Below are 57671 nucleotides of genomic sequence, written 5' to 3'. Positions count from 1 at the left end.
ACGGCCAGCGCGCTCGGCTCGTCTCCGGCTGTCCAGACCGTGTAGTCGTCTTCCAGCGCAAACGACAGCGAGGCGCAGATGGCCGGTTCATCATCCACGATGAGCAAGTTGGGCATGGCTCTCCTCCTTTTCCTGTCGTTCAAACCACAGCGTAAACGTGGTTCCCTTTCCCTTCGCACTGCTTGCCTCGATCCGGCCGCCGTGCTCCTGCATAAGCCTGTCGCTCAGGTAGAGCCCCAGGCCGATTCCCTGGGCTTTGGTCGTATAAAACGGCTGGAACAGGCGGGACAGCTCCTCCGTGTCCATTCCTTCCCCGGTGTCGCCCACTGCCAGTTCCACGCCGCCCGCCCTGCTGTCAGCGCGGATGGTCAAGTGCTTGCGGGGACTGGATGCCATCGCTTCCAGCGCATTCATCACCAGGTTGATCAGCACCTGCTTCACGCGAGCCCGGTCGGCCCGGATCACCAGTTCGCCAGGCACGTCCACGACCACCTCCACCTGCTCGCGCTCCAACCGTCTGGCAAACAGGCCCAGTACGGAGCCGACCAACTCCCGCAGATCGACGTTTTGCATTTGCAGCGGTTTGGCACGGGAGTAGTCCAGCAGGTCCTCCAAAATGCGGTTCATCCGCTCCATTTCTTCCGGCACGTACCGCAGCAGTTCCGCCCGGAAGCGCTCGTCGTCCAGCTTTTTGGGAAGCAGCTCGACAAATGTCTTGATCGCGGTCAGCGGATTGCGCAGTTCGTGGGCGATGCCTGCCACCAACTGGCCGAGCGCCCGCATCTTTTCCTGCGCGACCAGTTGGGCCTGCAGCCGCTTCTGCTCCGTTCGGTCCTGCAAGCTGACGATCCAGCCCACGTGCTCATGGGAGGCGTTGACAAACGGCGCCATGTAGTAGTGAAAGACGCGGATGGAGCCGGGCTCCCACTGAAACTCCCCTTCGTACTGACGAGGGGATAACTGCTCCAGCGGCGCCTCCAACGGCAATTGCGGTAAGAGGGAGGAGATGTGGCGGCCCAACACGCTGTCGGACAGGGACAGCATCCCGCGGGCCACCTGATTGACCAGCGTCACGTGGCCGCTCACGTCCAGCGAGAGGATGGCGCTCTCCGTGTTGTCCAGCACCTTGCGTTGAAACGCCAGCAAGTCGGCCAGTGCAGCCGTCTGCCGCCGCACTTCCTGCTGCAGCCGTTTGTTCCAGGTAAAAATGGTCACCAGCGTCACAACCACGATCGCCATCGCGATCACCAGGGCGATGACCAGTTTTCGCCACCAGTCGGTGACATGCAACGAATACGGTTCGAAGTACTGGCTGTACAACCGCGTATAGGTGCCGTCCCGATACAGCTGGTTCAGTCCTTTGTTCAGCTTGTCCAGCAGCGCGTAGTTGCCCTCCCGCACGGCGAAGGCGTAGTCGGTCGGGTTGATCAGACCGGAACGCATCTCAAAGTCGTCGCTTCTGCCCGCCTTGTCGAGAAAGTAGGCGGCGGTCCAGCGGTTTCCGATAAACGCGTCGGCTCTCCCCCGCATCAGATTGTCCAGGGCGTCCCGCTGGTTGAAGGAGACGAGCAGCTTCACTCTGCGGATGTCCTGCACCAGATCCATGCCGGTATTCCCCCGCTGCACCGCCACCACCTTGTCCTTCAAGTGGTTCAGGGTGTAGATCTCGTTGTCGTCCTTTGGAACCAGCAGCACCTCCGACATGGTGAAAAACGATTCGCTGAAGTCGACGACCTGATCGTACCGGCTGGTGTATTTCATCCCCAGCAGGACATCCGCTTTGCCGTGCAGCAGGTAGGAGACAGCATCCTCCCACTCCAGCGGCACGAACTCCAGCTCAAAGCCGTTTTGCTCGGCGATGGCCTGGATCAACTCGATGTTAAATCCGGAGACGTCGCCGTGTTCGTCCGTGTAGGAAAACGGAGGCAGCTCCTTGTCAAAGACGACCCTCAGCACGTCTCCGGCTGACGCATTCGCGGGGTACAGCCAGAGCACAGCCAGCAGGGCGATGGCCCACCATCGTCGGTTCACAGTGCTGTCCTCCTTCCGTCGCGTCGTCGTTTCCACGGCCGCCAATCGAAAAAGGCCCCTGCCTGGCAGAAGCCCCCATCGCAGCGGCGTGTTCTCCTGTAGGTGTCCTTCGTGCTGGTGCTTGATCGGTCCGTTGTTTGTCATCTCATCCGCCAAGTCCGACGCCTGTCCGATCTATCGATCCTGTCGTTCGTTTCCGTGGATCTGTCCGGCCGTTTGCGTTTGCCGAAAAAAATGCCGATATGCACGCCGTCCAGGGTGTAGACAGAAAATACGCACCCGCGCAAATTATCAGACGGAAGTGTGCTGCGCACGGCCTCTGCGTACATCGCCCGCAGCGATTCCAGCAGCAGGTTGCTGTACTCGACCGCCTCCGATCCGACCGCCCACTTGGCCACTTCCTCGTCGTATCGCCATTCAAACTGCCGCACCAGGTCCGCTTCCGTGACCGGCCGCAGTTCCACTCGCTCTCCTTTGATCAATTGGCCCCCCGCCTTTTGAAAAGATGTTTTGCGAAAGCGTTTGCAAATCCATTTGCGATATTTCTGATATGCTGCATGATCACCACACCTTTCCATTCGGAGGATGTTTTCATTCTAGCAAAAAACCACTCCCCGGCAAAGGGAGTGGTGATGTGGCGTCAACGTCTTCTTCGCAGTTCGGCCAGCACGTCGTCCAGCGGCAGCTTTTGCTCCCGCAAGAGAACCAGCAGATGGTAGATCAGGTCGGCCGCCTCGTAGCGCAGTTCGTCGTGGCTGTGGTTCTTGGCGGCGATGATCACTTCCGCCGCTTCCTCGCCCACTTTTTTCAAAATCTTGTCGACGCCCTTTTCAAACAGATAGGTGGTGTACGCCCCTTCCGGCCGTTCCGCCTCGCGGGAGGCAATCAGCTGCTCCAGTTCGTTCAGGATGGCAAACCGGTCAGGGACAGTCGTCTGATCTGCCCCCTCCGCCGCTTCCCCTCCGGACGCAATCGTTTGGCCAAAGCAGGTGTACGAACCGGTGTGGCAGGCGGGGCCGTTGGGTATGACCTGCACGACCAGGGCGTCTCCGTCACAGTCGTACCGCATGGACATAATCCGCTGGGTGTGGCCGGACGTAGCTCCTTTGTGCCACAGCTCTTGCCGCGAACGGCTCCAGAACCACGTCTCTCCTGTCTGAAGCGACTTTGCCAGCGACTCTTTGTTCATGTAGGCGAGCGTCAGCACCTCTTTGCTCACGGCGTCCTGCACGATGGCGGGAATCAGCCCGTTTTCATCAAAGCGCAGCTGCCCAAGCAGTTGCTCAAAGGAAACGGTTGGGGTCATGGCCGCACGACAACTCCTTTCGCAAGCAGGTACTCTTTGACCGCCTGAATCGATGTCTCTTCGTAGTGGAAGATGGACGCGGCCAGGGCGGCGTCTGCCTTGCCCTCCGTCAGCACGTCGTAGAAATGCTCCCGCGCGCCCGCGCCGCCGGACGCGATCACCGGAATGCCGACCGCCTCCGAGACCAGCCGTGTCAGCTGCACGCCAAAGCCTTTCTTTTCACCGTCGTCGTCCATGCTGGTGAGCAGGATCTCGCCGGCACCGAGCGCTTCCGCCTCCCGCGCCCATTCGATCACGTCCCGGCCCGCAGCGTTGCGTCCGCCGTGGGTGTACACTTCCCAGCGATCAGGGCCGACACGCCGGGCGTCGATGGCGACCACGATGCACTGCGAGCCGAACACGGTCGCCCCTTCGCGGATCAGCTCCGGCCGCAGCACGGCTGCTGTGTTGAGCGAGATTTTGTCGGCTCCGGCGCGCAGGATGCGCTTCATGTCCTCCACGCTGTTGATCCCGCCGCCGACGGTAAAGGGAATCGTGATGTTGGCAGCCGTCCGTTCGATCACGTCCACCATCGTCTTGCGCCCTTCATGAGAAGCGGAGATGTCGAGAAAAACCAGCTCGTCCGCCCCTTCTTCGCTGTACTTTTTCGCCAGCTCCACCGGGTCCCCGGCGTCCCGCAGACCGACGAACTGCACGCCTTTGACGACGCGGCCGTCTTTTACGTCCAGGCAGGGAATGATGCGTTTGGCCAGCATGCTACTCACGCTCCTCCATCCGGGATACCGCTTCCGCCAAGGTGAACGCGCCCGTGTAGAGGGCTTTGCCGACGATCGCCCCAGAGACGCCGTCCGCCGCGCAGGCTGCGAGCGTCAGCAGATCGTCGAGCGCGCTTACGCCGCCCGAAGCGATGACCGATTTGCCGGTGGCTTTCGCCAGCCCGGCGATCTCCTCCACGTTGGGTCCAGTCAGCGTGCCGTCCCGGGCGATGTCCGTGTAGATGAACGTCTCCGCTCCGTACGAGACGAGCCGCTTTGCCAGTTCCACCGCAGACACGTCCGTCGTGGTCAGCCAGCCGCGGGTGGCTACCATGCCGTTGCGGCAGTCCAGTCCGATCGCCACGCTGTTTTGGTACCGACTCAAAATCCGCTGTGTAAACGGCTCGTCCTCAATGGCCGCCGTGCCGAGAATCACGCGTGCGACCCCCGCCTCAAGATAGTCGGCAATCTGCTCTTCCGTGCGGATGCCGCCGCCCACCTGCACCGGTACCGGCACGGCGCGTGCGATCTCCTTGATCAGTTCGCCGTTGACCGGCTGCCCCGCCTTGGCCCCGTCCAGGTCGACCAGGTGCAGCCAGGACGCTCCCTGAGACACCCACTGGCGGGCCATCTCCAGCGGCGAATCAGCGTACACCGTCTCCTGAGCGTAATCGCCCTGGAACAGCCGTACGCATTTGCCGCCGCGAATATCAATCGCCGGGTAGATTGTAAATGTCATGCTTTTCCCCCCTCGCACTGTCCGGCAAAGTTGCGCAGCAACCGCATGCCGGTGTCGCCGCTCTTTTCCGGATGAAACTGCATGCCGAACACGTTGTCCCGCCCGACAATGGCGGTGACGTCCTGATGGTAGTCGCTGGTCGCCAACAGCACAGCCGGATCGCTCACCCGCACGTGGTAGGAGTGCACGAAGTAGACGTAATCCCCGCTGTTCACGCCTTCCAGGAGGGGATGCTCCTGCTTTACCTGCAGCTGGTTCCAGCCCATGTGCGGCACCTTGTAGTCGCCGCGAAAACGGACGGCCTCCCCGCCCAACAGAGAGAGACCGGCGTGCGTGCCGTGCTCTTCGCTTTTTTCAAACAACAGCTGCATGCCAAGGCAGATGCCGAGAACCGGCCGACCGGACGCCGCGTACGTGCGAATGCCCTCCTCCAGTCCAAGCCGGCGGATGTTGGTCATCGCGTCGCCAAACGCTCCCACCCCCGGCAGGATTACGCCGGCAAAGTCGTTCAGCCGCTCCGGGCGGGAGACAAACTCATAGGCGTACCCAAGCCGTTCCAGCGCTTTGCTCAAGCTGTACAAATTGCCCATGCCGTAGTCGATAATGCCGATCATCGTCACAAAACCCCTTTGGTGGACGGTACGCCTTTGACGCGCGGATCGATCGTCGTCGCTTCGTCCAGGGCGCGGCCGAGCGCTTTGAAAATGGCTTCAATCATGTGGTGCGTATTGTGGCCGTAGTGCAAAATGACGTGCAGGTTGATGCGCGCCTCCAGGGCGAACTTCCAGAGAAACTCGTGCACCAGCTCGGTGGGAAACTGCCCGACCACAGGCGACGGGTACGCCGCCCGGTACTCCAGGTGCGGCCGGTTGCTGATGTCGATGACCACCTGCGCCAGCGCGTCATCCATCGGCACGAAGGCGTTGCCGTAGCGCTTGATGCCCTTTTTGTCGCCCAACGCTTCGCGCAGCGCCTGGCCGAGGCAGATGCCGATGTCTTCGACGGTGTGGTGGTAGTCGATCTCGATGTCACCTTTTGCCTTCACGGTCAGATCAAAGTGACCGTGGCGGGTAAACAGGTCCAGCATGTGGTCGAGAAACGGCACGCCGGAATCCTGTCTGCTTTCTCCCGTGCCGTCAACGGCAAAGGAAAGGGCGATGTCCGTTTCGTTGGTCGTGCGCGCGATCTGCGCCGCCCGTCTGTTTTCACTCATGATTGGTCACGCTCCTGCTTTTCTTTGGTAAAGTCGTTGAGCCGCTCCAGAATGGCCCGTGCGTGAGCGGCCAGCCCTTCCTGTTCCGCGAGGGTGACGATTTTATGGCCGTGCTCGCGCAGGTCCCGTTTGCTGTAGGACACCACGCTCGATTTTTTCACAAAGTCGTCCACCGACAGCGGTGAAGAGAAACGGGCCGTGCCGTTGGTGGGGATGACGTGGTTGGTGCCGGCAAAATAGTCCCCGACCGGCTCCGAGCTGTACGGTCCGAGGAAAATAGCCCCGGCGTTTTCCACCTTGCCCAACTGGTCAAACGGGTTGTCGATCAACATCTCCAGGTGCTCGGGGGCGAGCCGGTTCACCACCGCAAAGCCCTCGTCCAGATCGTTCACCAGCAAAATGGCGCCATAATCGCGCAGCGCCGCTTCGGCGATGTGACGGCGGGGCAGCTCGGCCAGCTGCCGCTCCACTTCCTGCGCCACTGCTTCTGCCAGCGTGCGGGACGGCGTCACCAGCACGGCGGCCGCCATTGGATCGTGCTCTGCCTGGGACAGCAGGTCAGCAGCCACGTAACGCGGGTTGGCCGTCTCGTCAGCCAATACGACGATCTCGCTCGGGCCGGCCACCATGTCGATGCTGACCAGGCCAAACACCTCCCGTTTCGCCAGCGCCACAAAAATGTTTCCCGGCCCGACGATTTTGTCCACCGGCTTGATTTGCGCGGTGCCGTAGGTAAGCGCAGCGATCGCCTGCGCGCCGCCCACCTTGTAGATTTCGTGTACGCCGGCGATACTGGCAGCGACCAGAATCGCCGGATTGATCCGGCCATCCGCTCCCGGCGGAGTGACGATGACCACTTCCGGGACGCCGGCGATCTTGGCGGGAATGGCGTTCATCAGCACGCTGGACGGATAGGCGGCTGTTCCGCCGGGTACGTACAGACCGACGCGCTTCAGCGGCCGGACAATCTGCCCCAGCACGGTGCCGCTTTCCTTGGCGGTAAACCACGACTGGCGCACCTGCCGCTGGTGAAAATCGCGGATGTTGGCCGCCGCTTCCGTCAGCGCAGCTTTCACCGCAGGGGCCACCAACGCCTCCGCCTCGGCGAATTCCGCCTCGCTTACCCGAAAGTTCTCCAGCCGGACCTTATCAAACTGCTCCGTATACGCCCGGACAGCCTCGTCTCCCCGCTCCCGTACATCGGCCAAAATGGTCCGCACCGCTTCCTGCTGTTCGCGTGTTCCCGCTTCCACCGATCGTTTCGCGTCGAACTGATTGGCTTGCACAATTCGCATCATTGCCGGTTACCTCTCCTTTCCTGTCGTTGGGGGGCTTTAGCGGGGGATCGCCTCCCAGAATTTTTGCGCGATGTCGTCCACGGCCTCGCTCTTCATCCGGTAGCTGGCCCGGTTGGCGATCAGACGAGTGGTGATGTCGCAGATGTGTTCCAGTTCCACCAGCCCGTTTTCTTTTAGCGTCCGGCCGGTGGAGACGATGTCCACGATCCTGTCCGCCAACCCGATCAGCGGGGCCAGTTCGACGGAACCGTTCAGCTTGATCACCTCGACCTGCTGCCCCTGCTCGCGAAAATAGCGGGAGGCGATACGCGGGTACTTGGTGGCAACGCGGGGCGCCTCCGTCTGTCTCCAGCCGGGCAGGCCGGCCACCACCATGCGGCAGCGGCCAATGCGCAAATTAAGAAGTTCGTACACGTCCCGCTCCTCTTCCAGCAGCACGTCTTTGCCCACCACCCCGACATCGGCCACGCCGTATTCCACGTAGGTGGGCACATCTGTCGGCTTGGCCAGGATAAACTCCAGACTGGTGTTTTCGACCGGGATGATCAGTTTGCGGGAATCCTGCAGTTCCCCCGTCACCTGCAAGCCGGCCTGCTGCAAAAAGTGAACCGCTTCCTCAAAGATCCGCCCTTTCGGCATGGCAATCGTCAATTTTTGCGCATTGTCGGAAAAACTCATCTCCTACTCCCCCTGTTCCGTAAGGCAGATAAACTCGCCGTCGGCCTGCTCCCGGCACAACGCCGCCTCCGCCTGGTCGCGCACCAACCGCGTCACGACGACCCGCCCCTCCTGACGCAGCCGCTGCGCCTCGGCAAGCCCGTCCTTGCGCCGTCCTTCCGTGTAGCAGAGCAGCACAGGCGGCTGTTCCGGCGACGGGGCCAGCGACGTCACCTGCATCAGCCGGTCCATTTTAATGGCAAACCCGGTCGCCGGCGCAGGTCGTCCAAACTGGGCCAGCAGATGGTCGTAGCGGCCGCCTCCCACCAGCGGCGAGCCCAGATCGGCAGCATATCCCTCAAACACGACACCCGTGTAGTAGTCCAGATTGCTGATCAGGTTGAAATCAAGCAGCAGCGCATCGGTCACGCCGTACGCCTCCAACGCCTCCCACAGTGCCGAGATATTCTCGACCGCCCGGCGCGCTTTGCCGTTTGTCGTCAGCTCGCGGGCTTCGTCAATCTTGCCTTTGCCCCCGCGCAGCCGCAGCAGCGCATGCAGGCGGCGACGGTCTTCCGCCGCGATGTCCAATTCGTCGGCCAACTGCCGGAATCCGACAAAATCCCGTTCGTACAGGAACCGGCGGAACTGGTCGCGCACCGTCTCGTCCGGCACCGTCTCCTCCAGCAGTCCCTCGACAAAATCAACATGGCCGATTGCGATCCGGAACGTCTCCACCCCGGCCGCACGCATACAGAACACGGCGAGGGCAATCGCCTCCGCGTCAGCGTCCACGCTCCCGTCTCCGACCAGTTCGATGCCCGTCTGGAAAAACTCCGCGTTGCGGCCCGCTTCCTTTTCCTGGGCGCGAAATACGTTCGTCTGGTAGTACAGGCGAATCGGCAGCGGCACGTCCTTGTACAAGGAAGACACGACGCGGGCAATCGGCGTCGTCATGTCCGGCCGCAGCACGACCGTGTGGCCCTGTTTGTCCAGCAGCCGAAACATCCGATCGGTCAGCGTCGCGCTCGCCATCCCCACTGTGTCGAAATATTCCAGCGACGGGGTGACGATCTCCCGGTATCCCCACCGTTCAATGCACTGCCGCAGCGCCCGCTCCAAATGCCGTTGTCTCGCCAGTGATTCCGGCAGTATGTCCCGCATCCCCAGCGGTTTTTCAAATCCCAACGGCTTTGTCATCGCTCTTCCCTCCACACCGATTTTGCTTTACTCTGCTAATATGGTAGCAAACTAAAGTGTTATGTAGAAGATTATCACGGAACCCCCTGACCGTCAACCGCAACAGGAATTATCAAGCAATTCAGTCATCTTACCCCGCAACGTGCGCATCTTCCGAAAAAAACAGCACAAAAAGCCCCGGACGCTCTGTTCACGACACAGCGTTCGGGGCTTCAGACGAAACAATTATTCCGCGACTACTCCGGCCGATCGGTACTTGCTTCCCGAATGATCTGCATCGGATTGCCGCCGACAAACGCACCGGGGGGAACGTCCTTGTGCACGACGGTACCTGCGGCGACAATTGCTCCATCGCCGATCGTCACGCCCGGCAGAATGGTGGAGTTGGCTCCCACCAGCACGCGGTCACCGATGCGCACTTCGCCCAGCCGGTATTCATCCACCAGGTATTCGTGGGCAAGGATCGTGGTGTTGTAGCCGATGACACAGTTGCGGCCGATTTTGATCAGCTCAGGAAACATGATGTCCATCATCACCATCAGGGCCACAGCTGTTTGCTCCCCCACCTCCATGCGCAAAAAGGTCCGATAGAGCCAGTTTTTCCAGGAGAGAAACGGCGTATAGCGGGCAATCTGAATCACGAGAAAGTTTTTGACCACTTTCCAAAAACTCACAGTCCGATACAACTGCCACAACGAGTTGGCCCCGTGGACGGGAAAACGCCTGGTCTGTCTCATCTGCTTGTCCTTTTGCCTCGCCTTCTACAAGTCGGAATCGCTGTCTTCCAGGATCATGTCAGACTGCTTCTTGGAAAAGTGGACGGCAGCATTGTAGCCCATCCGCTTCAAACGGAAATTCATCGCCGCCACCTCGATGATGACGGCCAGATTGCGTCCAGGGCGGACAGGCACGGTGATGATCGGGATTTCCGTGTCCATGATCTTGATCTTTTCCTCATCCAGTCCCAACCGCTCGTACTGCTTGTGCGGTTCCCACAGTTCCAGCTGGACCACCATGGCAATGTTCTTGACATTGCGCACAGCCCCGGCACCAAACATCGTCATCACGTTGATGATCCCGACCCCGCGGATCTCCAGCAGATGCTGAATCAGCTCGGGGGCACTGCCGACCAGTTGGCCGCCCTGGGTCTGGCGAATCTCCACGGCGTCATCCGCCACCAAGCGGTGCCCCCGCTTCACCAGCTCCAGCGCCGCCTCGCTTTTGCCAATCCCGCTGGAACCGATAATCAGCACGCCCACCCCGTAAATATCGGTGAGCACGCCATGGATTGTCGTCGTCGGCGCCAGCCGGTTTTCCAGGTAATTGGTCACTTTTCCGACCAGAGTGGTCGTAGCCAGCGGGGATTGCAGCACGGGAACGCCGCGTTCGTTGGAGACCATCAGCACTTCTTCCGGGACCGGCTGGTTGCGCGTCACACAAAAACAGGGTGTCCGCTCCTGCATCAAAAAGCGCATCCGTTCCAGCCGTTCTTCCCGGCTCAACGTCTGAAAAAAATTGATTTCCGTCAAGCCGAGGAGTTGGATCCGCTCGTCCGCGTAATAGGAATAGTAGCCGGCGAGTTGCAGTCCCGGCCGGCTTAAATCCGTCACGGTAATCTCCCGGCCCAGCCCCTCCTCACCGCTTAATACTTTCATTTGGAAATGCTCTGCGAGATGACTCACTTTAGTCTTGCGCACGTTTGATCCCCCTTGGGCAAATCCTCGTCCTGTTCTTGTAAGTTCATTGTAGCGAAACCGCCGCCGACACGACAACTCTTGACCGAAGACGGAATTGTCCGATCATTTACATTTTTCGACTTATTTCATAAGATAGAAATGATGCCGCTCTGGCGTGTTATATATATTATTATAGAAGCAATACATTCAGTTACATACCCTGGTCAAGATTGAAAGGAGGCAAGACCTTGGAGTTCCTCTTGCGATTCGTACTTATTGACGTACCCGAAGCCTTCCTATTGCTGGCCATAGGTTTTGCCATCTTCAATCGCTCTGTCTTCGAAGATTGGAAAAAAGCCTTGTTATTCAGCATGCCGTTTTCCGCTCTCGGCGAAATGCTGGGCTTGTTGCAGGTCGCGTATCAACCGAAAATCTTGTTGATGTTTCTTTTTTTCATTCTCTTGCTGCGTGTTGTTTACCACACGAAGCTGCTGCCGTCCGTAGCGATGGCGACGATCGCCTTGGGCAGCACGATCGTGGCGGAATTTGTTCTCATCTTGATCTTTAACAGTCAACAAATCTACTGGATCGACATCCTGGAAGGAAAGTGGTTGCAGTACGTCGGCAGTTTACTCTATTTGCTCGTCCTGTTCCTGTTTTGCAGTATCATGCGCGTGCTAAAAGTAGACCTGGGACGGCTCATCCCCCGACATCGGCACAACCGCTACCTGTTCATGCTGATTCTGATGGGCAGCGTCGAGTTTTTGCTGATCCTGTTTATGAATACGTCCTTTTTCATCCGGGACAACAACTCGCCGCTCTTCCAATTTTACACGCCCCAATTTCAATTGGTCTTTCAGCTTTTTATTTTGGCCTTTTTTATCGTCATCGTGATTTTGTTCCGAATTTATATCAATTTGACGATCAACCGTGTGGAAGAAGAGACGGAAACGCCCTATTTGCAAAACATAAACGACCTGCTGACGGCCATCCGTTCGCTCAAACACGATTCACTCAACCATTACACGGCGATCAACGGTTTTATCAAAGAAGGATTGTTCGATCACGCTCGCGAATATGTACAGCACATCCTGAAGGAGACCGTCTCCATCGAACAGGCGGCGGAGGCGAGCGTTCAGGTGCTGAAAGGCATCAAAAATCCCGCAGTCTGTTCCCTGCTTCAGTCCAAAATGGCAGTCTGTCTGGCCGAACGGATCTCGTGTACCATTACCATCTCCGGCTCCGGTCAGTTTTCGTTTATCAAGACCTACGACTTGATCAAGATCCTGGGCAATCTGTTTGACAATGCCATTCGGGCCACCTCCCACGAGTTGGAGGAGGATCGTTACATACATTTCGAGTGGGGGCAGACCAAACGGGAACAATACCTGTACATCGAAAACAGCGGTCCGACAATCCCAAAAGAAAAACTGCAGGAAATCTTTCAACTGGGCTATACCACGAAAAAGGACGGTGAGGGCGGAGTCGGTCTGGCGGTGGTCAAATCAGTGACCGAACGCTACGGCGGCAAGATTGCAGTAAAGTCTGAGAATGGCGTGACCAGTTTCCGCATTTCCTTTCTCTCCAGATAAATCAAGGAGGGGTGCTGATGGGTTGGACCCGAAACGTATCCAATCGCATCGCCAAACGCCTGACCATGGAAGGTTCGCCTTATACGGCGGGCCAAATTTCCCACGGCATCGAGATTTTTCTGCTCAATCTGATCAATGCCGCCGTGCTGTTGCTCGCAGCCTGGCTGTTGGGAATCTTCCTGGAAACCCTGTGTTTTTCCCTGGTTCTTTTCCTGCATCGCGTGATTACCGGGGGCGTCCACTTGAAAAATCCGTGGACATGCCTGATCGTCGGCCTGCTGATAATGCTGGGGGGCGGCTATCTGGTCAAACACTTCCCGCTGCTCCCCCTACCAGCGGCCTATGCGCTGATCCTGCTCGGGTTTGGCACGGCGTTTGTCATCTACTATCGACACGCACCCGCTGCGCACAGCTACGTCAACTATCAGCCAAGCGTTAAGCAAACAAGCAGAAAAGTTGCATTCAGTCTGCTGGGATGCGCTTGCATTATATCGTTCGTACTGGTAGAATTATCCTATAGACTAGCAATGACCTACACACTGGCTGTATTTCTTCAGTCCTTGTTGCTCCATCCGGTAGCATTCCGGTTGGTAGCCCGCCTGGAAACAACCATTTTGAAAGGGTGGTAGTGATGAAGAAACTCGTAAAGCTGACGTGTGGTTTTTTTGCTTCCCTGTCAGCACTGAATCTTGCTGGCATTCTGAAAGTTGGCGTCTTTTATGAACCGCTTCCCCCGGAACAACGAGAAAAACTGGTATAGTTCATATACAGAAGCAGGTCCACTCGCTGCACGAGTGGACCTGTTTTTTCATTCGCGTTATCTTGTTCGCAGGTTGAGAAAGCATCTACGGACCGGCTGTCCGTTGTTCACCGCTTCCCGCGCAATTCCTGCTCCCATCGCTCAAAAAATTGCACCATGAAGCGGTGCCGCTCTTCGGCAATCCGCCGGGCAGCCGGTGTCATCAGCTTGTCCTTCAAGCGGCTCAACTTCCACTCGAATTCCTTTGCCGGTGTGTGCTGGTCAGGGTCGTCGGAATGGATCGGCTGACCGATTACCCCGGAATAAGCAAATGCTCGAGCCACGCCGATCGCACCGATGGAATCCAGTTTGTCGGCATCAAACAAAATCTGCTCTTCCCTCGTCACTGGCAGTCTGTCCTTGCGATAGCGGTGAGCGAGAATCGCGCTCTGGATGCGGGCAATCACACCCTCGTCCATCCCTTCGTCGCGCAACAGCACAGCTGCTTCACGCGCGCTGATTTCCGCGTGGCACTCTCCGGTCCGCTTCTCCTCGGCACGGCCAATGTCGTGCAGGAGCGCGGAGAGACGAAGGACGGTCATGTCCGCTCCTTCCTCCCGTCCGATTCGCTCGCACAGGGCGATCACCCGCAGATTGTGCTGCCAGTCGTGGGCCGGGTCCTGTCCGTCAAAATAGCGCCGCGCCGTTTCCACCAGCCGCGGCGGCAGCGAAGCCAACGCCTCTGCCGCGTACCCCATGCTCTCCTCGCCCCTTTGGTTCATGCGATCCGGTTCCGCCCGGACTGCACCGCTCTTATTTGGTAACCAACTGCTCCAGCTTGGCCAGCGTCCGGGCGCGGTCCCGCTCCAGGATCGGCTTGAGGAACTGACCCGTGTACGATTCCGGCACTTCCGCCACTTCCTCCGGCGTCCCCGTGGCGACGATCTGACCGCCGCGCGTGCCGCCCTCCGGCCCCAGGTCGATAATGTAATCCACCGTCTTGATCACGTCCAGGTTGTGTTCGATCACAAGCACGGTATCGCCATTCTCCACCAGCCGCTGCAGCACTTTCAGCAGCCGGTCGATGTCGTCCGTATGCAGCCCGGTCGTCGGTTCGTCGAGAATGTACAGCGTCCGTCCGGAACTGCGGCGATAGAGTTCCGACGCCAGTTTGACGCGCTGCGCTTCCCCGCCGGAGAGGGTCGTGGCCGGCTGTCCCAGCTTCATGTAGCCAAGCCCCACGTCCACCAGCGTTTGCAGCTTGCGCTCAATCCGCGGCTGGTTGCGGAAAAACTCCAACGCGTCCTCGATCGTCATCTCCAACACGTCAGCGATGCTCTTGCCCTTGTACTTCACTTCCAGCGTCTCGCGGTTGTACCGCTTGCCGTGGCACACCTCGCACGGCACGTACACATCAGGCAGAAAGTGCATCTCAATCTTGATGATCCCGTCGCCGCTGCACGCTTCACAGCGGCCGCCCTTGACGTTAAAGCTGAACCGTCCCTTTTTGTAGCCGCGCACCTTTGCCTCGTTGGTGGAGGCGAACAAGTCGCGGATGTCGTCAAACACCCCGGTGTAGGTGGCCGGGTTGGAGCGCGGCGTGCGGCCGATCGGCGACTGGTCGATGTCAATTACCTTGTCCAGGTGTTCCAGACCGGTGATGCGTCGATGTTCGCCCGGCTTCGCCTTGGCCCCGTTGAGCTCGCGTGCCAGCGCCTTGTGCAGGATCTCGTTGACCAGCGTGCTTTTTCCCGAGCCGGAGACGCCTGTCACCGCGACAAACATTCCCAGCGGAATTTTCACGGAGATATTTTTCAGGTTGTTTTCCTTGGCTCCTTCCACCGTCAGCCACTTGCCGTTGGGCTTGCGTCGCTCCAGCGGCACCGCGATGAACTTGCGCCCGCTCAGGTAGGCGCCTGTCAGCGAGTTGGGGTCATTCATCACTTCTTCCGGCGTGCCGGCAGCGACCACTTGGCCGCCGTGAATCCCCGCCCCAGGGCCGATGTCGATAATGTAATCGCAGGCGAGCATCGTGTCTTCGTCGTGCTCCACCACAATCAGCGTGTTGCCCAGCTTGGTCATGTGCTCCAGCGTCCGGATCAAGCGGGCGTTGTCCCGCTGATGCAGACCGATGCTCGGCTCGTCCAGGATGTAGAGCACACCCATCAGGCTGGAGCCGATCTGGGTCGCCAGGCGAATGCGCTGCGCCTCTCCGCCGGAAAGCGACCCCGCCGCCCGGCTGAGCGTCAGGTAATCCAGTCCCACGTCGATCAAAAAGCTCAGCCGGGACTTGATCTCCTTGATAATCAGGTTGGCGATCTTGGCCTCTTTTTCACTCAGCTCCAGGTTTTCGATGTACTGGTACGCCTCCGTAATCGACAGGTCGGTCAGCTCGGATATGCTTTTGCCGCCGACGCGCACCGCCAGGCTCTCCGGCCGCAGCCGATGCCCTTTGCAGACAGGGCAGGACTTCTGGCTCATATAGCCCTCAATCTGCTCGCGGATGTGGTCGGAGCTGGTCTCCAGGTGGCGCCGCTGCAGGTTGGGGATGACCCCTTCAAAGGCGATCGTTGCTTCCCGTACCTGGCCAAACTCGTTTTCGTAGCGGAACTGGATTTTTTCCCCCTGGCTGCCGTACATCAGGATTTGCCGATGCTCGTCGGGCAATTCCTCGTACGGAATGTCCATGCTGATGCCAAAGTGGCGGCAGGCGGATTCCAGCAGCTGCTGATAGTAGGTGGACGACTTCGGCTCCCACGCTTCAATGGCGCCCTCGGCCAGCGTCTTGGTCACGTCCGGCACGACCAGGTCCGGGTCCACTTCCAGCTTGACGCCCAGCCCGTCACACTCCGGGCATGCGCCAAACGGGCTGTTGAATGAAAACATGCGCGGCTCAAGCTCTCCGATGGAAAAGCCGCACACGGGGCATGCATGCTTTTCGCTGAACAGGAGCTCTTCCTGCTCGATCACGTCGACGATTACCTTGCCGTCCGCCAGGCGCAGCGCTGTCTCCAGCGAGTCGGCCAGCCGGGCCTGTACGTCGGGCTTGACCACGATCCGGTCGACAACGACCTCGATGTTGTGCTTTTTGTTTTTCTCAAGCTTGATCTCTTCGGACAGGTCACGAATCTCCCCGTCCACCCGTACACGGACAAATCCCTGCTTGCGGATGTCCTCCAGGAGCTTGGCATGCTCTCCTTTCCGCCCCTGCACCATCGGGGCGAGAATCTGCAGACGGGTGCGTTCCGGATACTCCATCACCCGGTCCACCATCTGCTCGATCGTCTGCGACTTGATCTCAATTCCGTGTTCCGGACAAATCGCCCGCCCCACGCGGGCATACAGCAGCCGCAGATAATCGTAGATTTCCGTCACGGTGCCCACTGTGGAGCGCGGGTTGCGGCTGGTCGTCTTCTGGTCGATGGAGATGGCCGGGGACAGCCCTTCGATTGAGTCCACGTCCGGTTTGTCCATCTGTCCGAGGAACTGGCGGGCGTACGCAGAGAGGGATTCCACGTAGCGCCGCTGACCTTCGGCGTAAATCGTGTCAAACGCAAGCGACGACTTCCCGGAACCGGAGAGTCCCGTCAGTACGACGAACTTGTCCCGGGGGATGACGACGTCGATATTTTTTAGGTTGTGGGCGCGAGCGCCTTTTACTACGATGTTTTCCAATGGCATGTACATACCTCTTTTCTTAGAGCTCTGCCTTCAGCTCCAGTATCAAGTCTCGCAGTTCGGCCGCGCGTTCAAACATCAGATTTCGTGCTGCTTCCTTCATTTCTTCTTCCATCCGTTCAATCACGGCCAGGCGGTCTTTCTTCGGCATCTTCTTGAAGTCTGCATGCGGCAGGTATTCCGCTTTTTCTTCTGCCACCCGCGTCGCCTCGATCACTTCGCGGATGGCTTTCTTCACGGTCTGCGGCGTAATGCCGTGCTTTTCATTGTACGCGATCTGGATGGAACGGCGCCGCTCCGTCTCCCGGATGGCTGCCGCCATGGAGTCGGTGATCCGGTCGGCGTACATGATGACGCGTCCCTCGGCGTTGCGGGCCGCCCGGCCGATCGTCTGGATCAGCGAGCGTTCGTTGCGGAGGAAGCCTTCCTTGTCCGCGTCGAGAATCGCCACCAGCGACACTTCGGGAAGGTCAAGCCCCTCCCGCAGGAGGTTGATCCCGATCAGCACGTCAAATTCCCCAAGTCGCAGGGAGCGCAATATCTGCATCCGCTCGATCGTCTTGATGTCGGAGTGCAGGTAGCGTACTTTGATCCCGATTTCCTTCAGATAGTCGGTTAAGTCCTCGGCCATCTTTTTCGTCAGCGTCGTGACCAGCACGCGCTCATCCTTGGCGATCGTGGCCCGGATCTCGCCGATCAGGTCGTCGATCTGCCCCTTGATCGGCCGCACGGAAATGGTCGGGTCAACCAGGCCGGTGGGACGAATCACCTGCTGCACCAGGACCGGGCAGTGCTCCAGCTCATACGGGCCAGGCGTGGCAGAAATGTAGATGGCCTGATTCACCTTTGACTCAAACTCTTCGAAGGTGAGCGGACGGTTGTCCCGCGCCGACGGCAGACGGAAGCCGTGTTCGACCAGGACGTCCTTGCGCGCCCGGTCCCCGTTGTACATCCCGCGAATCTGCGGCAGGGTCATGTGCGACTCGTCGATGATGACGAGGAAGTCCTTGGGGAAATAGTCGAGCAGCGTGTATGGCGGATGTCCCGGCGGCAGCCCCGTCAGGTGGCGGGAGTAGTTTTCGATGCCGGAGCAGAAGCCCATCTCCGCCAGCATTTCCATGTCGTAGCGGGTGCGCTGCTCCAGGCGCTGCGCCTCCAGCAGCTTGCCTGCGGCGCGCAGTTCGGCCAGCCGCTCTTCCAGCTCCGCTCCAATGCTCTGGATGGCCCGCTTCATTTTCTCGTCGCGGGTCACGTAGTGGGATGCCGGAAAGATGGCGACGTGGTCGCGCTGGCCGATAATCTCTCCGGTCACCACGTCAATCTCCGTGATCCGTTCGATTTCGTCTCCGAAAAACTCCACGCGGATCGCATGTTCGCCGTGGGACGCGGGGAAAATCTCCACGACGTCGCCGCGGACGCGGAAGGTCCCGCGGACGAAGTTGATGTCGTTGCGGTCGTACTGGATGTCCACCAGCCGGTGCAGCACCTCGTCCCGGCTTTTCTCCATCCCGACGCGCAGCGACAGCACAAGCTCCCGGTACTCTTCCGGAGAACCCAACCCGTAAATGCACGAGACGGACGCGACGATGATCACGTCCCGCCGCTCGAACAAGGCGCTGGTGGCCGAGTGGCGCAGCTTGTCGATCTCGTCGTTGATGCTGGAGTCTTTTTCAATATAGGTATCTGTTTGGGGAATGTACGCTTCCGGTTGGTAGTAGTCGTAGTAGCTGACGAAGTATTCGACGGCGTTATGGGGGAAAAACTCCTTGAACTCGGCGCACAACTGTGCAGCCAAGGTCTTATTGTGGGCGATCACCAGCGTCGGTTTGTTCACCTGGGCGATCACCTGCGCCGCCGTATAGGTTTTTCCCGTACCGGTCGCCCCCAGCAGCGTCTGGTGACGCTTGCCCGCTTTTACGCCCTCCACCAGTTGGGCAATGGCGGTTGGCTGGTCACCGGACGGCTGATACTCCGATACCAATTCAAAACGGTCCATTCCCTCGTTCATCTCCTTGTCACATGTCATTTCCCATTATAGCACAATCGTTCAAAAAATAAGCGGAAATTCGAACAAATGTTTGTCTTCACCCGCAGTCAGCTTCTGCCGATACTGATAATGAGTCTCTACGTATGTGTAAGCGACACACCCGACATGTCAGGGAGGATCGTCATGGCAGGTACAGGAAGCGTTAACAACAATCCATACATACAGCCCAGTTGGAGCTACAAAGGCAAAAAAGAGTTTACCACCGAGATGGACCAGAACGCCTTTATGAAACTGCTGCTGGAGCAGTTGAAAAACCAGGACCCGCTCTCTCCGATGGACAACACGCAATTTATCCAGCAGACCAGCATGATGACCATGGTGGAAAAGATCACGAAAATGGCCAACCTGATGGAGCAGTCCAACAACAGCATGCTCACCCTGCGCGAGTATGAGGGCCTGATCGGAAAGACAGCCACCTACGATTTGCAGCTGGTGGACGAGCTGACCGGCGAAGTGATCCACGAGAAAAAGTCGGGCGTCATCGAATCGGTCTCCATGGATAACGGCAAAATCTACTTCCGGATCGCGGGCGAACAGACACCAATCCCGCGCGAATGGGTGAAGGGCCTGGAGTCCAAAGGCTTGACCGGAGCCGAACTGGACAACAGTCTGAAGTACGCGGACATGATCGGCAAGCAGATCTCCTACAAGGAGACGCGGCAGGTGGACAGAGACGGCAATCCGGATACGACAGACGACATCACCACCATTGAAGAGATCAAGGACGGCGTGATTGTCGGCTTTGCGATGAAAAACGGCAAAGTGGAATTCCAGTTGGACAACGGCAAGACCATCAAGCTGGAAGACGTGGTCGGCATGTCGGTGAAGCCGGACAATCTGCCGATGAACAACACGCTCCAGTACGCGCAGATGATCGGCTACACGATCACCTACACCGAGACGTCCACCAACCCGGACGGCACCACGTCCACCACCGAGAACACCGGCGTAATCAAAGCGGTCAGCATGAAGAACGGCGTCGTGGAGTTCGTCCTGGAAGGCGACAAAAAAGTGAAGCTGAGTCAAATTGTCGGGTTCGAGGCCACCGCGCCATAATCCGGGTGCCTCCCCTCACACAAGACAAAAAAAACAGCCGTACCGGCCGAACAGGCTGGTGCGGCTGTTTGACTTTCGCTGGCCCGTTTCATTCACGGACGACGACGCTCCCGGTATGTCCATCCACATAAACGGTCAGGTCCACCTTCGGTTTCACGCCGCAATAGCAGTAGGAACGCGACTGCCGGAACGAGAGATCATAGGCAAGCTGCCAGGTCTGCCCTTCCGTATGCAGCCAATCACCGCGGACGTACATCAGTTCCAGCGGGTACGCATCGAGCAGGGCCGACACCGCCTGCTGTTCAGAGACAGCCGCTGCGGGCGAGGGATAGCGGACGTCGGCCCAGTCTGGTTGAGCGAGCCACACTTGCTTGATCGAACCGTCCAGCGGATTGACGGAAATGGTGTACGCCCCCTCTTCCTCCATTTCGTCCTCCCAAACGACGGGAATGCCATTGACGATCGGATCGGCTGTGATCGTGGTCCAGTTTTCCCCTCCCGTATCCTGTACGCGCAGCTTGTGCGTACCAGCGGGCAGCAAGCGCTCCAGCAGGGCGGTGGCAGCCGCCCAATCCCGCTTTTTGTCCGTTGGGGGCCCCCCATGCAATCCATCGTCCAGCACGACGTTGATGAGCCGGCCTGTTGCGGCGTCCGTCTTCAGCAGGACGTGGGTGCGCAATGCCGGACTCAGACCGCTGGGAAACTGGCCCAGGGCATATACCTTGTCCCGGTCGCCCACGCCCTCTTCAAAAAACCCCCAGATAAAAAAGCGGTGCTGCTCGCCGTTGTCCAGCATGTCCGTATAGATGGTCACCGGCAGCTTTTGCACATCCGCCCCCAGTGCCCGCTTGACCAGTGCCTGCGCTTCCGCTTCTGTCCGCGCTGTCCATGCTTCGCCTGTTCCCGTCACGGTCAGCGTGCGAACCTCTGCTTGTTGACGGGATGCTGCCAGTCGGCTCCCCTTCACGGCATCCAGCGCGCTGCCGGAGTGCTGGCCGTGCACCACGCCATCCCTGATCGCGTAGACCAGCCGGGCCTCGACCGGTGTGCGGCTGTCGGATAGACTCGGCAGCAGATAGACGGGCTCCAGCGGATGACTCTGGACGTAGCGCTGCTTGGCTGTCTCGGGGGACATCGCCCGCTGCGCGGAAGGAAACGACGCCGGGCTCCATTCTTGATAAAGGGCGCCGTCAAAGGTGCGAAACCCGACAATCCGGCCGGACTTGTCTGCCGTGACGAAGCAATCGTAGCCATCATCAAGCGGGATGTCGTGGATGGTGCGAACGAAACGGATCGTCCTGAGTTCGCCCTGGCGCGTCACGCCGCGGGGACGGTACGACAAACCGTTCGGATGCAAGCGGGACAAAAATGCCGATGCCTTTTCGATCACCTGCTGATCTTCAAGCGCGGGTCCCGTATTGGGCTGCTCCGGCGCAATCTCCAGGCTCAGCAGATCGCCCGTCTGCGGATGAAAAACGGCCCAGTCCCTGCTCTCCTCCGCATCGCCACGGATCCCAAACGTGACCCTATCGCCGCTGATGCCGGGTCCGTCGACAAGTCCGGAGTAGACGACAACGCGGCTGGCCAGCTCCGGAACGAGCCTGACCAGATGCTGTATGCCTTTGGAGACCGGCGCGGGGATGGGATCGGGTGCCTTCTGCGTCTGTGCAGACTCTGCATGCGGCGCAACATCTGCATGCGGCTTCGAAAGAGGGGTGGCCGCCGCCATTTGCGAAACAAGCAGGCTTGCCGCCGTAAGCGCCCCTGTCCAGAACACCGCCGCATACTTTCGATATGCTCCCATCTGGTTCATCCTTTCTCTCTTTCCAGTTTACACCCATTTGACGCAAAAAACGGTTGATTCGTTGCGGTCTGTCAAGCCCGCCGGCAATAAAAAACCGCCCGAAACCCGGACGGCCGCGCGTAAGCGGCAGGGTACGGGTTCAGGCGGCAGGTTACGCACCAATATGTAACTTTTCCAATTTTTGTTTGATCAACTCCACCACGCCGACCCGCTGCATGTCCACGTACACCCGGGTAGAGGCGTCGGGAACGACGATGATGCCGAGCTGGTGGTGGTTGCCCGCGTAGACGGCGCACTGCACAAACTTGATCTCACCGTCGCGGGTGAGCACCTCCATTTTGCAAAAAGCCGGATTCACCTGCAGCGCCGGGTACAGGTCCTCTTTGTCGCGAACGTTTAGCCCGTTTACCTTGACGATGACCTCTCCCGGCCGAATGCCGATCTCTTCCGCCGGCGTTCCCGGTATGACCGCCATCACCTTGACCCCTCGGGACGAAGGAACAAAATACGGCGCCCGCTGCCGTTCCTGCCATTGGCTCAACAGGAACAGTCCTTCATGCCCCAGGAGGGCAAACAGCGCGGCCAGCAGCGTCAATGGAGCCCACAAGACGGCCAGCGCAGCCAGTCCGAGCAGCCCCACCGCGTACAGCGCCAACTGCCTGGCGATTTGACGCGCCTTCCCTTCCGGCGTCTGCGTCTGCGTCCAGTCGGAGTAACCCGTCACTGTCGGCAGCAGCAGGAGGCCGTACGATGCGGTCTCGGGCGAAAAGAACGGCCAGCCCGGATAAAGCGCTCCGCTCAGACTGCCCGGCTCCACCTGCACAAACAGGGCCAGCGGTGTCAGCCAAAACGAATGCAGCAGGTACGCGCCCACAATCCGCCCCCGCTTTCCTTCGACAAACAGGGGCGAGGCGTCCCGTCCCCCATTCCAGCTGACGAGCATGGCTTCGATCAGATGCATCACGGCGACCAGCGCCAGAAGCGGCAGCGGCTTTGCCTGTCCGATCGCATTCCACACCGGGCCGATCACCGGGATGTCCACCGCCCCCGAAGCCACCTGGACAATCATATGGAGCAGGGTCAGCAAGCCGGCTGCGTAGGCAAAACACAGAAAGCGCAGTCGAATCAGGGCGAGCAGCAGCGCCAGCCCCCACAGCAGCCAGAGGTCCTGCACCTGGACCACGATACCCAGCCCCACGGCCAACAGGGAGACCAGCAGCCCTCCCGCTGCTCCCATGCCCAGGGAACGCATCGTCTGGAGAAAGGGCGTCTGGATGCGCACGGCAAACAACTGCCGTTCCAGGTTCATCTGCTTGCGATAGTGCAGGTAAATGACGAACAGAAACAGATAGAAAAACGGGTGGAGAAAAAACTGCCCAAACCCGTATGCAATCGATAGGAGATCGCCATGTAATGCCAATTGCCTCACCTCTGTCGCAAAAAAGGAACCACGGCTTTCTCTGCCGTGGTTACCATTTCTACGACTGGCAAGGGATTCCCTGCCTGGCTGCGCTGGATTATTTTGCCTTCGCATCGCGGCTGACGACGTCCAGCGCCTTTTGCAGCTGGAGGTCGTTGTCCGGCTTTCTGATTTCTTCCCGCAGGCTGTCCTCCAGAGCCGTTCGCGTCGCCGCATCCACCTTGCCGGTGACCGGCAGTTTGTGCGCCGCCTGGAACTGCTTCACCGCCTGCTCTGTCTTTTCGTCGAAATAGCCGTCGTTTCGGCCCGGCGACAGCTTCAGGCCGCTGAGAATCAACTGCAGGTTTTTCACGTCGCTGCCGGCCATGTCGCGGGCCAACACCTTGTCCGTCGGCAGTTGGGTGGCGTTGAAGTAGTCCGGCTGGGAGACCTTCACGTCCGGTTCGATGCCCTTTTCGTGAATCCAGTTGCCTTTGGGTGTCAGCCACTTGGCGATGGTCAGCTTGAGCTGGCTCTTGTCCGCCATCTCCATCGTGCTTTGCACCGTGCCTTTGCCAAACGACTTCTCCCCGATCAGTTTATAGCCGCCGCTCTCGCGCATCGCGCTGGCAAGAATCTCGGAAGCACTGGCGCTGCCTGCGTTGATCAGTACGGCGATCGGATATGGTTTGGCCTCGTCGGCCTTGGAGAAGTATTCTTCCTTCTCCTTGCTGTTCGATCCGTATTCGATCTGGACAATCTTGCCCCGATTCGGGATGAGCACTTCGCCGATCTCTTTGACGGCCAGCAGATACCCGCCGGGGTTGCCGCGCACGTCGATGACCAGGCCGCCGATCCCCTTTTTCTCCAGGTCGGCCAGTTGTTCCTTGAAGTGGTCCGCCGTATCGCTGGAGAATTGGGTCAGGCTGATTACGCCGATCTTGACCCCGTTCTTCTCAATGATCTGACTGGTGACCGTCTCAATCGGGATGTCGTCCCGAATGCAGACGATGGTCAGCGGCTCCGGCACGCCCGGCCGCATGATCTTGAGCACCGCTTTGGTGCCTTTGGGCCCGCGGATTTTGGTGACCGCCTGATGCAGGTCCAACCCTTCCAGCGACTCACCGTTGACGCTGATAATCTGGTCGTTTGGCTTAAGCCCCGCCTTTTCCGCCGGGGAATTTTTGAACGGGGAGACGACGGTCACGCGTCCGTTTTGCATCGTCACTTCCGTCCCGATTCCCTGAAAGGTGGAGTGAAGCGTCGAGTTGAACTCTTCCGCTGTCGCGGGGTCCATGTAGTCGCTGTACGGATCTTTCAGCGAACCGACCATGCCGCTGATCGCCCCTTCGACCAGTTGGCCGGTCGACACGTTTTCAATGTACTCCTGCTTGATGGCCGAATAGGCTTCCAGCAGCTTTTTAAACTCTTGCGGATACTCCTGGCTGCCTCTGAACAGCGAGCTTGCCGAAGCAGTTATCGTCCCGTTGCTGCTCCCGCCAGCCCAGTTTTTCATCAGACCCATGGTGAGAAAACTGCTGGCGACCATGGAGACAAGCACAAGCGCAAGCACGGAACGTCCATTCCATTTCATCGTCACGACACCATCCTTTGTGCTCCCGTAAGAAAAGGTATGCAGCTAGTGTATGCAACTGCGCATGGCAATATTTGCCGAAAAACCGTTACCGCATGCAGGGGAGCAAGGTCGACAGCTGCTTACGTACCGAACAAATGAAGACGTCTGCCCGATTATGCGTTTTCTCGGACCGCTGACCCATTCACCCTGTTCATATCTGCCAGTCTGGCCGCTTCTTGGTTGATTGATGCAAGAAACAGCAAACTTTTCTTCTTTAAATTTTATGGCCGCAAAGCCTGTTCTCCTGCTTGTTCCGTTGCGCTTGCTCATCTGTTGCTGTCTGCGGCCGCCTTCCTCCTGCATAAGCCGGCGAAAAACTGCGGTATAATGGCACACCTCTCTCATTGTACCACACGCGCAGGGGGCGGCAGAGAGTTGACGGAAACTTCCAATCACCGACTGTGTGGGGAGGAGAAAAGGGATGAGCGTCAGGCGGTACCCCACCGCAAACAGCAGCCGATTGAACAATCGGGAAGCCCGGAAAGTGACCGTGATTCCTTCTTTCCGTGCTTCCCGTTTCTGCGAGAACGCGTATGGTTATCTGAGATACGGCATCGGGTCAACGGCAACGTCATTGCGATAGACGGTAAAGTGCAGATGGTTGCCGGTGGAGCGTCCCGTGGAGCCGACTTTGGCAATCACCTGACCGGTTTCGACTCGTTGTCCCACCGACACCAGGATACCGCCTTCCATGATGTGGCCGTAGAGCGTGGTCAGCTCATTGTTGTGCTTGATCATCACCGTGTTGCCGAATCCGCGGGCATAACCGGCAAACATTACGATGCCAGGTGCTGCCGCCTTGATCGGTGTCCCTTTGGGCGCGGCCATATCCACGCCGTTGTGTCCCGCCGAGCGGCCGGTGAACGGGTCGCGGCGCACGCCGAAACCGGACGAGAAGCGGAACAGTCCGTCATCGATCGGCAGCGCCAGGCGTCCGCCCTTGTAGCCGCTGCCGCTGGAAGTCATGGCGCGGAGCCGTTCCGCCAATTTGGCCTCTTCCTGCTTCATCAGGGCGAGCAGGCTTTGTTCCTCTTCTTCGAGAATTTCGTGGAGCTCGCTTTCTTTCTTTTTCAGCTCTGCCTTGACCGCGACGCTCCGCTTGTACTGCTTGTCCAGTTCAGCCTTGAGCCTCTCCGCCTCTTCGTACATGTCAGCGTAGACGGCCAGTTGATGGTCGATCTCTTTCTTTTTCTTTTCGATGGTTTCCTTGTCGCGGATATTGTCCTCCAGAATGCGGGTGTCCTGTTCGGCAATCAGCCTGAGCCCCTGCATCCGGGTGAGGAAATCGCCGAAGTCGGAGGCGCCGAGCAGCACGTCCAGATACGAGACGTTGCCGCGTTCGTACATGGATTTGACGCGCGTCTTGAGCAGGGCATCACGTTTGGCCACGCGCTCCTTGGCCTCATCCAACTGATCCTGCGCCTCGGCCGCCTTTACCTTGGTCTCTTCCATCTGCTTTTCCAGCTTGTTCAGCTTTTTTTGCGTCTCGTTGCGCTTCAGGTCGATGTGCATCAGCTCATTCTCCAGGTCAGCCTGCTTGCGCTGAAGCGACGAAATCTCCCCTTCGATCGCTTTTACCTGGTTTTGCTGTGCTTTTTTCTTTTTCTTGATCTCATTCAATTCCTGGTTGATCTTGTCTAGGGATGCCTTACTCGCTGCCAGGCCCACGGTCGCCGGTACGGCTGCCGCACTCAACAGGCCCGTCACCAAGAGTGATAGCAGAATCTTCTTCTTCCTCATGGTACTCCTCCCTAGTGAAATGTGTTGTCTCATTTGTTGCACACGCCCTAGATGCGCAGGAAGCGGCGGACAGACACGAGGCTGCCCCAAATGCCGATAAACGCGCCAATGGCGGCCAGGATTAGCGCCACCTGGTAGGCGAGCGGGAACAACGGCAGCAGTTTGAAGAGTTGGACAGCCGGCATGCTGCCGTAGACGGCGTCCAGCAAATAGTAGTAGCTGACGGTGAGCAGCACGATCGGGATCAGCGCACCCAGCAGTCCCATCAGCAGACCTTCGACAAAAAACGGCCAGCGGATAAACCAGTTGGTCGCGCCCACCAGCTTCATGATCTCAATCTCCCGTCGGCGGGCCACGATGGTCAGCTTGATCGTGTTGGCAATCAAAAACATCGCGGTAAAGCCCAGACCAACGATAAAGGCGATGCCCACGTTACGAATCGTACTGGTAGCGGCAAACAGCTTTTCGACTGTGCCTTGGCCGTAGTTGACGCTTTCGACGAACTCCAGCTTTTTGATCTGCCCGGCCACGTCGGCGGTGTCCTGCGGCAGTTTGGTCTTGACGACGTACGAGTCGGGGAGCGGGTTTTCCTTTTCCAGTCCGTCAAACAGGTACGCCTTCTCGCCCATGCTCTCCTTTAGCTGCTTGAGCCCCTCGGCTTTGGGAATAAACACAACTGATTCCACTTTGGGAATCGCGCGAATGTTTTGTTCCACTTCCTTGACGTTTTCCGGAGTGGCCAGCGTATCCAAAAAGACGCGAATCTCCACCTGCTTTTCCACTGTTTGGGCCAGATGGTTGACGTTCATTGCCAGAATGAGAAAGACGCCGAGAATCAGCAGGGTAATGGTCACGGCACTGATCGAAGCGAACGTCATCCAGCCGTTCCGACCGAGGTTTTTGACCCCTTCGCGGACGTGGCGTCCCAGCGTTCTAATCTTCATAACCGTATTCCCCTCTCTGCTCGTCACGGACAATCTGTCCCGCTTCAATGGCAATTACCCGTTTTCTCATCGTGTTGACAATTTCGCGGTTATGCGTAGCCATGACCACTGTGGTGCCGCGCTGGTTGATCTCTTCAAACAGATTCATGATCTCCCAGGAGGTGTCCGGGTCCAGGTTGCCTGTCGGCTCATCGGCAATGATGATCCCTGGATTGTTGACCAGCGCCCGCGCCAGAGCGACGCGCTGCTGTTCGCCGCCGGACAGTTCGTTCGGCAGCATTTTGGCCTTGTGCTTCAATTTGACCAGGCCCAGCACATCCATCACCCGCGGCCTGATTTGCTTGGGGGGCGTCTCGATCACTTCCATGGCAAACGCCACGTTCTCGTAGACGCTGAGCGTCGGCAGCAGTTTGAAATCCTGAAACACCACGCCGATGCTGCGGCGCACCATGGGAATCTGCCGCTCCTTGATCCGGCTGACATTAAAACCGCCCAGGAAAATCTGGCCTTTGGTCGGTTTTTCTTCCCGGTACATCAATTTGATAAACGTGGACTTACCTGCACCGCTCGGTCCCACCACGTAGACAAATTCGCCCTTTTCGATGCGAACATTGATCCCTTTCAACGCATTGGTCCCGTTGGGGTAGGTCTTCCACACGTCAAACATCTCGATCAAGCCAATCACATCCTACCTTGTCAGTTCCTTGTTATGTAGTACAAAATCAGTCCGCATCCATCCATGTATCTGTTGGTTGATTGTTTCTCTATGTTTCTCTTTCCGACAAAGCTCGCACGGATCCGTCGTCCGCTGACGCTTGGTGCCAAAACACAGCGGCGACCGCTATCTCTCCTATTATACCACCCGATTTCGATGTGGGAATCCACAAAATCTCTCATTTCCTGTCGATTTCCAAAAACTTTGGCACCAATCCGACAGATTCGGCCCTGCACTTGCAAACTGGTTCCATCTACGATGATGGTCTACAATATAAGGGAATCCGCTCGGAAAGGAGACGTTTTCCATGGACAATTTTGTCTATCATAATCCCACCGAATTGATCTTTGGACGCGGGCAGCTGGAAAAGCTGAAGGAAAAAGCCGCCCAACTCGGCTCCACCGTCCTTCTGGTCTACGGCGGCGGCAGCATCAAGCGTAACGGCCTGTACGACAAGGTCATCGCCCTGCTGCAGGCGGCGGGCTGCACCATCCACGAACTGCCCGGCGTGGAGCCCAACCCGCGGCTGTCCACAGTGAAGAAAGGGATTGAACTGTGCCGCCGCGAACGGGTGGACTGGATTCTCGCGGTGGGCGGCGGCAGCGTGATTGACGCCTCCAAAGCAATCGCGGTTGGCGTGCCGTACGAGGGAGACGTCTGGGACTTCTACACTCGCAAAGCCCAACCACAGGCAGCACTGCCGCTGGGCACCGTACTGACGCTGGCAGCGACCGGCTCGGAGATGAACCGGGGCAGCGTCGTCACCAACTGGGAGACGAAAGAAAAATTTGGCGCTGGCACAACCTTCCCCACCTTCTCCATCCTCGATCCGGAGAATACCTTCAGCGTCCCCCGCGACCAAACGGTATACGGAATCTGCGACATGTTGTCGCACGTGTTTGAACAGTATTTCACCCACACGCAGGAGATTCCGCTGCAGACCCGCTTTGCCGAGTCGATTATGAAAACTGTAATCGAATACGCCGAACGGGTGCTGGCCAATCCGGAAGACTACGACGCTCGGGCCACCATTCTCTACTGCGGCACGATGGCCCTGAACGGCACCCTGCCGGTCGGCGTGGAGACGGACTGGGCCACCCACTCCATCGAGCACGCGGTGAGCGCCGTCTACGACATCCCGCACGGCGGCGGACTGGCCATCATTTTCCCGAAATGGATGCGCTACGTCTACCGCGAAAACGTGGAGCGCTTCAAGCGCTTCGCCGTGGAAGTATGGGGCGTCGACCCGTCCGGCAAGACGGACGACGAAGTGGCGCTGGAGGGCATCGCCGCCACAGAAGCGTTCTTCGCCCGCATCGGAGCCCCGACCCGTCTGGCCGACTACCAGATCGGCGACGAACATCTGGAGCTGATGGCGGAAAAAGCAACGCCGTTCGGCCCGATCGGCCGTTTCAAAAAGCTGACCAGCGACGACGTGGCCGCCATTTTGCGGATGTGCCTGTAACGTCAGAACAAACAAAAAAAACGGATAGGAGCCCCATCAAAGCTTCTATCCGTTTTCTTTTTGTCTGTGGCTGCCGATCGGCTGGCACGAATCTGTCGCTGCCGGCCGGCAAGACCGATTATGGCCGAAGTCCACCGTTGCCGGCCCGTCTTGGCGATCAGGTGAGCGTCAAGGTACAGGACGTCCTCCCACTCCCGCGCAATCCTGCTCACACCGGCGAACCGACGTCAATCAGCGATTCAATCATCACTTTTTGGCTGTTTTTCTCCACCCACGCGTGCGTCTCAGCCAGCAGGCTGCGATACGCGGCGATCTGCGCCTCCACCTGACTGCGGGCGGTGCCGCCCAGCACGTTGCGCGCATTGACGACCGTTTCCACGGCCAGCGCCTCGTACACGTCCTCCCCGATTGCCTCGGAGAACTGCCGAAACTCATCCAGGCTCAGGTCCAGCAGGTATTTTTGATGCTCAATGCAGTAGAGCACCGTGCGGCCCACCACTTCATGCGCCTGACGGAACGGCATGCCTTGGCGAACCAGGTAGTCGGCCAGATCGGTGGCGTTGGAAAAGTCCTGCGTCACTGCCTGGCGCATCCGGTCAGCTTTCACCTGCATCGTCTGGATCATCGGCGTCAACAGGGCGAGCGCCCCGTGCAGCGTTGCCACCGTGTCAAACATGCCTTCCTTGTCTTCCTGCATGTCTTTGTTGTAGGCGAGCGGCAGCCCTTTCAGCACGGTCAACAGGCCGATTAAGTTCCCGTAGACGCGTCCGGTTTTGCCGCGCACCAGCTCGGCCACGTCGGGATTTTTCTTCTGCGGCATGATGCTGGAGCCGGTGCAAAACGCGTCATCCAGTTCCACAAACGAAAACTCCTGGCTGCTCCACATGACCAATTCTTCGCAGAGGCGCGAGAGATGGGCCATCAGGAGGGAAGCGTCCGCCAGAAATTCGACGATGAAGTCCCGGTCGCTGACAGCGTCCATGCTGTTCAGGTAGATGCCGTCAAACTGAAGCAATTCGGCTACAAACGTCCGGTCGATCGGGAATGTCGTGCCGGCCAGGGCGCCAGCGCCGAGCGGCAGGATGTTGACCCGTTTCCAGCAGTCGCGCATCCGCTCGATGTCGCGCTGCAGCATCGAGACGTACGCCATCAGATGGTAGCCGAACAGGACTGGCTGGGCCCGCTGCAGATGAGTGTAGCCGGGCATGACCGTGTTGAGATGGCGGTTGGCCTGTTCCAGCAGTGCCTCCTGCAGGTACGTGGCCAGCTGGATGATCTCCATCAGCTTCTCCCGCAGATAGAGGTGCATGTCGAGCGCCACCTGGTCATTGCGGCTGCGCCCCGTGTGCAGTTTGCCCCCCACCGGGCCGATTTCCTCGATCAGCAGCTTTTCGATGTTCATGTGCACATCCTCGTGCTCGACGAGAAACTGCACCTGTCCCCGCTCGATCTTCTCCTTTACCTTTTTCAGACCGGCGATGATTTGTCTGACTTCCTCCATCGGCAGGATGCCGCACTTGCCCAGCATCGCCACGTGTGCCAGGCTGCCGACGATGTCTTGCCGCCACATCTGCTTGTCGAAGGTAATGGAAGCGGTATATTCCTCCACGAGCTGGTTCGTCGGCTTCGTGAAGCGTCCTCCCCAGAGTTTCATTGCACGATCGCATCCTTTTCGTCCAAGATCTTAATTGCCGTTTTCGCATTTTCGCGGAGCACGCCTTCATTCACCTGGGCGTACACCTTGGTCGGCAGGCCCCACAGCTTGATGAAGCCAAGTGCCGCCTTGTGGTCAAACTGATCGCCCGCCGCATAGGTGGCCAACTCGTGGCTGTAGAGCGACGACGTCGATTTGCGTCCGACGACGATGGCGTGTCCCTTGTGCAGCTTGACGCGCACGACACCGGTAACATACTGCTGTGTTTCCTCGATAAACGCCTGCAGCGCGCTGCGGATCGGCGAATACCAGAGACCTTCGTAGATCACCTGGGCCATCTTTTGCTCGATGATCGGCTTAAACTGGGCTACTTCGCGCGGCTGCGTCAAAAACTCCAACTCGCGGTGCGCCAGAATCAGTGTGGTTGCCGCCGGCGTTTCGTACACTTCGCGGGACTTGATGCCGACCAGGCGGTTTTCCACGTGGTCGATTCGGCCGACGCCGTGGTTGCCGGCGATTTTGTTCAGCTTCAGAATCAGCTCGGCCAGCGGCAGCTCTTCCCCGTTCAGCGCGGTCGGCACGCCTTTGACAAAGGTGATCTCAATCTCCTCCGGCTGGTCCGGAGCATCAGCGATCGATTTGGTCAGCTCGTACGCACCCTCTGGCGGGGCCGCCCAGGGATCTTCCAGAATGCCGCACTCGCAGCTTCTGCCCCAGAGGTTTTGGTCGATGCTGTACGGATTGTCCAGATCGATCGGAATCGGAATGTTGTGCTTTTTCGCGTACTCGATCTCTTCGTCGCGGGACCATCCCCATTCGCGAACGGGCGCGACGATTTTCAGATTGGGGTTCAATGCCGTAAACGACACGTCGAAGCGCACCTGGTCGTTCCCTTTCCCGGTGCAGCCGTGGGCGACCGCCACCGCTCCCTCTTTTTCCGCGATCTCCACCAGCACGCGGGAGATCAGGTAACGGGACAGCGCTGACACCAGCGGATACTTCCCTTCGTACATGGCGTTCGCTTGCAGTGCCGGCAGCACGTACTCCTGGGCGAACGCATCCTTTGCATCCACCACGATCGATTTCAGCGCCCCCACCTGCAGCGCCTTTTTCTGCACGAACTCCAGGTCCTTGCCCTCACCCACGTCCAGCGCGACTGCGATCACGTCGTAGTTGTACGTTTCCTGCAGCCACTTGATTGCTACCGATGTATCTAAACCGCCCGAATAGGCCAATACGATTTTCTCTCTAGCCATCGTTCCCTCTCCCTGTGTGAAAATTTGTTCATGAGTAATTATACAAACTAACTTATAAAAATACAACTACTTTTCTATGCTGTCCTTTTCACTGCCTATTACCTGCTTACCTGCATCAGGCTGCGTGGGCGTAAAGCTGTTCTGCCATGCAAAAAGCCGGACCACCCTGATGGTTGTCCGGCGCTTCCTTACTTGCGGGCGTAAGGTACCTCGGGAACGTATTCTTTTCCTTTGTGCGTGCCGATCCACTTCAATTCGGCCAGGGCCAGCCGTTCAAAATTTTCCGCCACGTGAATGTCGCCCTGCGCCCTCCATCCGACGAAAATCGGATACATCCGGCGGTAAAAGCCGTTGATAAACCACATGTCAAACAGCAGGTCGGGATGAACGAGGCCGTTTTTATGCAGCACACCTACCATCTCAAAAAAGCCGTACAGCGTCACAAAGTGGTTATAGCCTTCGCTGCCGCGTGGAAAGTGGCGCAAAAACGCGTCGTAATCCAGCCCCTCTTCCGCCAGCGAGGTGTCGAACCACTGTCTCGCGGCCCGCAGCCGTTCCGATTCAAACTGATCATACAATTTCAGAATAATGTCCGCATCCTTGTACGTAGGAATCAAGCGCCATCACCTCACAAAAAGCTGCAATTCGATTCCAGTATGTCCCAGTCCAGGTAAAATGACAAGCATTGGTTGATATTTTTCCACAAATGACCGGCATGTGAACAGCAAAATCCCCGTCTCGTCCGAGCACCGGGGCCTTGCTGATGAAAAAGTAAACAGGAGGCTACCCTATCGGGCCACCTCCTGCAGATGCCGCTGCGGCTGCGCGTTCTGCCGTATAATCGTTTCCAATTCATCGCGGGGCAACTCCCTGATGATGCGAATGAAATGATAGGCCAGTTCGGCGTCGAACTGCGTCCCCGCCCCGCGGCTGATCTCCTGCAGGGCCTCCTCCACCGGCAGTCCTTTGCGGTACGGCCTGTCCGCCACCATCGCGTCGAAGGCGTCAGAGATGGCCAGAATGCGGGCCATCAGCGGAATCTCTTCGCCAGCCAATCCGTCCGGATAACCCTTGCCGTCGATTCGCTCATGGTGCGAACGGATGGCCGGCAGCAGTTCGTGAAACATGCCCGCCTGCAGGATGATATCATATCCAATCACCGTGTGCTGCTTGATCTTGTCGTACTCCTCCGGTGTTAATTTTCCACGTTTGTTGAGAATCTGATCCTCAATGCCGATTTTGCCGATGTCGTGCAAAATCCCGCCAAAATACACCTCCGCCGCCTTCTCCTCCGACAGCCCGATCGCCCGGGCAATCTCCCGTCCCCAGTGAGCCACCCGCTGGGAATGGCCGCTCGTGTAATGGTCACGGGCATCGATGGAAGCAGCCATGGCGGTGAGGAACTTGTGATTGAAGGATTTGATCTCGTCCATTTTTTGAGCGAGTTTGTGAATGCTTTCATAATATTGCCGTAAGACGATACTAATAATGACAAAAGCCGCTACCAAAGGGATGAGTGCAAGTACTCCGTAGTGATCAACCAGTCTTGCTCCCATACCCCCTATTATCAAAAGCATAATGTAGGTAGCGGAACCGCGTGTCAACATGTTTTTCACAGCAGTCGTCCAGAGAACACCGCTGTAGAAAGCGATCAAAATGGCACATAGCAGAGTGTTTACAAGCCAATATGCAAGGATCAGCAACAGGTCGGAAATCGCCCAAGGAACATGAAGTGCTTGCAAGCAGGTATGCACCCAGCCAACAATCCAGACCGTCGACAGCATTTGACCCGCGTTGGCCATTGTACGAGCAACGGAAGATCGAAACAAGAACCCAAGGATGATAACCTCCAGCAAACAAGACCAAACGGCTACCCATTCTCCCCACAGTAAAAGGCCCGACAGGATCACGGCATTATTAAGCGTTAACGTCGCATCAGGCGTCCGGAACGGAGCAAACGAACAGATAATGGTAAGCAGTGTAAAAGCAACCAAAACAGGCAAGTGGCTTTTTGGCTCCCAATACGGCAGCGCCAACAAGACCATGAAAATAACTACCGCAGGAAAAACTGCATGGATAATCAGACGCTGCAACAGTTTATCACCTTGAGTGTTTACCTGCATAATTTTTTCCTTCTCTCAGCCTTATTAAAGATACCGGCTTACTCATAAGTCGCTGCACTAATAAGAAGGCTCCCAACATGATGAACAGATCACCGATGCTGATCACTCGAGGAATAATGAGAGGCTTGTAGATGGTGTCCGCTAGAAAAGGCAGGTTTGTATCCACAGTTAACGCAATGTGTTTGAAGTCTGTCCCATTCACCAGCGCATCAATGGGGTAAGACAATCGCTGCGCCTGCTCCAGATCAACCGGCATTTTCCCCATGTTCGCCCAAATGACCAACGCGTTTAACAACCAGCCAATCATGAATACACGCATATCCTCATGCTGACGGTTACTAAAGAAGAAATACAGCACAAACACATAGGATATGCTGACCAGCCACCCCGACCACTGGGGAACAAACTGTGACATGATTTGCAATCCAATACTGGCAATGAGACTCCACAATGCTGCAAACTTTGGCAACTCTTTTATCCGGCCGCCTCGGAAAAATCCAATCGCAAAAGAAAGAGCGACGACATCAAGCATGTAAGCCCCTCCCAACACAGTGAAAAAACACCACTAAAAAGCGGTGTTTTTCCGCGAACAACGCTATTATGTCTATTACCAAGACGTCCAGTTTGCAGAAGTTGCAGCAACAATACCGGCTACCAGCAGGACAGCAACGAACCATTTTTTCATTCCCATTCCCCCCCTTTTCCATAGTGGAGAAAGCTGGTTTCGCTACTTGGGAAGACACAGGCCAAGCGACCACATACAGCCTGTGCCCGGCTTTCCTCTTTCCGTTCGAAAAGAGGGCGGATTCGCTACTGGCTCCGTACAGACCAAGCGACCAAATACAGTCTGTACCTCATCGCGCTTCCTACCTATATTTTACACGTTGATGACAAATTTCGGCAATGATAGATTCATAGTCTATTAGCTTCAATTTCCTGCTGGTAAGAAATTCCTATTACTCTCTGACAACATTACAACAAGGTTGCCAAGACTGCCTTCTGCGCGTGGAGACGATTTTCCGCCTGGTCAAAGATGACGGAGTGGGGACCGTCAATCACGCCGGACGACACTTCTTCTCCGCGGTGCGCAGGCAGGCAGTGCATGAACAGGTAAGCGGGATCGGCGTGTTGGACAAGCTGCTCGTTTACCTGATAGGATGCAAAATCCTTGAGGCGCTGCTCGTTTTCCGCTTCAAAGCCCATGCTGGTCCACACATCCGTGTAGATGACGTCGGCGCCGTGCACCGCTTCGACGGGATCGTGCGTGACGACCACCTGGCCGCCGCTGGCCTGTGCGTACGCGACAGCCTTGTTCACGATGGCTCCGTCCATCTCGTAGCCCGGCGGCGTGGCGACGCGCACGTCCAGACCCAGCAGTGCTGCCGCCAGCACGAGCGAGTTGGCGACGTTGTTGCCATCGCCCACATAGGCCAGTTTGACGCCCTGCAGTGTTCCCTTGTGCTCCCAGATCGTCAGCATGTCGGCCAGCGCCTGACACGGATGGAACTGGTCGGTCAGGCCGTTGATGATCGGAATGCTGGCGTGTTCGGCCAGCTCCTCCACCCTTGTGTGGGAAAACGTGCGGATCATGATGGCGTCGACGTAGCGGGACATCACCTTGGCCGTATCGCTGATCGGCTCGCCGCGTCCGAGCTGCAGTTCCTTGCCGCTCAAAAACATGCTCATGCCACCCAATTGGTACATGCCTACTTCAAAGGAAACGCGGGTGCGCGTCGACGATTTGTCGAAAATCATCCCCAGTGTCTTCCCATTGAGCGGTTGATACGGGTGACCGCTTTTTTGCCGCTGTTTGAGCTCGGCAGCAAACTGCAGGAGCCAGGTCAACTCTTCTGCGCTAAATTCATCGACGCGAAGCAAATCTTTTCCTTTACAACTGGCCAATTGCTCGCTTGCAAAGTGACCCAATATCTTCACAGGCTGCATGCCCTTCACCTCTATTCTCCGTAATGGATTCCACGTACAGCGCAAACGTCTCTACAGCAGTAAACAGCGGGACTCCCTGCTGGACCAGCCGGCTCCGCAGGGTAAAGCCGCTGCGTCCCCGCCGGTTCCCCTTGGTGGCAGTGATGAGCGAAAAAGCTACGACTTCCCTCTGCAGCAGCGCGGCCAGATCCTGTTCGTCCGCGACCACGTGCGTAACGGTAAAGCCGATTGCCCCCAGCCAGGCTGCCGTTCCCGCTGTGGCCGCCCAGACTGCGCCCTGTTCCTGCAGCTTCCGAATGACGGGCAGCACGCCGTCCGTCTTATCGGCATCGGCCAGGGAGAGGAAGCAGATCTGCCCCCTTTGCCACGGGCGGTGCACGCTGTCTTTAAAGGCTAACGCCTTGCGCGCCGCTTCCGGGAAGGAACGGCCCAGCCCCAGCACTTCCCCGGTCGATTTCATCTCCGGTCCCAGGGCCGGATCGACGCCGCTCAATTTCACGGTGGAAAAGACGGGTGCCTTGACGACGGCGAACGGAATGTCCGGCAGCAGCCCTGTCCCATAGCCCATGCCGGCCAGTTTTTCACCCAGTTGGGCGCGCACGGCCAGCTCCACCATGGGGATGCCGGTCACTTTGCTGGTAATCGGCACGGTCCGCGACGCGCGCGGGTTTACTTCCAGGACGTAGACCGTCTCGTCGTGAATCACGAACTGAATGTTGATCAGACCGACCGCCCCCATCTCGCGGGCGATCGCCTCTGTGTACCGTGCGATCGTCTGTTTGACACTATCGGACAGATCCGGCGCCGGGAAAAGCGCCACGCTGTCGCCCGAGTGGATGCCCGCTTTCTCCACATGCTGAAAAATGCCTGGGATGAGCACGGACTCGCCATCGCACACAGCGTCCACTTCTGCTTCCCGGCCGGGAACGAATTTGTCCACCAGGAGCGGGAAAAAGACCTGGCTGTCAGGGTGGTTGAGCCACTCCGCGATCGTGGCCGACAGCTCCTCGACGTTATGGGCGACCACCATGCCCTGACCGCCGATCACGTAGGACGGGCGCAGCAGCACCGGATAGCCGATCGCTGCCGCCACCTCGGCCGCTTCTTCCAGGGAAGACACCCCTTTGCCCGGGATGTGCGGTATCTCCAGCTTGCGCAGCATCGCGTAGAACCGTTCACGATCCTCCGCCCGTTCGATCGCATCCAGCGACGTGCCGAGCACGGTCAGGCCGGCCGCAGCCAGCTTGGCCGCCAGGTTGATCGCCGTCTGGCCACCGAACTGGACCATGACGCCATCCACACCCTCACGCTCTGCCACGTGCAGCACGTCCTCCACGTGCAGCGGCTCAAAATACAGATGGTTGGCCGTCTCGTAATCGGTGCTGACCGTCTCCGGGTTGTTGTTGACGACGACAGCGGCGATGCCCTTGGCCTGGAGCGCCTTGGCCGCGTGAACGGAGCAGTAGTCAAACTCGATCCCCTGTCCGATGCGGATCGGGCCGGAGCCGAGCACCAGCACTTTGCGCCCGGTCAGCTCCTCTACTTCGTCGTCCCCCTGCCAATCGGAGTAATAGTACGGCGTCTGCGCGTCAAACTCGGCCGCGCAGGTGTCCACGATCTTGTACGACGGCCGGATGCCGGCCTGATCCCGCAGCGCTTTGACTTCGGCCGTCGTGCTTCCGATCAGGGCGGCAATCGTCTCGTCCGCAAATCCGCGCCGCTTTGCTTCCGCCAGCAGCTCGGGGGTCAGCGTATCGCTCTGGGCCAACTGCTGCTCCAGCGCCACGATCCGGCCCACGCTGCGCAGGAAAAACGGATCGATGCCAGTCAGGGCGTGCAATTCGTCCTCGCTGAACCCTTGGCGGATCGCCTCAGCCAGTGCAAACAGGCGGACATCGGTCGCATCCCGCAGCAGCCCCGCCAGCTCGTCCCGGCTGCATGCAGCCAGCTCCGGACGGACGAGGTGGGTGCAGCCCTGCTCCAGCGAGCGGACCGCCTTGAGCAACGCCGCTTCCAGGTTGCGGGCAATCGACATCACTTCGCCGGTCGCCTTCATCTGCGTGCCCAACTGACGGTCGGCCAGCGGAAATTTGTCAAACGGCCAGCGAGGAATTTTCACCACGACGTAATCCAGCGTCGGCTCAAAGCTGGCGTATGTGTAACCGGTAATCGGGTTGAGCACTTCGTCCAGGTTGTAGCCCAGCGCCAGCTTGGCGGCGATCCGGGCGATCGGATAGCCCGTCGCTTTGGAAGCCAGCGCGCTGGAGCGGCTCACCCGCGGGTTCACTTCGATCAGATAGTAGCGATCCGACTTCGGATCAAGCGCAAACTGGATGTTGCAGCCGCCGACTACACCCAGCGCGCGGATGACCTTGGTGGAGACGCTGCGCAGCATCTGGTACTGCCGGTCGGTCAGCGTCTGCGACGGGGCGACGACGATGCTGTCCCCCGTGTGGATGCCCACCGGGTCCAGATTTTCCATGTTACAAACGATGATGCAGGTATCGTTCGCGTCCCGCATCACTTCATATTCGATTTCCTTCCAGCCCTTGACGCTGCGCTCGATCAGCACCTGGCCGATCGGGCTGGCGGCGATGCCTTGGGCCGCCACCGTACGCAGTGACTGTTCGTCTTCGGCGATGCCGCCCCCGGCGCCCCCCAGTGTATAGGCGGGGCGCACGATGACCGGATACCCGATTGAATCGGCAAACGCGACGGCCGCTTCCACCGACTCCACGGTCGTGCTCTCAGGCACCGGTTCGCCGATTTGCTTCATCAACTGCTTGAACAGCTCCCGGTCTTCCCCGTTCTGGATGGCGGACAGCGGCGTGCCCAACAGTTCCACCCCGTATTGGGCGAGCACTCCCGCTTCGGCCAGGGCGACCGCCAGATTGAGCCCTGTCTGACCGCCCAGGGTGGGCAGGAGACCGTCGGGCCGCTCTTTGGCGATGATCGCCGTCAGGGACTCTACCGTGAGCGGCTCCAGATACACTTTGTCAGCTACGTGTTCGTCCGTCATGATCGTGGCCGGGTTGTTGTTCACCAACACGACCTGCACCCCGGCTTCTTTCAACGAGAGGCAGGCCTGCGCCCCGGCGTAGTCAAATTCCGCCGCCTGGCCGATGACAATCGGCCCCGACCCGATGACCAATACTTTGTGAATGTGCGGCAATTTAGGCATATCTCTTCGCTCCCACTACGCGCATCGACTGCAGGAATTGGTAAAAAACGTGCGTTGTGTCGTTTGGACCCGGATGCGCTTCCGGGTGAAACTGTACGCTCATGATCGGCAGAGAGGTGTGGCTCAGCCCTTCCACCGACCGGTCGTTGACATTGCGGTACGTCACGGTCAACAGCCGTTTGTCCAGGGTTTCTTCCCTCACCACGTACCCGTGGTTTTGCGAGGTCATGTAGACTTTCCCGGTGGCCAGTTCCTTGACCGGATGATTGCTCCCCCGGTGTCCGTAAGTCAGCTTTTCCGTCTTGGCGCCAAACATCAGCGCCAGCACCTGGTGTCCCAGGCAGATGCCCAGCGTCGGATACTGTTCCGCCGCCTTCCGCCACTCGCCGCAGTAGGCGAGCAGGTCGGCCGGGTCGCCGGGCCCGTTGGAAAAGAGCAGGCCGTCCGGCTGCAGCGCCTGAATCTGTGAAAACGGGGTGTCAAACGGCACAACCGTCACGCGGCAGCCAAGTTCCAACAGCGATTCCAAAATCGACTGTTTCATGCCCAGATCGATGATCACCACGTGTTCCTGATTCCCGGGGTAGCGCTGAATGTGACGGCTGGAGACGTCGGCGACCAGCGATTTTTTCCGATGCGCGGAGCCAAGCGCCGCCACCTCCTCCACGCTCAACGGCCGGTCAGCAATCGCACCGTACAGCGGACCCGACTGACGCACCCGCTTGGTGATCGTCCGCGTATCGATCCCGGCCAGGATCGGGAAGCCAAACGCCTCCGCAGCTTCCGCCAGCGTGCGGCGGGATTGGTAGTGGCTCGGCGCACTGCACAGCTCGCTGACGACCATTCCCGCCAGGGCGGGCTTTGCCGCTTCGTAATCGGTGTCGTTTATCCCGTAATTACCGATCAGCGGATACGTAAAGGTGACGATCTGCCCCGCAAAGGACGGATCGGTCATCACTTCCTGGTATCCCGTCATCCCTGTATGAAAAACCACTTCGCCATATCCTGTGAGCGGAGCGCCGTACAGCGTCCCGGCAAATACTTCTCCGCTCTCCAGTGTCAAATATCCCGGGCCCAACCCTTTTCTCTCACCATTCATCTATGAAAGCCACTCCTCTCCAAAGGGCACTCTCTCACGAAAATTTATGCAACGTCATGTATTAATATACATTTTGAATTATAAAAATGCAACGAGTTTTTTCAACGGGATCTGAAAGCCGCGTTCCGACTCGCTGCATGGATGTGCCCGATTCCCCTGCATCAGCGGCCAAGCCGGGTCACACTGCCGTTCCGCTCACACTGCCTTTCCCTGTCGGCCGTGTCCCCGGCATTGGAGCGCTTTTTTCTTACAAGTTCTCCACCGCCTCGCCGATCACCTCGATCACCCGGTTCACTTCTTCCTCAGTTGTGACAAACGAGGGCAGCAGGCGGACGACCTGAGGACCGGCCAGCAGGACGAGTACGCCTTTTTCGCGGGCGTAATCGACGATGGACGACGCCGGCACCGTCACTTCCACGCCCAAGAGCAGTCCTTTGCCGCGCACGGCCAATACTTTGCCGGGATATTCTGCCCGCAATTTTTCCAGTCCGCTTACCAGATGCCGATGCAGGATGCCTACGCGGTTCAGCACGTTCTCCTCTTCCATCGTCTCCAGCGTGGCGATGGCAGCGGTCATCGCCAGCGGGTTGCCGCCAAATGTGGTGCCGTGGGTGCCGGGGGCAAACGCCTCGGCCGCCGCTTCGGTCGCCACCACCGCGCCGATCGGGAACCCATTGCCCAGCGCTTTGGCCAGCGAGATCACGTCCGGCTTGATCCCGTACTGCTGGAAGGCAAACCAGGTGCCCGTGCGTCCAATGCCGGTCTGGATTTCATCGATCAGCAGCAGCAGACCGTGTTCGTCGCACAGTTGGCGCAATCCCTTTACAAACGGCTCCTCTGCCGGATGTACGCCCCCTTCCCCCTGCACCAGTTCGAGCATGATGGCGCAGGTCTTCTCCGTAACGGCGGCGCGCACCGCTTCCAAATCGTTGTAGGGCACGGTGACAAACCCGTCCGGCAGGGGGCCGAATCCGTCTTTCACCTTGTCCTGCCCCGTGGCTGTCAGGGTAGCCAGCGTTCGCCCGTGGAACGACTGCTGAAACGTAATGATCTCATATCGTCCGGTGCCTTGCACTTTTTGGGCGTAACGCCGGGCCAGCTTGATCATTCCCTCGTTGGCTTCCGCGCCGCTGTTGCAGAAAAACGCGCGGTCGAGGCCGGACAGGCCGCACAGCTTCTGTGCCAGTACCTCCTGCTGGGGAACGTGCATCAGATTGGAGCAGTGCCACAACGTGTCCAGCTGTTCGTGCAGCCGTTTCGTCACTTTGGGGTGTACGTGTCCCAGCGAGGTGACGGCGATTCCCGAGACAAAGTCGAGATACTCGTTGCCCTGATCGTCCCAAACGCGGTTTCCCTCTCCCTTGACCAGCCGGATCGGCCATTTTGAATAAGTATTCATCAAATGCATAGGGGCAGCCATTGTGCTCATGTTACAATGCCTCCTTGTTTACGCTCCTTAATAGGGGGGAGTGCTGTACGCGGTGTCCACATTACGCGCCTTTGGGGACGCCTGCCTGGATCACGGTTCCCGCCGATTGCCCGGCGCATACCGACCGCAATTCCTCCGCCGTTCCCCGGCAGATGACGACCCGGGGCACGCCTTGCGAGAGGGCGTCCAGCGCGGCCTGTACTTTCGGAATCATCCCGCCGGTAATCACCCCGTCGGCAATCATCTGGCCGATCTCTTCCGCGTCCGTCTGTGCCACCAGCGTCTTGGTGCCGTCCTGACCGGGGCGCAGGATGCCCGGCACGTCGGTCACCATTACCAGACGCTCCGCCGCCAGGGCGGCAGCGATCGCCCCCGCCGCCACGTCTGCATTTACGTTGTACGTCTCCGCGCCGTCTGCGCTTACGGCCAACGGCGCAATCACCGGCACGTAGCCGCGTTCGAGGATGGCGGTCGGAATGGATGTGTCCACCCCTTTCACCTCGCCGACCTGGCCAAGCGGTTTTGCCGTCCGCTCTGCCGTCAGCATTGCGCCGTCAATCCCGCTGACGCCCCACGCCCTGGCTCCCGCCTGAGTCAGCCTGCGAACCAGCCGCTTGTTGATCTGTCCGCACAATACCATCTCCACCACCTGCAGCGTCTCTTCGCAGGTGACGCGCAATCCGTCCACAAACGCGGGCGTAATGGACAGTTTCTCCAGCATGCCGTTGATTGCCGGACCGCCGCCGTGCACGATCACAATCTGCCGTCCGGCCTGCTGCAGTTCGGCGATCGCCTGGAAAAACGCGTCGGGCAGCTGATCCATGGTGCTGCCTCCGCACTTGATGACCACTGCGTCTTGCATGTCACATCCTCCTCTACGGAAACAGCGGCACCAGTGGCAATCCTGTCGCCTCCGGCCAGCCGAACATCAGGTTCATGTTTTGGACTGCCTGACCTGCCGCTCCTTTGACCATGTTGTCGATCACGGAAAGCACGATGACCCGCCCCGTCCGCTCATCCACATGGACGGAGATATCGCAATAGTTCGAACCGTACACCTCTTTGGTCCGCGGATGGCTCCCCGGTTTTCGCAGCCTTACAAATGGCTTGCCTTCATACGCCGACCGGTAGAGCTGATGCACCTCGTCTGTTGTCACCGCCCGCTCCAACTGTCCGTAGGCAGTGACGAGTATTCCCCGCGTCATCGGCACCAGATGGGGCGTAAACTGGACCACATGCTCCACGCCGCCCTTTTTGCTCAACTCTTGTTCAATCTCCGGCGTGTGCTGATGCTGGGCCACCTTGTACGCATGAATGCTGTCGTTGATCTCGCTGAAATGAACGCCCAGGGAGACGCCGCGACCTGCTCCCGACACCCCTGACTTGGCATCTACAATCCAACTGCGGGGGTTGACCCAGCCGCTTTGTGCCAACGGAATCAGCGCCAAGAGCGCCGCCGTCGGATAGCAGCCCGGATTGGCCACCAACTGTGCGCCGGCCACCTGCGCCGCGTTCCACTCCGCCAGGCCGTACACCGCCCGATCCAGCCACTCACCGGGAGCGGGCTCCCGTTTGTACCACTGCCGGTACACCTCCCCGCTCTCCAGGCGAAAATCGCCCGACAAATCGATCACCCTGGCGCCGCGCTTGAGCAGTTCCGGCGACAGTTCCGCGCTGACGCCGGCCGGCGTGGCCAGAAACACCACGTCGTTTGCGGCGCTCATTTGCTCCGCGTCTATCGCCGACAGCTGGGGCAAGGAAACATGCTGCACATGGGGAAGAACGCTGTCCAGCGCTTCTCCCTCCGCCGAACTGGAATACAGATTAGCCACCTGCACGTGGGGATGGCCGGCAAGCAGACGGATCAACTCCACCCCGCTGTAACCGGTCGCCCCGACAATCCCGACCCGAATCATGGTTCTCTCCCTCTTTTGCATTTTTATACATGAATCATAATAAAAATTCAATCGAATGGCAACCCTTCTCCCCAAAAATCAAGCCCCTGCTTGCAGCTTCCGCCTTCTGCCCCGCAGCCGACGCTCCTTGTATCCGTTGTCAAAAAAGAAAACGCCCGGCGATTTGCCGGACGCTTTACGTACCTGCTATTTCTTGTCGGCCAGCCAGGACGCGACGTTTTCAGCATCATCGTTCTTGACCAGTCCGCCTGGCATGCCGCCCTTCCCGTTCTTGAGGATTTCCAGGATTTGTTCCCGGGTGTATTTGCCGCCTACCTGTGTCAGGTTGGGGCCGACTGCCCCCTCAAGATTTTGACCGTGGCAGCTTGCACAGTTGTTTTTATACAACGTTTCAGCTGCCGCAGCATCGTAATTGCCCGATGGAGCGGGTGATTCCGTATCGGGTTGCTGCCCGGCGGGCGGTTCTGCTTGATTGCCGCCAGAAGCACAGGCACCTGCGAAGAATACGAGCGCGATGAAAAGGATGGCAAACGGGAAACGCTTCATGCTGTTCCCTCCTTTGTATGAGTATTCTTCGCTAAGTATTCCTCCGCTCGAAACAAATCATTCTTCCGCTCCGGAGAATCCGTCTAGGTCAGCGGAAATTCCAGCGGGCTCCACTCCCGCAGTTCCAGCGTTCGGGCGCCCTCCTTCACGACCGGATCGGCTTCTGCCAGAAGGCGCGCTTCCTCGGGTGATTCCGCTTTGTAGATGACCATTCCGCCTCGCTTGTCCGTAAACGGTCCGGCCATGACCACTTTCCCCTGCTTGTACAGGTCATTGAGGTAGCTCAGGTGGGCCGGGCGAAACTTGGTGTTCAATTCCTGGTCAACAATCGTCAGTATGGCAACGTACAGCATGACGTCCTCTCCTTTGACAAACAGTATGTTACTGGAAGTATAGCACAATTTCGACAACTGATTCGATCGTTTCATCCAACTGCCCCAGACACAAATCAGGCTCTCGCCGATGCTCCGTCGCCTAGACCTTGTGGTCAAACGAGGAGAGATCAGCGAGAGCCTGTGTTTTCTAGGATTCATCCGTGTTTGCGACGGCAGAACCGATTACCGCCGTACCGGACAGTCCGTTATTGATTAGCATACCGCCGCTTGTCGCCTATCGCTTGATTTGCGAACGCATATAGGCGTCGATAAACGGATCAATCTCCCCGTCCATTACCGCCTGTACATTGCCGACCTCCACGTTGGTGCGGTGGTCTTTCACCAGGCTGTACGGGTGGAAGACGTACGAACGGATCTGGCTTCCCCAGGCGATGTCTTTCTGCTCGCCCTGGATGGCCTGCAGCGTTTTTTCCTGCTCTTCCCGCTTCAGCTCAAACAGACGGGCTGCCAGCATTTTCATCGCTCGTTCCCGGTTTTTGATCTGGGAACGCTCCGACTGGCAGGTGACGACGATCCCCGTCGGCAGGTGCGTGATGCGAACGGCGGAATCAGTCGTGTTGATGTGCTGACCGCCGGCGCCGCTGGAGCGGTAGGTATCGATTTTCAAGTCCTCGGAACGAATCTCCACATCGGTGTCTTCTTCAATCTCCGGCAGCACGTTGCAGGAGACAAACGAGGTGTGGCGTCGGCCCGAGGCGTCAAACGGGGAAATCCGCACGAGGCGGTGCACCCCTTTTTCCGATTTCAGGTAACCGTAGGCGTTGTGCCCCTTGATCAGCAGGGTGACGCTCTTGATGCCGGCCTCGTCGCCCGGCAGGTAGTCCAGCGTCTCCACCTTGAACCCTTTGGACTCCGCCCAGCGGGTGTACATGCGCAGCAGCATCGACGCCCAATCCTGGGACTCGGTGCCGCCCGCGCCCGGGTGCAGTTCCAGAATCGCGTTGTTCTTGTCGTATTGGTCGCTGAGCAGCAGCTCCAGCTCAAAGCTCTCAAATTCTTTTTTCAGCGCCTGGACACTCTCGTACAAGTCCTGGATCATCGATTCGTCGCCTTCTTCGATGACCAGTTCCAGCATTACCTGCAGGTCCTCGTACTGGGCGTCCAGTTTGGCCATGGTTTCCACCAGGCCTTTGAGCGCATTCAATTCGCTGATGGTTTTTTGTGCGGCCTCGTTGTTATCCCAGAAGTCGGGAGCGAGCATCCGCTCTTCCAGTTCGCCGATACGTTCCTGTTTCGCAGGGAGGTCAAAGAGACCCCCTGATATCCGCTAATCGCTTAGCCATGCTGGACATCTCTTGCTTGACGTCCGCAATATCGATCAATGCCATGTGCGAATCACCTTCTCTTCCTTGTGCTATGTTACATTGTACCGCAAATTGGCGGATTCGCAACCGGACAGCATCGATTCGGGCACAGCAGAAGCATCAGCACAGCGTTAGCGGCTCAGACGCAGGTGGGGAGGGTGCCGATCGGATGTCCTGCGGTGTGTTTCCCATGTCCCCTGCATATGCCTGTACGAGCACTTCTCCAATGAACGGCACCGCCCACCTGGCCGCTGCTTCCTGGTGGAGTTCCGCCTGTGGCGCTTGTCTTCCTGCAACCTCACTCCCCGCTGCACCGCTGTGTCGGTCGTGCGTCCCGATTCGGGCGACACCCGCTCCGTCCGGTATGACGCATCCGGCCGGCGCCGCTTTTGACCAATTGGGCTCGGGAATTTCTCGCGTCAGCCTTTCATCGAGATAGACGACGTCCCTCGCGGCAAACACCACCTCCAGCTCTCTCTCGCCCTCGTCGGGTTCCGGCTTGTCCATATGTATCGGCCGGTCGGCAAGCAAATAGGCCGGTTTCTGCTGGTGACCTGCCTGTACCGCATCCAGCGTGGCCGCAATACGCTCCAACATTAATTTTGCTTGTATGCCCATCACGTTACTCGACGTTCTCATGGTTCATTCCCCCGCCTCTCGTGTGATTGATTTCCAGTGCAAGTTGGTGTACTTACGATTGTATTCATTTTGCCTGGTTTTTCCACGAGAATCGTTCGATGCCTTTTTCCAGTGTTAGACAAAACCGCCAAGTCTCTTCCGCCAGTCGCACCAAAAACGGGCGAATGCTGTCTAGCCTAAGGGAGACGGGGAGAAAAAAAACTGCTCCTCCCGACACGGGAAGAGCAGTTTTGCAAGCTGCGTACTTTATAGGTTTTTAATGGCCTCGCTTCATCTGGCGGCGGCGCTCCTGTTCTTCCGCGCGGCGCTGGGCGCGGTTTTTCGGTTCCGCCTCACTCGCGGGGCGCTCCGATGGACCGGACGTTTGCAGCTGGGCCGGATCGACCGCCTGTCCGCGCACCACTTCCTGACGCTCCAGATTTTGGCTGACCTCCGCCTTCATGATGTACATCGCCACTTCTTCCTCGATGGCGGCAATCATGTTCTGGAACATCTGGTATCCTTCAAACTGGTACTCGCGCAGCGGATCGTTTTGGCCGTACGCGCGCAGGTGAATGCCCTGACGCAGCTGCTCCATCGCGTCGATGTGGTCCATCCACTTGCTGTCCACGGCACGCAGCACGACCACTTTCTCAAACTCGTTCATCAACTCGCCGATTTCCGCTTTGCGCTTCTCAAACTGCTTCGCCACTTCTTCTTTCAACAGCTCGGCAATTTCCTCGGCCTCTTTGCCCTTCAGCATGGAGACAGTAATCGTCTCGTTGTGCAGGAAGGTGTTGTTGGCCACTTCAACCAGTCCTTGCAGGTTCCAGTCTTCGGGCACCTCTTCCTGCGGGCAGTAGGCCTCCACGTTGCGGTCGACGACGCTGTAAATCATCTTGAGCACAACTTCGTCCAGATTGTCCTGCTCCAGGATCTCGCGGCGCTGCTTGTAGATGACGGCGCGCTGCTGGTTCATCACGTCGTCGTACTGGAGCACCACTTTCCGCGCGTCGAAGTTGGCCCCCTCCACCCGTTTCTGGGCGGACTCGACGGCACGCGTCACCAGACGGCTCTCGATCGGCATGTCTTCCTCCATGCCGAGGCGTTCCATCATGTTCATGATGTTGTCCGCACCAAAGCGGCGCATCAGCTCATCCTGCAGGGAGAGGAAGAACTGGGAGGAACCCGGGTCCCCCTGACGACCGGCACGGCCGCGCAACTGGTTGTCAATCCGACGGCTCTCATGCCGCTCGGTGCCGATGATGTGCAGGCCGCCCAGCTCCGCCACGCCTTCACCCAACTGGATGTCGGTACCGCGGCCCGCCATGTTGGTGGCGATGGTGACAGCACCGTACTGGCCGGCACGGGCGACGATCTCCGCCTCGCGAGCGTGGTGCTTGGCGTTCAGGACGTTGTGCGGCACGCCTTTTTGCTTCAGCATTTGCGAAAGGCGCTCCGAGTTTTCGATCGAGATGGTCCCGACAAGCACGGGCTGCCCCTTCTTGTGCCGCTCGACGATGTCGTTGACGACGGCGCGGTACTTGGCCGCTTCCGTTTTGTAGATCAGGTCGGGCAGGTCTTTGCGGATGACCGGCTTGTTGGTCGGAATTACCACGACGTCCAGACCGTAAATTTTCTTGAACTCTTCTTCCTCTGTCTTGGCCGTACCGGTCATGCCGGACAGCTTCTCGTACATCCGGAAGTAGTTTTGCAGCGTGATCGTCGCCAGCGTCATGCTTTCGCTCTGGACGCGCAGTCCTTCCTTCGCCTCGATCGCCTGGTGCAGACCATCGCTGTAGCGGCGGCCCACCATCAGACGGCCGGTGAATTCGTCGACGATCACCACTTCGCCGTCCTGCACCACGTAATCCACGTCCCGTTTGAACAGGACTTGCGCTTTGAGCGCAATGTTGATATGGTGGTTCAGGGTCATGTGGGCGGTGTCGTACAGGTTCTCGATGTTGAACGCCTGCTCCACCTTGGCCACACCCTCGTCGGTCAGGGTGACGATTTTCAGCTTTTCATCAACGGTGAAGTCCTTTTCCGGCTCCAGCCGCTTTACAAAATGAGCACAGATGTAGTACAGCTCCGTGGAACGGTTGGCCGCCCCGGAGATGATCAGCGGCGTCCGCGCTTCGTCGATGAGGATGCTGTCCACCTCGTCGATGATGGCAAAGAACAGAGGGCGCTGCACCATTTGTTCCTTGTAGAGCACCATGTTGTCACGCAGGTAGTCAAAGCCGAATTCATTGTTGGTGCCGTACGTGATGTCGCAGTTGTAGGCGGCCCGTTTTTCCTCGGCGCTCATCCCGGCCTTGTTCAAACCGACGGACAGACCGAGGAAGTTGTACAGCTTGCCCATGATGGTCGCATCGCGCTCCGCCAGGTATTCGTTGACGGTAACCACGTGCACGCCCTTGCCCAGGAGCGCGTTCAGGTACGTCGCCAGCGTCGCCACGAGCGTCTTCCCTTCACCGGTCTTCATCTCGGCGATGCGGCCTTCCTGCAGCACCATACCGCCGATCAACTGTACGTCAAAATGGCGCATGCCGAGAACGCGCTTGGAGGCCTCACGCACCACGGCAAACGCTTCGTTGAGTATATCGTCCAGCGTCTCTCCTTGAGCCAGGCGGTTTTTGAACTCCGTCGTCTTCTCCCGCAGTTGCTCGTCGGTCAACGCCGAAATGCTCGGTTCCAGCGCGTTGATCTTTTCCACGCGTTTAAACATCTTTTTGATTTCGCGTTCGTTGCTGTCGCCAAATATCTTCTTTACGAGTCCTAACATAAGGACACCCCTTCCTAATGGCAAAGCTACTTCCAACTACCTTTCTTGTGCAGCCATCTCCAGGTCCCTGCAGGGGAGTCTTCTCCCACACGTTCCTAGCGAAAAAAGAATTTCTACTATTTATGTTCTCTAAAAAGCTATTTTATCAAATTACAACATGTGGATACAAGTAAAGGGGAGTTGCCAGAAGAAAGCAACTCCCCTTGGAGTTTATTTTTTGTCTCGTCATTTCGGCTCGATCAGCCCGTAGCGTCCGTCGTTGCGGCGGTACACCACGTTGACGTTATTGGTCTCACTGTTTTGAAAGACGAAAAAGTTGTGACCCAGCATATCCATTTGCAGGACCGCTTCATACGCATCCATCGGTTTCAAATCAAACCGTTTGGTGCGAACGATGTCGATCTCCACGTCATCTTCTTCGTCCTCAGTCAAGACAGCGATGGATTCATTATCACGAAGGAGGGCTTTATTATTGGTATCAACGCGCAGCTTACGCATCAGTTTGGTTTTATGTTTACGGATTTGACGTTCCAGCTTTTCGGCCACCAGGTCGATGGCAGCGTACATGTCTTCATGGGTTTCTTCCGCCCGGATAATCACTCCGCCCAGCGGAATGGTTACCTCGATGGTGGCTTCGTTCCGCAGTACCCTCAAGGTGACTTGCGCTTCAGCAGGCTGCGGAGTTTCAAAGTATTTTTCAAGACGGCCGACTTTCTTTACCACATACTCACGAAGTGCTGCGGTGACTTCCATGTTTTCTCCACGAATATTAAATTTCATGGTTCCAACCTCCTTCCGTCTTTACCTATGTTTATTCCGTACACATCGATAAAATCCTCCCTGCCGGCTTCAAAAAACCTTTACAAATCTTTTACATTACGACAAACCCCGACAAAGTTTTCTTCCAACAATTTCTAATAAGAAGGACGAACCGATGCGCCCGCTGGTCCGCCGCGGCGACGACTATCTCGATCTGCGGCAGCACCGCACCCTGCACATACAGTCCATTATCGCGTAACAATAAATAATCCCCCTGTCCTTGAACCAGGGGGATTCGCTTTCCCGTCAGGTAAGCGTTTGCAATTGGCGATTAGCGCTTCACAACGTTAGCCGCCTGCGGGCCGCGGTCGCCGTCAACGATGTCAAACTCGACGGATTCGCCTTCTTCCAGCGTCCGGAAACCGTCAGCTTGGATCGCCGTGTAATGCACGAATACGTCGCCGCCGTCCTCCCGCTCAATAAATCCGTACCCCTTTTCTGCGTTGAACCACTTTACCTTGCCATGCATCGAATAAAACAACCCTTTCTGTTGTAAAAACTTGGGATTGGCCATCCCTTGTGAATGACTATATCACCCGGAGAGACCAGAGTCAAATTCCCCCTTATTTGGGGGAATATTTCTTCTCCAGTCCCCTCACGACGACCCGCGACAGGAACAGGGTGAGCACCAGGTACACAGCCGCCTCTGTCAGGTACGGGGGATACCGCTCAAAAGTGTTTTTGGCCACGTTCATCGCCGCGTAGTTGAGCTCCGGGGTGGCGATGACCGCCGTCAGCGAAGAATCCTTCAACAGGGCGATAAACTCGTTGCCCAGCGCCGGCAGCATGCGGGTAAACGCTTGCGGAATGATGATCAGCCGCATTGCCATGCCCTTGGTCATGCCGAGCGAACGGGCCGCTTCCATCTGCCCCGGATCAATGGACTGAATGCCCGCGCGGAAAATTTCCGCGATATAGGCGGCGGCGTTCAGAGACAGGGCGATAAAGCCGGAGTAGATCGCTTCCGGGCTGCTTTCTCCCGGAAAAAAGGCTTCCCAGATTGAAGGAATGACGGCAAAGTGGATCAACAGGATCTGCACCAGCATCGGTGTGCCGCGAAACACCTCCACGTAAACCGCACTGGGAATGCGCAGCAGCTTGTTTTTCGACAGCTTCCCCAGACAGAGAAACAGTCCCAGCAAGGTCCCGACCACCGTCGCGACGGTGGTGAGCAGGATGGTGTTCACGATCCCGCGCAGAAACAGCTCCCGGTACTCGTAGATGACACTCCAATCCAGAGGGATTCCTCCTTTCACATGATGCGTTCCGCCGGATGGAAACAGCAACGGGTACGCCAGTGGACGACGTACCCGGCCGGTTGCGCTGTTTACTCGTTACCGAAGTACTGGTTGTAGATTTCCTGCAATTTTCCGTTTTCCTTAATCTTTTTCAGGCCCTCGTTGATCTTGTTCAACAGCTCTGTATTGCCCTTTTTCACAATGATGCCGTAATACTCTTTTTCAAAGGAATCGTCCTTGATCATCTTGAACTTCTTGTCCTTGAATTTCTTGACGTAGTACTTGATCATGCCGTCGTCGCCCACTACGGCGTCGACCCGTCCGTTGTAAAAGTCGTCGATCGCGGACGGCATGTCGTCGTAGCCTTTCAGCCCTTCATAGGTGTTTCCGAACGCCTTTTGCACGACAAATTCGCCCGTCGTCGCCGCCTGCACGCCGATCTTCTTGCCTTTCAGGTCGGCCAGCTTGGTGACCGGAGAGTTCTCCGGAACGAGGATCAACTGGTTGGCTTCAAAATAGGGTTCAGAAAAGTCGTACTTTTGCTTGCGGTCCTCGCGAATCGTGATCGACGAAATCCCGATATCCACGGTCCCCCTGTCCAGTCCGTCAAAGAGCGGGTCCCAACCGGTGTTTTTCCATTCGATCTTGAACCCGGCGGCTTCCGCGATAGCATTCATCACGTCGATGTCGTGACCGCTGATCTTGTCCGCCTCCATCATCTGAAACGGCGGATACGCCGCGTCGGTACCGACCACGTACACTTTTTCCGCCGCACCGCCGCCTCCCGAGGAACCGCTGCCGCTTGCCGCCGGCTTGTCACCCGTACCACAGGCGGATACCAGCAGACCGACCCCAACCGTCAGCACCAGCGACATCAACCATTTGTTTCCGCGCCTCATGTTTGAATAACCCCCTTGTCTGTATCTCTCTGCTTTGCTTTTCCCCAGCGCTGTCCACATCGAGATAACGGTCGCTTCGCGTTCTCCACAAAGTTGTCCACATTATCCACAGACGGTTGTGCACAAGCTGGGAATAACTCACCCCGCCCTGCGTCCCTGCTGCCCTCGGCGTCAGGGACAGGCAGGAAACAAGGTTCGTTCCAAAAAAAGAAAGAAGGATTCCTGTCAGAAATAGTTCTCTCTGATACACGGGAATCCTTCCAGAAAAAGTATTTTTATTGACAGAAAAATTTGAACTGTTATTCCTTTTCCACCAGGATGAGCAAGTCCACGCGGTTGTTGCGGGGGCCGTTCCCCGCGTTGGCCTTGTCCACCAGCGTGGCGTGTTCGCCCCAACCCGCCACGGTAAAGCGGGAGGCCGGCAGACCGTGGATGTTCACCAGTTCGCGCATCACCGCAATAGCCCGCGCCGACGACAGCTCCCAGTTGGAGCGGTACGGGCTTTGGGCAGCAGGGGTATCGTCCGTGCAGCCTTCGATCCGGACGCGGTACGAAAAGCGCTTCAAGACCCGCGCCACGACGTCCACGACCTGTTTTCCCTCGTCCTTCAGATCGGCGGAGCCGCTGCCGAACAGGATCGTTTCCGGCAGGCGCACCCGCAGCCCGTCCCCGGTCTCTTCGAAGTCGACATGCTTCGCCTGCAGCACGGAGGCGAGCTGCGTCCGGATGGTCTCCATGTCGCGCTTTGCCGCATCGGCTGCCGCTGACGTCGCATCCGGGCGGGGAGGGCTCTCTTCCGCGCTTTTCCCCTCCACTGCAGCTCCCAACGCTTCCCGCCTGGCTTCCAGTTGGTGAATCTCCCGCTCCAGCTCCAGCTTTTGCAGATTCAGCAGGTCGAGGCTTTCGTGCACCTGTTTCAAGCTGGCCTGCTGCCGCTCCACTTCGTCCATCTGCACCTTGATCTTGGCCGCGTGGGCCGCCGCAATGATCACGACGATCACAAACAGCAGGGTAAACAAGTCGCTGTAGCTGATCAGCCAGCTCTTTTCCAGTTCCTTTTCGTCGTACAGCCGGTCGTCATGCATGGCGATCCTGCCTTTCGATCGTTCCTCTGACGCTGCCCGGCTGCTTGATCAACACCAGCTTGCGGTCCCCGGGCAGGAACGAATTCAGTTTTTCAAACAGCAGACGCGGCGTCTCCATCCGCTGTAGCCCGACACACCCTTCGATGTACAGCCGCTTTTCGAACATCTCCTGGTCGTGGATGTCCATCAGCCGGTAGTAGCACGGCAAGGCAATCAGGTTGGCCAGCAGCGCCCCGTACAGCGTCGCCACCACCGCCGAGCTGAGACTGTACCCGGTCGTGGTAAAGTCGGAAAGCGTCTTCAGCACCCCCGTCATCCCCACAAGCGTTCCCACCAGTCCCATGCCCGGCGCCAGCAGACTGATCAATCGGAAGAAGCCCGCCGCCTGCTGGTACCGATACTGTTCCCCTTTCAGCTCGTTTTCCAGTATCATGCGCAGTTCATCCTCCGGCACGCCTTCAATCGCCAGCAAGCTGCCGCGGCGGACGAACGCATCCTGCTCGTTCTCCAGTTCTTTTTCCAACGCCAGATGCCCCCGTTCCTTCTGCACCAAGGCATAGTAGTAGAATCGTTTGATCGTCTCTTCCACGTTTCCCTCCCGGCCATGCATCAGAAGCCGGATCAAGGAGCGCAGTTCCAGGTGCCTGCGCTTGATCGCATAGGCGATCAGCACGGCCAGCGCCACCAGCTCAATCGCCGTCATGTTCAGCAGATCGGCTGCGCTGCCGTTGAGGTAGATCGCGTGCACAAACATAAGCAAGACTGCTCCCACCAGCAGGAGCGAGCGATGTTTTGTCGACAAGAGGTGTCACCATCCCGTTGAAGTAGTTCTGTTACGTGTATCGGTTAATCGCCCGTGGTTGATGAATGATAGTGAAGCGATGGGTACGTGCGAGATGCTTTTTTTCTAATCCGACGCAAGCAAAATGCCGATACCTGAAATAGTTCCCCATGTTTGTCCCATGAACCTGTACGGAAGAAGGTGACCGATCGTGAACATGGTCCAATTGAAGCAAGCCATAGCCATCAGTCTGACGAAACAGGTGCAGTCCACCGCCCAGGCGCTGGCGTCTACAATGTTGGAGGACTTTGCCAAAACCCAGCAAACCATCCAGCAGGCGGCACAAGCTCCGCATCCGTCGCTGGGAAAAGTGCTTGACGTACGGGTTTAACCCGGGACATGGCAGGCTGTCGGACAGCCTGCTTGTTTTTTGTATACACGGAAAAAAGGCCGCTGATCAACAGTCAGCAGCCTTTTCCATCTACCATTTGCTTTAGTCTTTTGTATCAAGGGTTATAAATCGAAAAGCCGAAGTGATAAACATCACGGTCACTTACATTCTCTATTTTTCTGGCCAACGATGGTTGGGCAGCGTCGTATATGCCCTCATAGAATTCAATATTTACAATGTCGTAGTAATGTGTTGCCAGCGGCAAATAGTAGACGTGCTCTCCTTTTGCAGCCGGCAAGATCATCTGAAAGGCGAAGCGCCCGTTGTCGTCCGTGATGAACTCCATCTGTTTGACGGCTTCCGAATTGAGATGGCCAAGGAAACGGAAGGTCATCTTTTCATGGGGCAGCGGATTTCCGCTGTGGTCTGTAACAGTGCCTTCAAACGTTACCGGAACAAAATCATCCACCCGCCACTTGTCCCCGTAGCCATAGTTGATCGGGCCTCCCCCGCTTGGAGTAATGACATTGGTGATCTGAACGCTGCCTACATCTGCAGGCGTGTCCACGCGGTCATTTGGATCTGGCGTGCTGCGATACGTAAATGCGGATTTCAGTGTGTAGAATTGCCCATCCGGGTTGACAACCGTGATATCAACCGTACCCTCTGTATTTGCCACAGGAGCTTTTACTTTTACGTAACCGTCCGTATAGTAAGCCAGAATATCTGCCTGGATATCCCCGAAGAATACCTTGACATCCGGCTGCAGATATGCTCCCAGTACATATACCTCTTTTTCCTCTGTCAACAATCCACTGGATGGTGTCACACTTTTTACCTGTGGGGCAGAATCGGCCAAATAGGTATAGGCAGCGGTTAATGTTGCTTCTTTTCCGTCCGGATTTACTACTTTTACGTCAACGGTTCCTGGAGCATCGCCCGGCGGTGCTTTCACGTTTATTCGCTTGGTCCCGTAATAGGTGCTGAGTTGGGCTTCCTTCCCTCCCATGTATACTTTCAAACCTTCGACAAAGTCTTTCCCGTCAATGTAAATGAGTTCGCCACCCTCAAGCTTTCCGCTCGTGGGGTAAATCTTGGTGATCGCCGGTATCATCTCCGGCGGTGCCTGGTAGGTGTAAGCATTGGCCAACACCGCTTCTTTTCCGTCCGGATTTACCACTTTTACGTCAACGGTTCCCGGAGCATCTCCCGGCGGTGCCTTCACGTTGATTCGTTTCGGCCCGTAATAGGTGTATAATTGGGCTTCCTTCCCTCCCATGTATACTTTCAACCCTTCGACAAAGTCTTTTCCGTCGATGTAAATGAGTTCGCCACCCTCAAGCTTCCCGCTCGTCGGGGTAATCTTGGTGATCGCCGGTATCATCTCCGGCGGTGCTTGATAGGTATAAGCATTGGAAAGCACCGCTTCTTTTCCGTCCGGGTTCACCACTTTTACGTCAACGGTTCCCGGTGCATCTCCCGGCGGTGCCTTCACGTTTATTCGGGTCTTCCCGTAATAGGTGTTGAGTTGGGCTTCTTTCCCTCCCATGTATACTTTCAAACCTTCGACAAAGTCTTTTCCGTCGATGTAAATGAGTTCGCCACCCTCAAGCTTCCCGCTCGTCGGGGTAATCTTGGTGATCGCTGGTATCATCTCCGGCGGTGCCTGATAGGTATAAGCATTGGCCAACACCGCTTCTTTTCCGTCCGGGTTCACCACTTTTACGTCGACCGTTCCCGGTGCATCTCCCGGCGGTGCCTTCACGTTTATTCGGGTCTTCCCGTAATAGGTGTTGAGTTGGGCTTCCTTCCCTCCCATGTATACTTTCAAACCTTCGACAAAATCTTTCCCGTCAATGTAAATGAGTTCGCCACCCTCAAGCTTTCCGCTTGTCGGGTAAATCTTGGTGATCGCCGGTATCATCTCTGGCGGTGCCTGATAAGTGTAAGCATTGGACAGCACTGCCTCTGTTCCGTCCGGATTTACCACTTTTACGTCGACCGTTCCCGGTGCATCTCCCGGCGGCGCTTTCACGTTTATTCGCTTGGTTCCGTAATAGGTGTATAATTGGGCTTCCTTCCCTCCCATGTATACTTTCAATCCTTCGACAAAGTTGTTACCGTCAATGTAAATGAGTTCGCCACCCTCAAGCTTTCCGCTCGTCGGGTAAATTTTTGTAATCGAAGGAGCATCTGCCGCGTGTACTTGAAAAGATCCTACACCCGACAAAAGAAAAACTAAAATTAGAACAAGGAGTACCGAGATGTTTTTGGAAAGTGATCCATACATTTGCTTCATTTTTACACTCCTTCCAGAATGGTGATATATATAATTATCGGAACGATTATCATGGATTGTTACTGATACCACTTCATCAAATTTAATCCAATCGAGTAGGAGGGGGTGGTTAACCCCCGTCCTCTCACACCACCGTACGTACCGACCGGTATACGGCGGTTCACCAAGCTTGACGAAGTGTGAAATATCGCTGTATCAAACTCATCAGCCCTTGTT

51 protein-coding genes (1 of these 51 running past the window's edge) are annotated in these 57671 nt (G+C 57.7%); 6 read left to right on the top strand and 45 right to left on the bottom strand.

Annotated features, from left to right (window positions below; genetic code table 11):
* The 13 genes from ETC00_RS16935 to hprK all read right to left on the bottom strand — a co-directional run.
* Positions 1 to 116 carry the start of a sigma-54-dependent transcriptional regulator gene (locus tag ETC00_RS16935; RefSeq protein WP_171567306.1) on the bottom strand. 1261 nt of this gene lie to the left of the window's left edge, so 116 of the gene's 1377 nt are visible here — the first part of the coding sequence; it begins with the start codon at positions 114 to 116; its stop codon lies beyond the left edge, outside the window.
* Positions 91 to 2031, bottom strand: a complete 1941-nt coding sequence (locus ETC00_RS16930; RefSeq protein ID WP_371808916.1) for a transporter substrate-binding domain-containing protein — start codon at positions 2029 to 2031, stop codon at positions 91 to 93. The genes ETC00_RS16935 and ETC00_RS16930 overlap by 26 nt, the downstream gene beginning before the upstream one ends.
* A gap of 140 nt (positions 2032 to 2171) precedes the next feature.
* Positions 2172 to 2513 carry a GNAT family N-acetyltransferase gene (locus ETC00_RS16925; RefSeq protein WP_171567304.1) on the bottom strand — a complete coding sequence of 114 codons (342 nt, stop codon included), beginning with the start codon at positions 2511 to 2513 and terminating at the stop codon, positions 2172 to 2174.
* Positions 2514 to 2671: 158 nt separating this feature from the next.
* On the bottom strand, positions 2672 to 3337 hold the full coding sequence (hisIE, locus tag ETC00_RS16920) for a bifunctional phosphoribosyl-AMP cyclohydrolase/phosphoribosyl-ATP diphosphatase HisIE (RefSeq protein ID WP_171567303.1): 666 nt from the start codon (positions 3335 to 3337) through the stop codon (positions 2672 to 2674).
* On the bottom strand, positions 3334 to 4092 hold the full coding sequence (gene hisF / locus ETC00_RS16915) for an imidazole glycerol phosphate synthase subunit HisF (protein ID WP_171567302.1): 759 nt from the start codon (positions 4090 to 4092) through the stop codon (positions 3334 to 3336). The genes hisIE and hisF overlap by 4 nt, the downstream gene beginning before the upstream one ends.
* Position 4093: 1 nt before the next feature.
* The gene (gene hisA, locus ETC00_RS16910) at positions 4094 to 4831 is read right to left on the bottom strand and encodes a 1-(5-phosphoribosyl)-5-[(5-phosphoribosylamino)methylideneamino]imidazole-4-carboxamide isomerase (protein ID WP_171567301.1); all 738 of its coding nucleotides are present in this window, start codon (positions 4829 to 4831) and stop codon (positions 4094 to 4096) included.
* Positions 4828 to 5445 (bottom strand): imidazole glycerol phosphate synthase subunit HisH, encoded by a 618-nt coding sequence (hisH, locus tag ETC00_RS16905; protein WP_171567300.1) that lies wholly within the window; start codon positions 5443 to 5445, stop codon positions 4828 to 4830. The genes hisA and hisH overlap by 4 nt, the downstream gene beginning before the upstream one ends.
* Before the next feature lie 2 nt (positions 5446 to 5447).
* Entirely contained in the window at positions 5448 to 6044 is a 597-nt protein-coding gene (hisB, locus tag ETC00_RS16900; RefSeq protein WP_171567299.1) for an imidazoleglycerol-phosphate dehydratase HisB, read from the bottom strand.
* Entirely contained in the window at positions 6041 to 7339 is a 1299-nt protein-coding gene (gene hisD, locus ETC00_RS16895; RefSeq protein WP_171567310.1) for a histidinol dehydrogenase, read from the bottom strand. The genes hisB and hisD overlap by 4 nt, the downstream gene beginning before the upstream one ends.
* Before the next feature lie 39 nt (positions 7340 to 7378).
* Positions 7379 to 8020 carry an ATP phosphoribosyltransferase gene (hisG, locus tag ETC00_RS16890; protein ID WP_171567298.1) on the bottom strand — a complete coding sequence of 214 codons (642 nt, stop codon included), beginning with the start codon at positions 8018 to 8020 and terminating at the stop codon, positions 7379 to 7381.
* Between the two features lie 3 nt (positions 8021 to 8023).
* Positions 8024 to 9199: an ATP phosphoribosyltransferase regulatory subunit gene (locus tag ETC00_RS16885; RefSeq protein ID WP_171567297.1), complete on the bottom strand. Its 1176-nt coding sequence runs from the start codon at positions 9197 to 9199 to the stop codon at positions 8024 to 8026.
* Between the two features lie 236 nt (positions 9200 to 9435).
* A complete protein-coding gene (locus ETC00_RS16880; protein ID WP_171567296.1) occupies positions 9436 to 9936 on the bottom strand; it encodes an acyltransferase in 501 nt (166 codons plus the stop codon).
* A gap of 24 nt (positions 9937 to 9960) precedes the next feature.
* Complete coding sequence (gene hprK / locus ETC00_RS16875) at positions 9961 to 10896, bottom strand: HPr(Ser) kinase/phosphatase (protein WP_171567295.1); 936 nt, start codon at positions 10894 to 10896, stop codon at positions 9961 to 9963.
* 227 nt (positions 10897 to 11123) lie between these two features.
* Between hprK and ETC00_RS16870 the strand changes: the two genes are divergently transcribed.
* Genes ETC00_RS16870 through ETC00_RS20875 form a run of 3 tightly spaced genes read left to right on the top strand, consistent with a single transcriptional unit; the run spans position 11124 to position 13227 of the window.
* Positions 11124 to 12467, top strand: a complete 1344-nt coding sequence (locus ETC00_RS16870) for a sensor histidine kinase (RefSeq protein WP_171567294.1) — start codon at positions 11124 to 11126, stop codon at positions 12465 to 12467.
* Positions 12468 to 12484: 17 nt separating this feature from the next.
* Positions 12485 to 13096, top strand: coding sequence for an accessory gene regulator ArgB-like protein (locus ETC00_RS16865; protein WP_171567293.1), 612 nt, complete (start codon positions 12485 to 12487; stop codon positions 13094 to 13096).
* Positions 13097 to 13098: 2 nt separating this feature from the next.
* Entirely contained in the window at positions 13099 to 13227 is a 129-nt protein-coding gene (locus tag ETC00_RS20875; protein WP_256379909.1) for a hypothetical protein, read from the top strand.
* Positions 13228 to 13334: 107 nt separating this feature from the next.
* Here ETC00_RS20875 and ETC00_RS16860 read toward each other — a convergent pair whose 3' ends face one another.
* The 3 genes from ETC00_RS16860 to uvrB are packed head-to-tail and all read right to left on the bottom strand — an operon-like array spanning position 13335 to position 18880.
* Positions 13335 to 13988, bottom strand: a complete 654-nt coding sequence (locus tag ETC00_RS16860) for an HD domain-containing protein (protein WP_371808915.1) — start codon at positions 13986 to 13988, stop codon at positions 13335 to 13337.
* Between the two features lie 31 nt (positions 13989 to 14019).
* The gene (gene uvrA, locus ETC00_RS16855) at positions 14020 to 16887 is read right to left on the bottom strand and encodes an excinuclease ABC subunit UvrA (RefSeq protein ID WP_171567292.1); all 2868 of its coding nucleotides are present in this window, start codon (positions 16885 to 16887) and stop codon (positions 14020 to 14022) included.
* Between the two features lie 16 nt (positions 16888 to 16903).
* Positions 16904 to 18880, bottom strand: coding sequence for an excinuclease ABC subunit UvrB (gene uvrB / locus ETC00_RS16850; RefSeq protein WP_171567291.1), 1977 nt, complete (start codon positions 18878 to 18880; stop codon positions 16904 to 16906).
* A 174-nt stretch (positions 18881 to 19054) separates the two neighbouring features.
* On the opposite strand from uvrB, the gene ETC00_RS16845 reads away from it, so the two are divergent.
* Positions 19055 to 19987 carry a flagellar hook assembly protein FlgD gene (locus tag ETC00_RS16845; protein ID WP_171567290.1) on the top strand — a complete coding sequence of 311 codons (933 nt, stop codon included), beginning with the start codon at positions 19055 to 19057 and terminating at the stop codon, positions 19985 to 19987.
* A gap of 88 nt (positions 19988 to 20075) precedes the next feature.
* Here ETC00_RS16845 and ETC00_RS16840 read toward each other — a convergent pair whose 3' ends face one another.
* The 6 genes from ETC00_RS16840 to ftsE form a co-directional block, all read right to left on the bottom strand.
* Positions 20076 to 21791, bottom strand: a complete 1716-nt coding sequence (locus ETC00_RS16840) for a YcdB/YcdC domain-containing protein (protein ID WP_171567289.1) — start codon at positions 21789 to 21791, stop codon at positions 20076 to 20078.
* A 151-nt stretch (positions 21792 to 21942) separates the two neighbouring features.
* Positions 21943 to 23211 (bottom strand): PDZ domain-containing protein, encoded by a 1269-nt coding sequence (locus tag ETC00_RS16835; protein ID WP_171567288.1) that lies wholly within the window; start codon positions 23209 to 23211, stop codon positions 21943 to 21945.
* Positions 23212 to 23308: 97 nt separating this feature from the next.
* Positions 23309 to 24784 carry a S41 family peptidase gene (locus ETC00_RS16830; RefSeq protein WP_171567287.1) on the bottom strand — a complete coding sequence of 492 codons (1476 nt, stop codon included), beginning with the start codon at positions 24782 to 24784 and terminating at the stop codon, positions 23309 to 23311.
* A 579-nt stretch (positions 24785 to 25363) separates the two neighbouring features.
* Complete coding sequence (locus ETC00_RS16825) at positions 25364 to 26566, bottom strand: murein hydrolase activator EnvC family protein (protein ID WP_171567286.1); 1203 nt, start codon at positions 26564 to 26566, stop codon at positions 25364 to 25366.
* A 47-nt stretch (positions 26567 to 26613) separates the two neighbouring features.
* Positions 26614 to 27510, bottom strand: a complete 897-nt coding sequence (ftsX, locus tag ETC00_RS16820; protein WP_171567285.1) for a permease-like cell division protein FtsX — start codon at positions 27508 to 27510, stop codon at positions 26614 to 26616.
* Positions 27500 to 28186: a cell division ATP-binding protein FtsE gene (gene ftsE, locus ETC00_RS16815; protein WP_171567284.1), complete on the bottom strand. Its 687-nt coding sequence runs from the start codon at positions 28184 to 28186 to the stop codon at positions 27500 to 27502. The genes ftsX and ftsE overlap by 11 nt, the downstream gene beginning before the upstream one ends.
* 346 nt (positions 28187 to 28532) lie before the next feature.
* On the opposite strand from ftsE, the gene ETC00_RS16810 reads away from it, so the two are divergent.
* The gene (locus ETC00_RS16810; RefSeq protein ID WP_171567283.1) at positions 28533 to 29690 is read left to right on the top strand and encodes an iron-containing alcohol dehydrogenase; all 1158 of its coding nucleotides are present in this window, start codon (positions 28533 to 28535) and stop codon (positions 29688 to 29690) included.
* Between the two features lie 208 nt (positions 29691 to 29898).
* Here ETC00_RS16810 and argH read toward each other — a convergent pair whose 3' ends face one another.
* From argH to ETC00_RS16700, 22 genes are all read right to left on the bottom strand, one after another.
* Positions 29899 to 31344, bottom strand: a complete 1446-nt coding sequence (gene argH, locus ETC00_RS16805) for an argininosuccinate lyase (RefSeq protein ID WP_171567282.1) — start codon at positions 31342 to 31344, stop codon at positions 29899 to 29901.
* Entirely contained in the window at positions 31341 to 32600 is a 1260-nt protein-coding gene (locus ETC00_RS16800) for an argininosuccinate synthase (protein ID WP_171567281.1), read from the bottom strand. Before ETC00_RS16800 ends, argH begins: the two co-directional genes overlap by 4 nt.
* Before the next feature lie 188 nt (positions 32601 to 32788).
* Complete coding sequence (locus ETC00_RS16795; protein WP_171567280.1) at positions 32789 to 33217, bottom strand: DUF4760 domain-containing protein; 429 nt, start codon at positions 33215 to 33217, stop codon at positions 32789 to 32791.
* A 171-nt stretch (positions 33218 to 33388) separates the two neighbouring features.
* Positions 33389 to 34723, bottom strand: a complete 1335-nt coding sequence (locus ETC00_RS16790) for an HD-GYP domain-containing protein (protein WP_171567279.1) — start codon at positions 34721 to 34723, stop codon at positions 33389 to 33391.
* Positions 34701 to 35255, bottom strand: coding sequence for a DUF5317 domain-containing protein (locus ETC00_RS16785; protein WP_171567278.1), 555 nt, complete (start codon positions 35253 to 35255; stop codon positions 34701 to 34703). The genes ETC00_RS16790 and ETC00_RS16785 overlap by 23 nt, the downstream gene beginning before the upstream one ends.
* A gap of 440 nt (positions 35256 to 35695) precedes the next feature.
* Positions 35696 to 36667, bottom strand: a complete 972-nt coding sequence (gene argF, locus ETC00_RS16780) for an ornithine carbamoyltransferase (protein ID WP_171567277.1) — start codon at positions 36665 to 36667, stop codon at positions 35696 to 35698.
* Entirely contained in the window at positions 36612 to 39848 is a 3237-nt protein-coding gene (gene carB / locus ETC00_RS16775; RefSeq protein WP_171567276.1) for a carbamoyl-phosphate synthase (glutamine-hydrolyzing) large subunit, read from the bottom strand. The genes argF and carB overlap by 56 nt, the downstream gene beginning before the upstream one ends.
* Positions 39841 to 40947 carry a carbamoyl phosphate synthase small subunit gene (locus ETC00_RS16770; protein ID WP_171567275.1) on the bottom strand — a complete coding sequence of 369 codons (1107 nt, stop codon included), beginning with the start codon at positions 40945 to 40947 and terminating at the stop codon, positions 39841 to 39843. Before ETC00_RS16770 ends, carB begins: the two co-directional genes overlap by 8 nt.
* A 247-nt stretch (positions 40948 to 41194) precedes the next feature.
* A complete protein-coding gene (locus tag ETC00_RS16765; RefSeq protein ID WP_171567274.1) occupies positions 41195 to 42376 on the bottom strand; it encodes an aspartate aminotransferase family protein in 1182 nt (393 codons plus the stop codon).
* A gap of 61 nt (positions 42377 to 42437) precedes the next feature.
* Positions 42438 to 43238 (bottom strand): acetylglutamate kinase, encoded by an 801-nt coding sequence (gene argB / locus ETC00_RS16760; protein ID WP_171567273.1) that lies wholly within the window; start codon positions 43236 to 43238, stop codon positions 42438 to 42440.
* A 13-nt stretch (positions 43239 to 43251) separates the two neighbouring features.
* Positions 43252 to 44292 carry an N-acetyl-gamma-glutamyl-phosphate reductase gene (argC, locus tag ETC00_RS16755; protein WP_171567272.1) on the bottom strand — a complete coding sequence of 347 codons (1041 nt, stop codon included), beginning with the start codon at positions 44290 to 44292 and terminating at the stop codon, positions 43252 to 43254.
* A 186-nt stretch (positions 44293 to 44478) separates the two neighbouring features.
* Positions 44479 to 44838 carry a cytochrome c551 gene (gene cccB / locus ETC00_RS16750; RefSeq protein WP_171567271.1) on the bottom strand — a complete coding sequence of 120 codons (360 nt, stop codon included), beginning with the start codon at positions 44836 to 44838 and terminating at the stop codon, positions 44479 to 44481.
* 83 nt (positions 44839 to 44921) lie between these two features.
* Positions 44922 to 45191, bottom strand: a complete 270-nt coding sequence (locus ETC00_RS16745) for a YciI family protein (RefSeq protein ID WP_171567270.1) — start codon at positions 45189 to 45191, stop codon at positions 44922 to 44924.
* 256 nt (positions 45192 to 45447) lie between these two features.
* Positions 45448 to 46561 (bottom strand): peptide chain release factor 2 gene (gene prfB / locus ETC00_RS16740; RefSeq protein ID WP_171567269.1). Its coding sequence is split into 2 segments (ribosomal slippage): positions 45448 to 46479 and positions 46481 to 46561, totalling 1113 coding nucleotides; the frame shifts between segments, so codons are not numbered across the junction.
* A gap of 96 nt (positions 46562 to 46657) precedes the next feature.
* Positions 46658 to 47176, bottom strand: coding sequence for a hypothetical protein (locus tag ETC00_RS16735; RefSeq protein ID WP_171567268.1), 519 nt, complete (start codon positions 47174 to 47176; stop codon positions 46658 to 46660).
* Positions 47177 to 47432: 256 nt separating this feature from the next.
* Positions 47433 to 49943, bottom strand: coding sequence for an accessory Sec system translocase SecA2 (secA2, locus tag ETC00_RS16730; RefSeq protein ID WP_171567267.1), 2511 nt, complete (start codon positions 49941 to 49943; stop codon positions 47433 to 47435).
* A 225-nt stretch (positions 49944 to 50168) separates the two neighbouring features.
* Positions 50169 to 50723 carry a ribosome hibernation-promoting factor, HPF/YfiA family gene (hpf, locus tag ETC00_RS16725; RefSeq protein WP_171567266.1) on the bottom strand — a complete coding sequence of 185 codons (555 nt, stop codon included), beginning with the start codon at positions 50721 to 50723 and terminating at the stop codon, positions 50169 to 50171.
* Positions 50724 to 51033: 310 nt separating this feature from the next.
* Complete coding sequence (locus ETC00_RS16720; RefSeq protein WP_171567265.1) at positions 51034 to 51231, bottom strand: cold shock domain-containing protein; 198 nt, start codon at positions 51229 to 51231, stop codon at positions 51034 to 51036.
* 94 nt (positions 51232 to 51325) lie between these two features.
* Positions 51326 to 52000 (bottom strand): amino acid ABC transporter permease, encoded by a 675-nt coding sequence (locus tag ETC00_RS16715; protein ID WP_171567308.1) that lies wholly within the window; start codon positions 51998 to 52000, stop codon positions 51326 to 51328.
* Between the two features lie 89 nt (positions 52001 to 52089).
* Positions 52090 to 52899: a basic amino acid ABC transporter substrate-binding protein gene (locus ETC00_RS16710; RefSeq protein ID WP_171567264.1), complete on the bottom strand. Its 810-nt coding sequence runs from the start codon at positions 52897 to 52899 to the stop codon at positions 52090 to 52092.
* Positions 52900 to 53198: 299 nt separating this feature from the next.
* Positions 53199 to 53984, bottom strand: coding sequence for an OmpA/MotB family protein (locus ETC00_RS16705; protein WP_171567263.1), 786 nt, complete (start codon positions 53982 to 53984; stop codon positions 53199 to 53201).
* Positions 53977 to 54786, bottom strand: coding sequence for a motility protein A (locus tag ETC00_RS16700; protein ID WP_171567262.1), 810 nt, complete (start codon positions 54784 to 54786; stop codon positions 53977 to 53979). Before ETC00_RS16700 ends, ETC00_RS16705 begins: the two co-directional genes overlap by 8 nt.
* A gap of 196 nt (positions 54787 to 54982) precedes the next feature.
* Here ETC00_RS16700 and ETC00_RS16695 point away from each other — a divergent pair, with 196 nt between their 5' ends.
* Positions 54983 to 55156: a putative motility protein gene (locus ETC00_RS16695; protein WP_446479950.1), complete on the top strand. Its 174-nt coding sequence runs from the start codon at positions 54983 to 54985 to the stop codon at positions 55154 to 55156.
* A 115-nt stretch (positions 55157 to 55271) separates the two neighbouring features.
* Here the strand turns inward: ETC00_RS16695 and ETC00_RS16690 are convergent, their stop codons facing one another.
* Positions 55272 to 57455, bottom strand: coding sequence for an IPT/TIG domain-containing protein (locus tag ETC00_RS16690; protein WP_171567260.1), 2184 nt, complete (start codon positions 57453 to 57455; stop codon positions 55272 to 55274).
* Positions 57456 to 57671: the final 216 nt, after the last annotated feature.

Source organism: Brevibacillus sp. MCWH (genome assembly GCF_013096935.1).
Taxonomy (GTDB): Bacteria; Bacillota; Bacilli; order Brevibacillales; family Brevibacillaceae; genus Brevibacillus; species Brevibacillus aydinogluensis.
This window is presented reverse-complemented; position numbering and strand designations above follow the sequence as displayed.

Bases quoted from the DNA above. Each gene is read 5' to 3' on its own strand.
- hisIE (WP_171567303.1), bottom strand. From the start codon at position 3,337: ATGACCCCAACCGTTTCCTTTGAGCAACTGCTTGGGCAGCTGCGCTTT.
- hisF (WP_171567302.1), bottom strand. From the start codon at position 4,092: ATGCTGGCCAAACGCATCATTCCCTGCCTGGACGTAAAAGACGGCCGC.
- hisA (WP_171567301.1), bottom strand. From the start codon at position 4,831: ATGACATTTACAATCTACCCGGCGATTGATATTCGCGGCGGCAAATGC.
- hisH (WP_171567300.1), bottom strand. From the start codon at position 5,445: ATGATCGGCATTATCGACTACGGCATGGGCAATTTGTACAGCTTGAGC.
- hisB (WP_171567299.1), bottom strand. From the start codon at position 6,044: ATGAGTGAAAACAGACGGGCGGCGCAGATCGCGCGCACGACCAACGAA.
- hisD (WP_171567310.1), bottom strand. From the start codon at position 7,339: ATGCGAATTGTGCAAGCCAATCAGTTCGACGCGAAACGATCGGTGGAA.
- hisG (WP_171567298.1), bottom strand. From the start codon at position 8,020: ATGAGTTTTTCCGACAATGCGCAAAAATTGACGATTGCCATGCCGAAA.
- ETC00_RS16885 (WP_171567297.1), bottom strand. From the start codon at position 9,199: ATGACAAAGCCGTTGGGATTTGAAAAACCGCTGGGGATGCGGGACATA.
- ETC00_RS16880 (WP_171567296.1), bottom strand. From the start codon at position 9,936: ATGAGACAGACCAGGCGTTTTCCCGTCCACGGGGCCAACTCGTTGTGG.
- ETC00_RS16865 (WP_171567293.1), top strand. From the start codon at position 12,485: ATGGGTTGGACCCGAAACGTATCCAATCGCATCGCCAAACGCCTGACC.
- ETC00_RS20875 (WP_256379909.1), top strand. From the start codon at position 13,099: ATGAAGAAACTCGTAAAGCTGACGTGTGGTTTTTTTGCTTCCCTGTCA.
- ETC00_RS16860 (WP_371808915.1), bottom strand. From the start codon at position 13,988: ATGAACCAAAGGGGCGAGGAGAGCATGGGGTACGCGGCAGAGGCGTTG.
- uvrA (WP_171567292.1), bottom strand. From the start codon at position 16,887: ATGCCATTGGAAAACATCGTAGTAAAAGGCGCTCGCGCCCACAACCTA.
- uvrB (WP_171567291.1), bottom strand. From the start codon at position 18,880: ATGGACCGTTTTGAATTGGTATCGGAGTATCAGCCGTCCGGTGACCAG.
- ETC00_RS16845 (WP_171567290.1), top strand. From the start codon at position 19,055: ATGGCAGGTACAGGAAGCGTTAACAACAATCCATACATACAGCCCAGT.
- ETC00_RS16840 (WP_171567289.1), bottom strand. From the start codon at position 21,791: ATGGGAGCATATCGAAAGTATGCGGCGGTGTTCTGGACAGGGGCGCTT.
- ETC00_RS16830 (WP_171567287.1), bottom strand. From the start codon at position 24,784: ATGAAATGGAATGGACGTTCCGTGCTTGCGCTTGTGCTTGTCTCCATG.
- ETC00_RS16825 (WP_171567286.1), bottom strand. From the start codon at position 26,566: ATGAGGAAGAAGAAGATTCTGCTATCACTCTTGGTGACGGGCCTGTTG.
- ftsX (WP_171567285.1), bottom strand. From the start codon at position 27,510: ATGAAGATTAGAACGCTGGGACGCCACGTCCGCGAAGGGGTCAAAAAC.
- ETC00_RS16810 (WP_171567283.1), top strand. From the start codon at position 28,533: ATGGACAATTTTGTCTATCATAATCCCACCGAATTGATCTTTGGACGC.
- argH (WP_171567282.1), bottom strand. From the start codon at position 31,344: ATGAAACTCTGGGGAGGACGCTTCACGAAGCCGACGAACCAGCTCGTG.
- ETC00_RS16800 (WP_171567281.1), bottom strand. From the start codon at position 32,600: ATGGCTAGAGAGAAAATCGTATTGGCCTATTCGGGCGGTTTAGATACA.
- ETC00_RS16790 (WP_171567279.1), bottom strand. From the start codon at position 34,723: ATGCAGGTAAACACTCAAGGTGATAAACTGTTGCAGCGTCTGATTATC.
- ETC00_RS16785 (WP_171567278.1), bottom strand. From the start codon at position 35,255: ATGCTTGATGTCGTCGCTCTTTCTTTTGCGATTGGATTTTTCCGAGGC.
- argF (WP_171567277.1), bottom strand. From the start codon at position 36,667: ATGCAGCCTGTGAAGATATTGGGTCACTTTGCAAGCGAGCAATTGGCC.
- carB (WP_171567276.1), bottom strand. From the start codon at position 39,848: ATGCCTAAATTGCCGCACATTCACAAAGTATTGGTCATCGGGTCGGGG.
- ETC00_RS16770 (WP_171567275.1), bottom strand. From the start codon at position 40,947: ATGAATGGTGAGAGAAAAGGGTTGGGCCCGGGATATTTGACACTGGAG.
- ETC00_RS16765 (WP_171567274.1), bottom strand. From the start codon at position 42,376: ATGAGCACAATGGCTGCCCCTATGCATTTGATGAATACTTATTCAAAA.
- argB (WP_171567273.1), bottom strand. From the start codon at position 43,238: ATGCAAGACGCAGTGGTCATCAAGTGCGGAGGCAGCACCATGGATCAG.
- argC (WP_171567272.1), bottom strand. From the start codon at position 44,292: ATGATTCGGGTCGGGATTGTCGGGGCGACCGGTTACAGCGGGGTGGAG.
- cccB (WP_171567271.1), bottom strand. From the start codon at position 44,838: ATGAAGCGTTTCCCGTTTGCCATCCTTTTCATCGCGCTCGTATTCTTC.
- ETC00_RS16745 (WP_171567270.1), bottom strand. From the start codon at position 45,191: ATGCTGTACGTTGCCATACTGACGATTGTTGACCAGGAATTGAACACC.
- ETC00_RS16735 (WP_171567268.1), bottom strand. From the start codon at position 47,176: ATGAGAACGTCGAGTAACGTGATGGGCATACAAGCAAAATTAATGTTG.
- secA2 (WP_171567267.1), bottom strand. From the start codon at position 49,943: ATGTTAGGACTCGTAAAGAAGATATTTGGCGACAGCAACGAACGCGAA.
- hpf (WP_171567266.1), bottom strand. From the start codon at position 50,723: ATGAAATTTAATATTCGTGGAGAAAACATGGAAGTCACCGCAGCACTT.
- ETC00_RS16720 (WP_171567265.1), bottom strand. From the start codon at position 51,231: ATGCATGGCAAGGTAAAGTGGTTCAACGCAGAAAAGGGGTACGGATTT.
- ETC00_RS16710 (WP_171567264.1), bottom strand. From the start codon at position 52,899: ATGAGGCGCGGAAACAAATGGTTGATGTCGCTGGTGCTGACGGTTGGG.
- ETC00_RS16705 (WP_171567263.1), bottom strand. From the start codon at position 53,984: ATGCATGACGACCGGCTGTACGACGAAAAGGAACTGGAAAAGAGCTGG.
- ETC00_RS16695 (WP_446479950.1), top strand. From the start codon at position 54,983: ATGGTCCAATTGAAGCAAGCCATAGCCATCAGTCTGACGAAACAGGTG.
- ETC00_RS16690 (WP_171567260.1), bottom strand. From the start codon at position 57,455: ATGAAGCAAATGTATGGATCACTTTCCAAAAACATCTCGGTACTCCTT.